Annotated in this window: 61 protein-coding genes, 17 tRNA genes, 1 riboswitch and 1 other annotated feature (1 of these 80 cut by a window edge); of the genes, 57 read left to right on the top strand and 21 right to left on the bottom strand. The window is 41.5% G+C overall.

Annotated features, from left to right (window positions below; translation table 11 throughout):
- Positions 1–10 precede the first annotated feature (10 nt).
- From NSQ64_RS15900 to NSQ64_RS15820, 17 genes are all read left to right on the top strand, one after another.
- A tRNA-Gly gene (locus NSQ64_RS15900) sits at positions 11–82 on the top strand.
- A 12-nt stretch (positions 83–94) separates the two neighbouring features.
- Positions 95–180: transfer RNA gene (locus NSQ64_RS15895), tRNA-Leu, on the top strand.
- 11 nt (positions 181–191) lie between these two features.
- Positions 192–268 (top strand) — tRNA-Arg (locus NSQ64_RS15890).
- 7 nt (positions 269–275) lie between these two features.
- Positions 276–352: transfer RNA gene (locus NSQ64_RS15885), tRNA-Pro, on the top strand.
- 8 nt (positions 353–360) lie between these two features.
- A tRNA-Ala gene (locus NSQ64_RS15880) sits at positions 361–433 on the top strand.
- 26 nt (positions 434–459) lie between these two features.
- Positions 460–533 (top strand) — tRNA-Met (locus NSQ64_RS15875).
- Positions 534–537: 4 nt separating this feature from the next.
- A tRNA-Ile gene (locus tag NSQ64_RS15870) sits at positions 538–614 on the top strand.
- A 7-nt stretch (positions 615–621) separates the two neighbouring features.
- Positions 622–714, top strand: a tRNA-Ser gene (locus NSQ64_RS15865).
- A 21-nt stretch (positions 715–735) separates the two neighbouring features.
- Positions 736–812: transfer RNA gene (locus NSQ64_RS15860), tRNA-Met, on the top strand.
- Between the two features lie 15 nt (positions 813–827).
- Positions 828–904, top strand: a tRNA-Asp gene (locus NSQ64_RS15855).
- Positions 905–921: 17 nt separating this feature from the next.
- A tRNA-Phe gene (locus NSQ64_RS15850) sits at positions 922–994 on the top strand.
- Between the two features lie 24 nt (positions 995–1018).
- Positions 1019–1094, top strand: a tRNA-His gene (locus tag NSQ64_RS15845).
- Positions 1095–1105: 11 nt separating this feature from the next.
- Positions 1106–1179: transfer RNA gene (locus tag NSQ64_RS15840), tRNA-Gly, on the top strand.
- Positions 1180–1195: 16 nt separating this feature from the next.
- Positions 1196–1272, top strand: a tRNA-Ile gene (locus NSQ64_RS15835).
- A 6-nt stretch (positions 1273–1278) separates the two neighbouring features.
- Positions 1279–1353 (top strand) — tRNA-Asn (locus NSQ64_RS15830).
- A gap of 3 nt (positions 1354–1356) precedes the next feature.
- Positions 1357–1447, top strand: a tRNA-Ser gene (locus NSQ64_RS15825).
- A gap of 7 nt (positions 1448–1454) precedes the next feature.
- A tRNA-Glu gene (locus NSQ64_RS15820) sits at positions 1455–1526 on the top strand.
- A 76-nt stretch (positions 1527–1602) separates the two neighbouring features.
- On the opposite strand, the gene NSQ64_RS15815 is transcribed toward NSQ64_RS15820, so the two are convergent.
- The 3 genes from NSQ64_RS15815 to NSQ64_RS15805 all read right to left on the bottom strand — a co-directional run bounded on the left by NSQ64_RS15815 (position 1603) and on the right by NSQ64_RS15805 (position 3958).
- Positions 1603–2079, bottom strand: a complete 477-nt coding sequence (locus NSQ64_RS15815; protein ID WP_160757426.1) for a TspO/MBR family protein — start codon at positions 2077–2079, stop codon at positions 1603–1605.
- 88 nt (positions 2080–2167) lie between these two features.
- Positions 2168–2902, bottom strand: a complete 735-nt coding sequence (locus NSQ64_RS15810) for a TraR/DksA C4-type zinc finger protein (protein ID WP_268381801.1) — start codon at positions 2900–2902, stop codon at positions 2168–2170.
- Between the two features lie 117 nt (positions 2903–3019).
- Positions 3020–3958 carry a 1,4-dihydroxy-2-naphthoate polyprenyltransferase gene (locus NSQ64_RS15805; RefSeq protein WP_017358382.1) on the bottom strand — a complete coding sequence of 313 codons (939 nt, stop codon included), beginning with the start codon at positions 3956–3958 and terminating at the stop codon, positions 3020–3022.
- 383 nt (positions 3959–4341) lie between these two features.
- Between NSQ64_RS15805 and NSQ64_RS15800 the strand changes: the two genes are divergently transcribed.
- The 6 genes from NSQ64_RS15800 (at position 4342) to menC (ending at position 11785) form a co-directional block, all read left to right on the top strand.
- Positions 4342–5760, top strand: a complete 1419-nt coding sequence (locus NSQ64_RS15800; RefSeq protein WP_017358381.1) for an isochorismate synthase — start codon at positions 4342–4344, stop codon at positions 5758–5760.
- Complete coding sequence (gene menD / locus NSQ64_RS15795; RefSeq protein WP_160757429.1) at positions 5753–7495, top strand: 2-succinyl-5-enolpyruvyl-6-hydroxy-3-cyclohexene-1-carboxylic-acid synthase; 1743 nt, start codon at positions 5753–5755, stop codon at positions 7493–7495. The genes NSQ64_RS15800 and menD overlap by 8 nt, the downstream gene beginning before the upstream one ends.
- On the top strand, positions 7480–8310 hold the full coding sequence (menH, locus tag NSQ64_RS15790; protein WP_024720423.1) for a 2-succinyl-6-hydroxy-2,4-cyclohexadiene-1-carboxylate synthase: 831 nt from the start codon (positions 7480–7482) through the stop codon (positions 8308–8310). The genes menD and menH overlap by 16 nt, the downstream gene beginning before the upstream one ends.
- A 14-nt stretch (positions 8311–8324) precedes the next feature.
- Positions 8325–9143, top strand: a complete 819-nt coding sequence (gene menB / locus NSQ64_RS15785) for a 1,4-dihydroxy-2-naphthoyl-CoA synthase (protein WP_039168312.1) — start codon at positions 8325–8327, stop codon at positions 9141–9143.
- Between the two features lie 70 nt (positions 9144–9213).
- Positions 9214–10674, top strand: a complete 1461-nt coding sequence (locus NSQ64_RS15780; protein ID WP_041506523.1) for an o-succinylbenzoate--CoA ligase — start codon at positions 9214–9216, stop codon at positions 10672–10674.
- Positions 10661–11785, top strand: a complete 1125-nt coding sequence (menC, locus tag NSQ64_RS15775) for an o-succinylbenzoate synthase (protein WP_008342917.1) — start codon at positions 10661–10663, stop codon at positions 11783–11785. Before NSQ64_RS15780 ends, menC begins: the two co-directional genes overlap by 14 nt.
- 105 nt (positions 11786–11890) lie before the next feature.
- On the opposite strand, the gene NSQ64_RS15770 is transcribed toward menC, so the two are convergent.
- The 4 genes from NSQ64_RS15770 to NSQ64_RS15755 form a co-directional block, all read right to left on the bottom strand.
- Positions 11891–12082, bottom strand: coding sequence for a hypothetical protein (locus NSQ64_RS15770; protein ID WP_024720421.1), 192 nt, complete (start codon positions 12080–12082; stop codon positions 11891–11893).
- Positions 12083–12107: 25 nt separating this feature from the next.
- On the bottom strand, positions 12108–12266 hold the full coding sequence (locus NSQ64_RS15765; protein ID WP_008360682.1) for a DUF1540 domain-containing protein: 159 nt from the start codon (positions 12264–12266) through the stop codon (positions 12108–12110).
- A 68-nt stretch (positions 12267–12334) separates the two neighbouring features.
- Positions 12335–13381 (bottom strand): cytochrome d ubiquinol oxidase subunit II, encoded by a 1047-nt coding sequence (locus NSQ64_RS15760; protein ID WP_169476099.1) that lies wholly within the window; start codon positions 13379–13381, stop codon positions 12335–12337.
- Between the two features lie 22 nt (positions 13382–13403).
- Positions 13404–14735, bottom strand: a complete 1332-nt coding sequence (locus NSQ64_RS15755; protein ID WP_017358375.1) for a cytochrome ubiquinol oxidase subunit I — start codon at positions 14733–14735, stop codon at positions 13404–13406.
- A 175-nt stretch (positions 14736–14910) separates the two neighbouring features.
- Between NSQ64_RS15755 and NSQ64_RS15750 the strand changes: the two genes are divergently transcribed.
- Positions 14911–15153: a type B 50S ribosomal protein L31 gene (locus NSQ64_RS15750; RefSeq protein ID WP_017358374.1), complete on the top strand. Its 243-nt coding sequence runs from the start codon at positions 14911–14913 to the stop codon at positions 15151–15153.
- 77 nt (positions 15154–15230) lie between these two features.
- Here NSQ64_RS15750 and NSQ64_RS15745 read toward each other — a convergent pair whose 3' ends face one another.
- Positions 15231–16223 (bottom strand): metal ABC transporter solute-binding protein, Zn/Mn family, encoded by a 993-nt coding sequence (locus NSQ64_RS15745; protein ID WP_024719324.1) that lies wholly within the window; start codon positions 16221–16223, stop codon positions 15231–15233.
- Between the two features lie 213 nt (positions 16224–16436).
- Between NSQ64_RS15745 and NSQ64_RS15740 the strand changes: the two genes are divergently transcribed.
- Positions 16437–17003 carry a beta-class carbonic anhydrase gene (locus NSQ64_RS15740; RefSeq protein ID WP_017358372.1) on the top strand — a complete coding sequence of 189 codons (567 nt, stop codon included), beginning with the start codon at positions 16437–16439 and terminating at the stop codon, positions 17001–17003.
- Position 17004: 1 nt separating this feature from the next.
- Here NSQ64_RS15740 and yidD read toward each other — a convergent pair whose 3' ends face one another.
- A complete protein-coding gene (gene yidD / locus NSQ64_RS15735; protein ID WP_008342933.1) occupies positions 17005–17229 on the bottom strand; it encodes a membrane protein insertion efficiency factor YidD in 225 nt (74 codons plus the stop codon).
- Positions 17230–17357: 128 nt separating this feature from the next.
- Between yidD and NSQ64_RS15730 the strand changes: the two genes are divergently transcribed.
- Both NSQ64_RS15730 and NSQ64_RS15725 read left to right on the top strand, forming a co-directional pair.
- A complete protein-coding gene (locus NSQ64_RS15730; protein WP_008342935.1) occupies positions 17358–17831 on the top strand; it encodes an S-ribosylhomocysteine lyase in 474 nt (157 codons plus the stop codon).
- Between the two features lie 123 nt (positions 17832–17954).
- Positions 17955–18392 (top strand): FixH family protein, encoded by a 438-nt coding sequence (locus tag NSQ64_RS15725; protein WP_008342936.1) that lies wholly within the window; start codon positions 17955–17957, stop codon positions 18390–18392.
- Positions 18393–18400: 8 nt separating this feature from the next.
- On the opposite strand, the gene ytzI is transcribed toward NSQ64_RS15725, so the two are convergent.
- The gene (gene ytzI, locus NSQ64_RS15720) at positions 18401–18547 is read right to left on the bottom strand and encodes a YtzI protein (protein ID WP_017358370.1); all 147 of its coding nucleotides are present in this window, start codon (positions 18545–18547) and stop codon (positions 18401–18403) included.
- Positions 18548–18678: 131 nt separating this feature from the next.
- On the opposite strand from ytzI, the gene NSQ64_RS15715 reads away from it, so the two are divergent.
- The 4 genes from NSQ64_RS15715 to NSQ64_RS15700 all read left to right on the top strand — a co-directional run bounded on the left by NSQ64_RS15715 (position 18679) and on the right by NSQ64_RS15700 (position 20346).
- On the top strand, positions 18679–19116 hold the full coding sequence (locus NSQ64_RS15715; RefSeq protein WP_007501934.1) for a Dps family protein: 438 nt from the start codon (positions 18679–18681) through the stop codon (positions 19114–19116).
- A gap of 124 nt (positions 19117–19240) precedes the next feature.
- Entirely contained in the window at positions 19241–19432 is a 192-nt protein-coding gene (locus NSQ64_RS15710) for a hypothetical protein (RefSeq protein ID WP_008342942.1), read from the top strand.
- 157 nt (positions 19433–19589) lie between these two features.
- The gene (locus NSQ64_RS15705; RefSeq protein WP_008342944.1) at positions 19590–19994 is read left to right on the top strand and encodes a phage holin family protein; all 405 of its coding nucleotides are present in this window, start codon (positions 19590–19592) and stop codon (positions 19992–19994) included.
- 43 nt (positions 19995–20037) lie between these two features.
- Positions 20038–20346, top strand: a complete 309-nt coding sequence (locus NSQ64_RS15700) for a hypothetical protein (protein WP_008342945.1) — start codon at positions 20038–20040, stop codon at positions 20344–20346.
- Between the two features lie 193 nt (positions 20347–20539).
- Here NSQ64_RS15700 and NSQ64_RS15695 read toward each other — a convergent pair whose 3' ends face one another.
- Both NSQ64_RS15695 and NSQ64_RS15690 read right to left on the bottom strand, forming a co-directional pair.
- On the bottom strand, positions 20540–21322 hold the full coding sequence (locus tag NSQ64_RS15695) for an AIM24 family protein (protein WP_039168326.1): 783 nt from the start codon (positions 21320–21322) through the stop codon (positions 20540–20542).
- A 22-nt stretch (positions 21323–21344) separates the two neighbouring features.
- Positions 21345–21998, bottom strand: a complete 654-nt coding sequence (locus NSQ64_RS15690) for a TerD family protein (protein WP_039168327.1) — start codon at positions 21996–21998, stop codon at positions 21345–21347.
- A 246-nt stretch (positions 21999–22244) separates the two neighbouring features.
- Between NSQ64_RS15690 and ytkD the strand changes: the two genes are divergently transcribed.
- Positions 22245–22721, top strand: coding sequence for an RNA deprotection pyrophosphohydrolase (ytkD, locus tag NSQ64_RS15685; RefSeq protein ID WP_041093357.1), 477 nt, complete (start codon positions 22245–22247; stop codon positions 22719–22721).
- A gap of 30 nt (positions 22722–22751) precedes the next feature.
- Here the strand turns inward: ytkD and NSQ64_RS15680 are convergent, their stop codons facing one another.
- The 3 genes from NSQ64_RS15680 to NSQ64_RS15670 are packed head-to-tail and all read right to left on the bottom strand — an operon-like array spanning position 22752 to position 25320.
- Positions 22752–23498, bottom strand: coding sequence for an ABC transporter permease (locus tag NSQ64_RS15680; protein WP_407708002.1), 747 nt, complete (start codon positions 23496–23498; stop codon positions 22752–22754).
- 34 nt (positions 23499–23532) lie between these two features.
- Positions 23533–24303: an ABC transporter ATP-binding protein gene (locus NSQ64_RS15675; RefSeq protein WP_017367905.1), complete on the bottom strand. Its 771-nt coding sequence runs from the start codon at positions 24301–24303 to the stop codon at positions 23533–23535.
- Positions 24304–24318: 15 nt separating this feature from the next.
- Positions 24319–25320 (bottom strand): ABC transporter substrate-binding protein, encoded by a 1002-nt coding sequence (locus NSQ64_RS15670; RefSeq protein ID WP_024719321.1) that lies wholly within the window; start codon positions 25318–25320, stop codon positions 24319–24321.
- Positions 25321–25493: 173 nt separating this feature from the next.
- Here NSQ64_RS15670 and NSQ64_RS15665 point away from each other — a divergent pair, with 173 nt between their 5' ends.
- Genes NSQ64_RS15665 through NSQ64_RS15640 form a run of 6 tightly spaced genes read left to right on the top strand, consistent with a single transcriptional unit; the run spans position 25494 to position 30630 of the window.
- The gene (locus NSQ64_RS15665; RefSeq protein ID WP_341017260.1) at positions 25494–26222 is read left to right on the top strand and encodes a carotenoid biosynthesis protein; all 729 of its coding nucleotides are present in this window, start codon (positions 25494–25496) and stop codon (positions 26220–26222) included.
- Positions 26191–26937: a lysophospholipid acyltransferase family protein gene (locus tag NSQ64_RS15660; RefSeq protein ID WP_341017258.1), complete on the top strand. Its 747-nt coding sequence runs from the start codon at positions 26191–26193 to the stop codon at positions 26935–26937. Before NSQ64_RS15665 ends, NSQ64_RS15660 begins: the two co-directional genes overlap by 32 nt.
- Positions 26922–28049, top strand: coding sequence for a glycosyltransferase (locus tag NSQ64_RS15655; RefSeq protein ID WP_341017256.1), 1128 nt, complete (start codon positions 26922–26924; stop codon positions 28047–28049). The genes NSQ64_RS15660 and NSQ64_RS15655 overlap by 16 nt, the downstream gene beginning before the upstream one ends.
- Positions 28046–29527 (top strand): phytoene desaturase family protein, encoded by a 1482-nt coding sequence (locus NSQ64_RS15650; RefSeq protein WP_182489240.1) that lies wholly within the window; start codon positions 28046–28048, stop codon positions 29525–29527. Before NSQ64_RS15655 ends, NSQ64_RS15650 begins: the two co-directional genes overlap by 4 nt.
- Positions 29528–29553: 26 nt before the next feature.
- A complete protein-coding gene (locus NSQ64_RS15645; RefSeq protein ID WP_017367901.1) occupies positions 29554–30348 on the top strand; it encodes an alpha/beta hydrolase family protein in 795 nt (264 codons plus the stop codon).
- A 39-nt stretch (positions 30349–30387) separates the two neighbouring features.
- The gene (locus tag NSQ64_RS15640) at positions 30388–30630 is read left to right on the top strand and encodes a DUF2584 domain-containing protein (RefSeq protein ID WP_003217584.1); all 243 of its coding nucleotides are present in this window, start codon (positions 30388–30390) and stop codon (positions 30628–30630) included.
- A 40-nt stretch (positions 30631–30670) separates the two neighbouring features.
- On the opposite strand, the gene pckA is transcribed toward NSQ64_RS15640, so the two are convergent.
- Positions 30671–32257 carry a phosphoenolpyruvate carboxykinase (ATP) gene (pckA, locus tag NSQ64_RS15635; protein WP_007501908.1) on the bottom strand — a complete coding sequence of 529 codons (1587 nt, stop codon included), beginning with the start codon at positions 32255–32257 and terminating at the stop codon, positions 30671–30673.
- 226 nt (positions 32258–32483) lie between these two features.
- Positions 32484–32618: riboswitch (SAM riboswitch) on the top strand.
- A 195-nt stretch (positions 32619–32813) separates the two neighbouring features.
- Here pckA and metK point away from each other — a divergent pair.
- Both metK and asnB read left to right on the top strand, forming a co-directional pair.
- On the top strand, positions 32814–34016 hold the full coding sequence (metK, locus tag NSQ64_RS15630; RefSeq protein ID WP_008342973.1) for a methionine adenosyltransferase: 1203 nt from the start codon (positions 32814–32816) through the stop codon (positions 34014–34016).
- Positions 34017–34164: 148 nt separating this feature from the next.
- Positions 34165–36063 carry an asparagine synthase (glutamine-hydrolyzing) gene (gene asnB, locus NSQ64_RS15625; protein WP_341017253.1) on the top strand — a complete coding sequence of 633 codons (1899 nt, stop codon included), beginning with the start codon at positions 34165–34167 and terminating at the stop codon, positions 36061–36063.
- A 141-nt stretch (positions 36064–36204) separates the two neighbouring features.
- On the opposite strand, the gene NSQ64_RS15620 is transcribed toward asnB, so the two are convergent.
- On the bottom strand, positions 36205–36720 hold the full coding sequence (locus tag NSQ64_RS15620; RefSeq protein WP_008342977.1) for a gamma carbonic anhydrase: 516 nt from the start codon (positions 36718–36720) through the stop codon (positions 36205–36207).
- 45 nt (positions 36721–36765) lie between these two features.
- On the opposite strand from NSQ64_RS15620, the gene NSQ64_RS15615 reads away from it, so the two are divergent.
- The 3 genes from NSQ64_RS15615 (at position 36766) to NSQ64_RS15605 (ending at position 39662) form a co-directional block, all read left to right on the top strand.
- Positions 36766–37545 carry an alpha/beta hydrolase gene (locus NSQ64_RS15615; RefSeq protein ID WP_019743683.1) on the top strand — a complete coding sequence of 260 codons (780 nt, stop codon included), beginning with the start codon at positions 36766–36768 and terminating at the stop codon, positions 37543–37545.
- 29 nt (positions 37546–37574) lie between these two features.
- A complete protein-coding gene (locus NSQ64_RS15610; protein ID WP_041507625.1) occupies positions 37575–38654 on the top strand; it encodes a tetraprenyl-beta-curcumene synthase family protein in 1080 nt (359 codons plus the stop codon).
- Between the two features lie 231 nt (positions 38655–38885).
- Positions 38886–39662 carry a sporulation protein gene (locus NSQ64_RS15605; protein ID WP_341017250.1) on the top strand — a complete coding sequence of 259 codons (777 nt, stop codon included), beginning with the start codon at positions 38886–38888 and terminating at the stop codon, positions 39660–39662.
- A gap of 19 nt (positions 39663–39681) precedes the next feature.
- On the opposite strand, the gene NSQ64_RS15600 is transcribed toward NSQ64_RS15605, so the two are convergent.
- Positions 39682–40260 carry a tRNA (mnm(5)s(2)U34)-methyltransferase gene (locus NSQ64_RS15600; RefSeq protein WP_017367896.1) on the bottom strand — a complete coding sequence of 193 codons (579 nt, stop codon included), beginning with the start codon at positions 40258–40260 and terminating at the stop codon, positions 39682–39684.
- Positions 40257–41222: a TIGR01212 family radical SAM protein gene (locus NSQ64_RS15595; RefSeq protein ID WP_008342987.1), complete on the bottom strand. Its 966-nt coding sequence runs from the start codon at positions 41220–41222 to the stop codon at positions 40257–40259. The genes NSQ64_RS15600 and NSQ64_RS15595 overlap by 4 nt, the downstream gene beginning before the upstream one ends.
- A gap of 152 nt (positions 41223–41374) precedes the next feature.
- On the opposite strand from NSQ64_RS15595, the gene NSQ64_RS15590 reads away from it, so the two are divergent.
- The 8 genes from NSQ64_RS15590 (at position 41375) to NSQ64_RS15555 (ending at position 46855) form a co-directional block, all read left to right on the top strand.
- Complete coding sequence (locus NSQ64_RS15590) at positions 41375–41650, top strand: YtzC family protein (RefSeq protein ID WP_017367895.1); 276 nt, start codon at positions 41375–41377, stop codon at positions 41648–41650.
- 137 nt (positions 41651–41787) lie between these two features.
- Positions 41788–42120 (top strand): hypothetical protein, encoded by a 333-nt coding sequence (locus tag NSQ64_RS15585; RefSeq protein ID WP_061419967.1) that lies wholly within the window; start codon positions 41788–41790, stop codon positions 42118–42120.
- A gap of 265 nt (positions 42121–42385) precedes the next feature.
- Entirely contained in the window at positions 42386–42565 is a 180-nt protein-coding gene (locus NSQ64_RS15580) for a hypothetical protein (protein WP_008342991.1), read from the top strand.
- Positions 42566–42582: 17 nt separating this feature from the next.
- Positions 42583–42975 carry a GntR family transcriptional regulator gene (locus tag NSQ64_RS15575; protein ID WP_024719312.1) on the top strand — a complete coding sequence of 131 codons (393 nt, stop codon included), beginning with the start codon at positions 42583–42585 and terminating at the stop codon, positions 42973–42975.
- The gene (locus NSQ64_RS15570; RefSeq protein ID WP_007501894.1) at positions 42968–43846 is read left to right on the top strand and encodes an ATP-binding cassette domain-containing protein; all 879 of its coding nucleotides are present in this window, start codon (positions 42968–42970) and stop codon (positions 43844–43846) included. Before NSQ64_RS15575 ends, NSQ64_RS15570 begins: the two co-directional genes overlap by 8 nt.
- Entirely contained in the window at positions 43840–44835 is a 996-nt protein-coding gene (locus NSQ64_RS15565; RefSeq protein ID WP_341017246.1) for an ABC-2 transporter permease, read from the top strand. Before NSQ64_RS15570 ends, NSQ64_RS15565 begins: the two co-directional genes overlap by 7 nt.
- A 21-nt stretch (positions 44836–44856) precedes the next feature.
- Positions 44857–45555, top strand: coding sequence for an ABC transporter ATP-binding protein (locus NSQ64_RS15560; RefSeq protein WP_341017244.1), 699 nt, complete (start codon positions 44857–44859; stop codon positions 45553–45555).
- Entirely contained in the window at positions 45545–46855 is a 1311-nt protein-coding gene (locus tag NSQ64_RS15555; RefSeq protein WP_113747076.1) for an ABC transporter permease, read from the top strand. The genes NSQ64_RS15560 and NSQ64_RS15555 overlap by 11 nt, the downstream gene beginning before the upstream one ends.
- A gap of 60 nt (positions 46856–46915) precedes the next feature.
- On the opposite strand, the gene NSQ64_RS15550 is transcribed toward NSQ64_RS15555, so the two are convergent.
- Complete coding sequence (locus tag NSQ64_RS15550) at positions 46916–47614, bottom strand: sunset domain-containing protein (RefSeq protein ID WP_341017242.1); 699 nt, start codon at positions 47612–47614, stop codon at positions 46916–46918.
- 84 nt (positions 47615–47698) lie between these two features.
- Complete coding sequence (locus NSQ64_RS15545) at positions 47699–48502, bottom strand: PAS domain-containing protein (RefSeq protein ID WP_007501884.1); 804 nt, start codon at positions 48500–48502, stop codon at positions 47699–47701.
- 425 nt (positions 48503–48927) lie between these two features.
- Here NSQ64_RS15545 and NSQ64_RS15540 point away from each other — a divergent pair, with 425 nt between their 5' ends.
- The 6 genes from NSQ64_RS15540 to NSQ64_RS15515 form a co-directional block, all read left to right on the top strand.
- Positions 48928–49257, top strand: coding sequence for a DUF4257 domain-containing protein (locus NSQ64_RS15540; protein ID WP_008343006.1), 330 nt, complete (start codon positions 48928–48930; stop codon positions 49255–49257).
- 102 nt (positions 49258–49359) lie between these two features.
- Positions 49360–49581: a binding site (T-box leader), on the top strand.
- Positions 49582–49678: 97 nt separating this feature from the next.
- The gene (leuS, locus tag NSQ64_RS15535) at positions 49679–52093 is read left to right on the top strand and encodes a leucine--tRNA ligase (RefSeq protein ID WP_017367888.1); all 2415 of its coding nucleotides are present in this window, start codon (positions 49679–49681) and stop codon (positions 52091–52093) included.
- A gap of 130 nt (positions 52094–52223) precedes the next feature.
- Positions 52224–53126 carry a dienelactone hydrolase family protein gene (locus tag NSQ64_RS15530; RefSeq protein ID WP_017367887.1) on the top strand — a complete coding sequence of 301 codons (903 nt, stop codon included), beginning with the start codon at positions 52224–52226 and terminating at the stop codon, positions 53124–53126.
- A gap of 52 nt (positions 53127–53178) precedes the next feature.
- Positions 53179–53931: an NAD-dependent epimerase/dehydratase family protein gene (locus NSQ64_RS15525; RefSeq protein ID WP_341017240.1), complete on the top strand. Its 753-nt coding sequence runs from the start codon at positions 53179–53181 to the stop codon at positions 53929–53931.
- 218 nt (positions 53932–54149) lie between these two features.
- Positions 54150–55010 carry a carbohydrate ABC transporter permease gene (locus NSQ64_RS15520; protein ID WP_098680761.1) on the top strand — a complete coding sequence of 287 codons (861 nt, stop codon included), beginning with the start codon at positions 54150–54152 and terminating at the stop codon, positions 55008–55010.
- Between the two features lie 25 nt (positions 55011–55035).
- A protein-coding gene (locus NSQ64_RS15515) for an extracellular solute-binding protein (protein WP_341017238.1) crosses the window boundary here: on the top strand, positions 55036–55427 show its start. It continues 1108 nt past the right edge of the window; only the first 392 of its 1500 coding nucleotides appear in the window; it begins with the start codon at positions 55036–55038; the stop codon falls past the right edge of the window.

Below are 55427 nucleotides of genomic sequence, written 5' to 3'. Positions count from 1 at the left end.
ATCCTGTAATGCGGAAGTAGTTCAGTGGTAGAACACCACCTTGCCAAGGTGGGGGTCGCGGGTTCGAATCCCGTCTTCCGCTTATACCATCCACGCCGGGGTGGTGGAATTGGCAGACACACAGGACTTAAAATCCTGCGGTAGGTGACTACCGTGCCGGTTCAAGTCCGGCCCTCGGCATTATAAAATAAGCGCCCGTAGCTCAATTGGATAGAGCGTTTGACTACGGATCAAAAGGTTAGGGGTTCGACTCCTCTCGGGCGCGCCATTAAGATCGGGAAGTAGCTCAGCTTGGTAGAGCACTTGGTTTGGGACCAAGGGGTCGCAGGTTCGAATCCTGTCTTCCCGACCATCTTTTATGGGGCCTTAGCTCAGCTGGGAGAGCGCCTGCCTTGCACGCAGGAGGTCAGCGGTTCGATCCCGCTAGGCTCCACTTTTTAAAAGATTATTTTATATCATGGCGGTGTAGCTCAGCTGGCTAGAGCGTACGGTTCATACCCGTGAGGTCGGGGGTTCGATCCCCTCCGCCGCTATAAAGGACCTTTAGCTCAGTTGGTTAGAGCAGACGGCTCATAACCGTCCGGTCGTAGGTTCGAGTCCTACAAGGTCCACCATCTATACGGAGGAATACCCAAGTCCGGCTGAAGGGATCGGTCTTGAAAACCGACAGGGGTGTCAAAGCCCGCGGGGGTTCGAATCCCTCTTCCTCCGCCATATTTTAAAAAATGATATCATCGCGGGGTGGAGCAGTTCGGTAGCTCGTCGGGCTCATAACCCGAAGGTCGCAGGTTCAAATCCTGCCCCCGCAACCAAATTTTTTCTCTATTGGTCCGGTAGTTCAGTTGGTTAGAATGCCTGCCTGTCACGCAGGAGGTCGCGGGTTCGAGTCCCGTCCGGACCGCCATTTTCAAATGAATACATGGCTCGGTAGCTCAGTTGGTAGAGCAACGGACTGAAAATCCGTGTGTCGGCGGTTCGATTCCGTCCCGAGCCACTTTTACAAATAAATATCAGTATGGCGGTTGTGGCGAAGTGGTTAACGCACCAGATTGTGGCTCTGGCACTCGTGGGTTCGATTCCCATCAATCGCCCCATACATATTTTTGCGGGTGTAGTTTAGTGGTAAAACCTCAGCCTTCCAAGCTGATGTCGTGGGTTCGATTCCCATCACCCGCTCCATTTGCATATCGTTCATGGGCCTGTAGCTCAGCTGGTTAGAGCGCACGCCTGATAAGCGTGAGGTCGGTGGTTCGAGTCCACTCAGGCCCACCATGACTTTCCGCAGTAGCTCAGTGGTAGAGCTATCGGCTGTTAACCGATCGGTCGTAGGTTCGAATCCTACCTGCGGAGCCAAATGGAGAAGTACTCAAGTGGCTGAAGAGGCGCCCCTGCTAAGGGTGTAGGTCGCGCAAGCGGCGCGAGGGTTCAAATCCCTCCTTCTCCGCCATTTTTCTGGCCCGTTGGTCAAGCGGTTAAGACACCGCCCTTTCACGGCGGTAACACGGGTTCGAATCCCGTACGGGTCATTTTTTAAAGAGGTCTAATAAAGACCTCTTTTTTATTTTCCGCAAAACGAAAGACCGCCATCATAGCGGTCTTTTCTTACATATTCATGGAATAGATCGTATAAGACAAGTATGTCGCAAAGAATCCCCATAAAACATAAGGAATCAATAAAATTGGGACAACATTGCTTAGTTTACGTGAGACGATGACAAGCGCGAGTGCTGTCAGTGCTACAAGCAGGCAGTCGATCGTAGCTGCAAATAAATCTTTTTGTGTAAATTGAAAAAAGCTAAAGGCTTGATTGAATACATAATTTAAAAGAAACAGAATCCAAAATGGTAATGTGATTTTTTGAAAACCGTACTTTGCATAAATGATGGCGGCAGATAACGAAATGAGGGCGAATAACACAGCCCAGACCGCACCGATGACACCACCACTAGGTGTCCATTCAGGTTTATTTAGTGTGTCATACCATTCTCTGTCGATAGGGAACAGGAACCCTGCAATAGAAAATAATGCGTATGTAATAAAGAAGACGATAACCGCCCAAATGATACTTTTTTTAGCCATCCAGAAATCTCCTCCCAATCAAATTCACTCTTCAACTTATTTCCCAATTATTACATGATATAAACATCAAGCCCCCAATATGTGGGGACTAATGATTTTTTTTAGTATAAGGTTCTTCTTCATACGGCTTCAAGTCACCAAACACTGTCATGACGCCTTCTTCATCTAATGCTTCTTCATAAGCTTCGTGTGCTTTATTTGGATAGACCTTGCTTGCTTTTCCTTCAATATCAGCAGCTGCAAACCCTTCATAGTCTTCCACATAATCTTCATCTTCTGATTGTGTATACACATCATCGTATGTCAATGGAGGAAATTCCATATCGGATGGGGTATCAGAGTTCCCATAGCGTTCTACGTCTTGGTAGGCATCTTCTCCGTCATATGCAGCACTTTCTTCATTTTCAAATTGCCCTGAGGGCGGACTTAATAAGTCCTCTTCAATGGGACGGTTTTGTGAAACGGTCTGTTCTTTTGAATGCTCTGTGCATGTGACGGCGGTGGGAAGGGCTTCTAAGCGTTCTTTAGGAATAGGGGCTTTACACACTTTACACAAACCATAAGAGCCGTCTGCCACTGCTTGGAGTGCTTCATTGATATCGGAAAGATGCTCATGTTCCAAACTGTTTAAGGCAATGTCTTTTCCGCGTTCGAATAGTTCTGTCCCTTGGTCGCCAGGGTGGTTATCATAGGCCGACAGTTCGCCCACTGAATCATAAGGAAATGATACTTTCTGTTCATCGTCATGGCTTTTGGCTTCAATTTCTTGTTTTTCATCGAGAAGTCGCTGCTTCAACTGATGTAATTCGTTTTTAGACAACAAAGCGATCACCCTTTCATATCAAACATATTGTTAGTATGAGCAAATTTTTATGTAAGACTTGTGCCAATTTGAAGCAATTCTTCAATAAAAAACGCCTGCGGCTGCAGGCGTTTCGTGTTATGCGAGATAATATTGTAAGATCAATGCGATCGTTAACAGGAAACCAAAAAACGTATTGGTTTGTGCTGTCGACTTCATGGCATTCATTAATTCAATGGGTTTTTCTTTTTGCTTAAATTCTTTAATGGCTGTATAAGCTTTTGGCACACTGAGTAAGACAAGAAGACTCCAAAGACCCACGATATCCATAAAGATATAAACAAAAATGAGTACATATGAGATCACAAACATGGAAAGTAGGATGTTGACTGCCGCTTTACGTCCAGCTAGGATAGCAAGTGTTTTTCGTCCATTCTCTTTATCACCGTCTAAATCACGGATATTGTTCGACAGTAAGATGGCACCAACTAAAATAGAGATAGGTAATGAAATGAGCACAGCTTTTGATGTCAATGTTCCTGTTTGGATATAGAAACTAATTAAAATGATGCCTAGTCCCATAAAAGCACCTGATACAAGTTCTCCAAATGGTGTATAAGCAATTGGTACAGGGCCACCGGTATAAAAATAGCCTGCTGCCATACAAATTAGTCCTATGAGTGCAATCCACCAGCTAGACATCATGCAAATATAGATCCCAAGTAATAAAGAAAGCGCGAATAAGGCATAAGCGAGGCCTAAAACTGTTTTTGGTTTTACACCGTTTCTCACGATCGCTCCGCCGATACCGACAGATTTCTCATTGTCCAATCCGCGAACATAATCAAAGTACTCATTAAACATGTTCGTTGCAATTTGGATAAACATCGATGCAAATAGCATAGCTAAAAATAGCCCAACATGTATTTGACCACTCGGAAGTGCTAGGACAGTTCCTAAAGTAACGGGAATAAATGCCGCTGTTAATGTATGCGGTCGTAGTAAATTCCACCAAATCCGCCAGTTCTTATCAGGCTTAATTGGTGAAAGCTGATCTGATATCGATTGATGCTGCATAAAATATACTCCTTTAAATAAAAAAATACGTACACGTCCAAATTCCAGTTTAGCAAAGTTCAAAAAGGTGTCAATATATTGATGCGATGAAACAAGAAAAAGATGTTTGCTAATCGTTCCCATCTAGAGAGAAAGCTTGATCTTCGAACAGGTCTTACCATTTTTTAAGGGATGTTCTCATTTCAATAAGCGGGAGCGAAAAAATCTTGAAAGCGTGATATAATAAGGATTCGAGGTTTTAAAAGCTGTTTTCTTTACTAAGTTCATCTGTTAAGGTTTATAATAGAAAAGCAGGTCATTCGACATACTCGAATGTTCATGTATTTTTTTACATGATGGTTTTATTTTTATATGTTATTTCATGGATTTTGGAGGAATGTATCATGGTGACAACAGTGCAAAGTACTTTCCGGCAGGAAGCGCTTGCGACATTAGAAGAAGCGAATAACGTCAACCATGCTGTTTTGATAAGCTACTCCAGAAGAGTTGACGATCTGGATCCTCTTGCCTTTTTCCAAAGCGGCGAAGCGGATTTTTTAGGCGAGCGGTTTTTTTGGTCTGATCCAGAAAGCCAAATGATATTTTCTGGACTTGGCAGAGCGGCCGTGATTAAATCATCAGAGCAAGGCAAAGAACGATTCAATATCGTCCATCAAGAATGGGAGCAGCTGAAACAGCATATGTTCCATTTTCATGATGAGAAGGAGTTAAAGCAAGCGGCAGTTGGTCCGCTTTTATTTGGAGGATTTTCATTTGATCCATATGAAGAGAAGGCGCGTCACTGGGAAGCATTTGGCGAGGCTCATTTTTTTGTGCCATCGATGATGCTGACTGTTTCAAAAGAAGGCACGTTTCTAACGATCAATGAATGGAACGAGGTGGACGGGAATGTTCATCAGCTCATTCAAGAGTTAGAACAGAAAGCTTCTAATTTTGATGCATTGCCTGTCAGAAATCATGGACAAGCTGAGCTTGTTCATATGGAAGAGTTAGATGTCCAGGAATGGATGAAAGCAATCCATGAAGCGACAGAACACATTCGTGTGAACGAATATGAAAAGGTTGTTTTAGCAAGAGAAGTCTTGCTTCACTATAAAAATCAAATAGAACTCGCTCCACTATTAGCAGAATTACTAAAACATCAAACAACGAGTTATGTATTTGCTATAGAGCAGGGAAGACAAGCATTTGTCGGGGCGACGCCTGAACGTTTAGTGAAAAAAAGCGGTGGTGAAGTGTTTTCATCGTGTTTGGCAGGTTCCATTGTACGTGGTCAAGATGAAGTAGAAGATCAGGCACTAGGTGAGGAACTGCTTCATGATGAGAAAAATTTGATTGAACATCAAATTGTCGTGAATATGATTGAGCAGGCATTTGAAGCAAACTGCCATCATGTGCATAAGCCAAATCAACCAAGTCTTTATAAAACGAAAAACATTCAGCATTTATTTACACCCATTGTGGGAGAAATTAAAAGCAGCTGTTCACTCTTTTCATTAATTGAACAGCTTCATCCAACACCAGCGCTTGGAGGATATCCTAAGGAAAAAGCGGTAGAGGTGATTCGTGAAATCGAACCGTTGAAACGCGGTTGGTATGCGGCGCCAGTGGGATGGATTGATTCTAAGGACAATGGAGAATTTGCTGTCGCCATTCGATCAGGTCTTATTGAGGAAGACCAAGTTCGTTTGTTTGCTGGATGTGGAATTGTAGAGGATTCCCTTGCAAAACAAGAGTATGAAGAAACGCAAGTGAAATTAAGACCAATGCTGTCTGCTCTTGGAGGTCGTCCTATTGAATAATCAAATCATGACAAGATATATTGGCAGATTAATGGATGAATTTGTGCAAAGTGGTGTGAAGGAGGCAGTTGTTTGTCCTGGCTCCCGTTCAACACCGCTTGCGATGCTCGCTCTTGCTCATCAAGAAATCAATGTCCATGTGTTAGTGGATGAACGGTCTGCTGCTTTTTATGCACTGGGTCTTGCGAAAGCGAGCCAAACACCAGTGCTACTCATTTGTACATCAGGTACGGCAGCAGCTAACTTTTACCCAGCTGTTGTCGAGGCACATTATTCTCGGGTACCATTGATTGTTTTAACTGCTGATCGGCCGCACGAATTGAGGGAGGTTGGGGCACCTCAAGCGATTGATCAGCAATTCTTATTCGGTAAGTTTGTTAAATGGTTCACAGACTTAGCCTTGCCAGAAGAAAGCCAAACGATGCTGCGGTATGTCCAAACTGCTGCTGCTAGGGCAAGTCATGTGTCAACGCAGGAGCCAAAGGGACCAGTTCAGGTGAATGTGCCGCTGAGAGAACCATTGCTACCTGACTTGTCTATTGATCCTTTTGATAGAGAAGAAGGAGTTGCGAACAAAGTTTTAGCAGCAGGTCAAGCTCGTCCGGATGATCGGGTTATGTCAGAATTAGTGTCTATCATGAACAAAGCGGCAAAAGGAATCATTGTTGCTGGTGAACTTCACTCGCCGGAAGAGCAGGCGTCAGTGTTACGTCTTGCAAAAGCTTTGCATCTGCCAATTTTAGCTGACCCGCTTTCTCTTTTGCGAAATGGACATGAAAGTGAAGAATACATCATAGATGCATACGATTCTTTGTTAAAAGATGAGGCATTGCAGCAGCATCTCTTGCCTGAAATGGTCATTCGTTTTGGACCGATGCCTGTGTCTAAGCCTTTATTTAAGTGGCTAGAAAAGCATGCGGAAGTGAAGCAGATTGTCGTCGATGCTGCGGGTGGTTATCGAGATCCTGGTTTAAGCGCATCATACATGATTGAAAGTCATGCAGCCTCTTTTGTAGAAGAAGTCTTGATGAGAGCGGAAAAGCGTCAGGATACATCTTATTTACGACGCTGGCAGAGTGTCAATTCTTCTTTTAGAATGCATGTAAATCAATACAATGATGAGGACCTGACATTTGAGGGAAATGTGTATCGTCAGCTGCAGCACCTTTTGCCAAAAGAGAGTGTGCTCTTTATCGGAAATAGTATGCCTATTCGAGATGTCGATACCTTTTTTGAAACGCAGTCAAAACCGTTTCGGATGATGGCGAATCGCGGAGCAAATGGCATTGATGGTGTTGTGTCCACAGCTCTTGGAACATATGCAGCCTTGAAACAACCCATCACTTTAGTCATCGGCGATTTATCTTTTTACCATGATATGAACGGTCTTCTTGCAGCTAAGCTAATGGACATTCCGCTCACGGTTGTGTTGTTAAACAATGATGGTGGAGGAATCTTTTCTTTCCTTCCGCAGGCATCCGATGAACCGTATTATGAAAAGCTCTTTGGTACGCCGACTGGGTTGAATTTTGAGTATGCATCAAAGCTATATGGGGGAACCTATTCGAAGCCGACAACGAAAGAAGAGTTAAAAGATGTGTACTTGGCGCATATCCAAGAACCAGGGCTTCATTTAATTGAAATTGAAACTGACCGGCATTCTCGCGTTGGCAAACATCGCCAAATGATGGACGAGATATTGAGGGAAGTGAAAAAAGAATGCCTTCACTCATAATACGAATGCACGATGGTGTGGCGTATGAGGTGATAGACCATAACCCATCTGCTGAAAATGCCACGTTATGTTTACATGGCTTTACAGGGAGTGCAGCTTCTTGGGCTTTTTTGAATACTTATACACAAAAACATACGAGATTGATTCAGGTCAGCTTGCTTGGACATGGCCGCACAGACTCACCAAAGAGTATAAGAAGATATGCAATGTCCCAGCAGCTGGCAGATCTTGCTGAGATTTTAGATCAATTAAAGCTTCACAAAGTGAACATTCTCGGATATTCTATGGGAGGGCGTATTGCTTTATCATTTGCCTCCCGTTATCCAGAACGTGTAAACAAACTGATTCTTGAGAGTACATCTCCAGGGCTGAACTCTTTTAAAGAGCGGATGGAGAGGCTGAATCATGATCATCAGCTAGCTCAAAAGATCAGACATGAAGGATTAGCGCAGTTTGTGGATTTTTGGGAGAACATTCCGCTGTTTGCTTCGCAGAAATCCTTGCCAGCGGACAGGCTAACGCAACTGAGAGAGGGAAGGCTAAAAGCCGATCCTAACGGGCTGGCTCGCAGCTTAGAAGGTATAGGAACCGGTTCACAGCCGTCTATGTGGCAAGCATTAAAGCAGATAAAACAGCCTGTTTTACTCATTTGCGGAACACTTGATAAAAAGTTTTGTCACATCGCCAAACGTATGCAGCAGGCGCTTGAATACAGTCAATTCACAGTAGCAGAGCATGCCGGGCATACAGTTCATGTGGAACAACCACATTTTTTTGGTAAAATAGTAAGTGAGTTTATTTTATCGCAAGATTAGAGGAGGAAATATTGATGGCTATTGAATGGCAAACTGAGCGTCAGTATGACGAAATTTTATATGAAACATATAATGGGATTGCAAAAATCACCATTAACCGTCCGCACGTACATAATGCCTTTACACCAAAGACCGTAAGTGAATTAATTGATGCATTCTCACGTGCTCGTGACAATTCAGAAGTTGGTGTCATTGTCCTTGCAGGTGCTGGAGGAAAAGCATTCTGTTCTGGTGGAGACCAAAAAGTACGCGGTCATGGCGGCTATGTAGGAGACGATCAAATTCCGCGTCTAAACGTACTAGACTTACAGCGTTTAATTCGTGTCATTCCAAAACCAGTTATTGCGATGGTTGCGGGCTATGCGATTGGCGGCGGACATGTGCTTCATGTCGTGTGTGACCTCACGATTGCAGCAGACAATGCGATTTTTGGACAAACAGGACCAAAAGTGGGCAGCTTTGATGCTGGTTATGGGTCTGGCTATCTTGCACGTATTGTGGGCCATAAGAAAGCAAGAGAGATCTGGTACTTATGTCGTCAATACAATGCACAAGAAGCGCTTGATATGGGACTTGTCAACACAGTTGTACCATTAGAGCAGCTGGAAGAAGAAACAGTGAAGTGGTGTGAGGACATGCTAGAAAAGAGCCCGACCGCTTTACGATTCTTGAAAGCTGCATTTAATGCTGACACAGATGGATTAGCTGGTATTCAGCAATTTGCAGGAGATGCGACCCTTCTTTATTACACAACAGATGAAGCAAAAGAAGGACGCGATTCCTTTAAGGAAAAACGGAAGCCAGACTTCGGTCAGTTCCCTCGTTTCCCTTGATTCAATGATATGGATGAAAACAGCTTAGTGCATCAGACTGAGCTGTTTTCTTTTATGAAAAGGAGGTGTCATGATGAAGCAACCCAATTGGCTGCTGCACCGTGCGTATTTAACGCCAGACCGGGTCGCACTCATTTATCAAGACAAAGAGTGGACATTTCGTGATTTAGCGAATGATGTAGACCAACTTGCGAATCGACTGACACGTGTCTCTTTTAAAAAAGGGGATACGGTTGCGATTTTAATGAACAACCATCCTCATATGGTCATGCTTGTTCACGCTTGTTTTTTATTAGGCTTCAAGATTGTGTTATTGAACAATAAGTTAACAAAAGCAGAGAGACGTTTTCAGTTGGAAGATGCGAAAGTCATGGCTTTATTAACAGAGCCTGCATATGCAAATGAGCATCATGGTGATTTACCTGTTTATACAATAGAGACTTTACCTGATGCAGATCATGATATGGAAAAGAAGGTCGTACATGATATTGATTTAAATGAGACGGCGACGATTATGTATACATCTGGAACGACAGGACGCCCTAAAGGGGTGGAGCAAACGTTTGGTAATCATTTTCATAGTGCTGTTTCCTCGGCATTGAATTTAGGAATCAGGGAGGACGACCGCTGGCTCATTGCCTTGCCTCTTTTTCATATAAGCGGTTTATCCGCTATATTTAAATCTGTCATATACGGTATGACTGTCGTGCTTCATCAAAAGTTTGATGTCGATGAAGTCAAGAATGCTATTGAACAGCATCGAGTGACGATGTTGTCAGTTGTTCAAACCATGCTGTCCCGTTTATTAAGTGGACTTGAAGAATGTCCGTCTTCTTTGCGCTGCCTGCTGTTAGGCGGAGGCCCTGCGCCTTATGCGATGCTTCAAGAGAGTAAGGAGAAAGGATTTCCTGTGTTTCAATCGTACGGTATGACGGAGACCTGCTCGCAAATTGTGACACTTGCGCCAGAATTTAGTGTGGAAAAGCTTGGATCAGCGGGAAAACCCCTTTTTGGGTGTGAATTAAAGATTCAAGATGAGGACCGTCCGTGTCGTCCTTTTGAGCATGGTGAAATCATGGTAAAAGGTGCAAATGTCATGAAAGGCTACCTTTATCGTCAAGAGGCAACAGCTGCTGCATTTGATCAGGGCTGGCTGAAAACGGGTGATATTGGCTATGTAGATGAGGACGGATTCTTATTTGTGCTTGATCGGCGGTCAGACTTAATTATTTCTGGCGGAGAAAATATTTATCCAGCAGAAATTGAAGCAGTTCTTTTAACACATCCAAATGTAAAGGAAGCCGGAGTGACGGGTATATATGATAAAAAATGGGGAGAGGTACCTGCTGCCTTCCTTGTGACAGATGAGCAGATTCCGGAGAATGAGCTCTATGCTTTGTGTCAGTCGCAATTAGCCAAGTATAAATGGCCCGCCGCTTTTCACTTTGTGGATGAGCTGCCAAGGAATGCGTCGAATAAATTGCAGAGGCACAGACTCAAATCAAAGGGGTTTTTAGATGATTCAAATTGAACGTGTGATCTTATATCATGTCACGATGAAACTCAAACAGCCATTTACAACAAGCCTTGGGACCATTTCAGAGCGTGAGTTTATTATTGTCGAGGTCAAAGATCAAACAGGATTAACTGGATGGGGAGAGGTATCTGCCTTCTCTTCTCCGTGGTATACAGAAGAAACCATCGAGACCTGCTATCACATGCTCAGGGCTTTCTTTATCCCGAACGTGCTGACCCGATCTTTTACACATCCTTCGGACATACCAGACAGCTTGTACCATTTTAAAGGCAATAGAATGGCCAAAGCGGGAATTGAGGCAGCTGTGTGGGATATTTATGCGAAGCGAGAAAATAAGTCCTTACGTGACGTCTTAGGCGGTACTAGAGATAGAATTCCATCTGGTGTCGTTGCGGGGTTAGGACCAATAGATGATATGATTCAGCAAATCGAGCAATTTGTTGATCAAGGCTATCAGCGTGTGAAAGTGAAAATTAAGCCGGGACAAGATATTGGACTTCTACAAAAGATAAGGGAGTCTTTCCCTCACCTTCCGTTAATGGCGGACGCAAACTCTGCTTATGAATTAAAAGATATTAGCAAACTGAAGCAGCTCGACGATATTCGTTTATTAATGATCGAACAGCCTTTAGCCGCAGATGACATTGTCGATCATCGGCATTTGCAAAAGCATTTAAAAACACCAATCTGTTTGGATGAAAGTATTTGTTCTTTAGATGATGCGAGAAAAGCTGTAGAACTTGGAAGCTGTCAGATTATTAATGTGAAGCCTTCACGAGTTGGAGGGCTGACTGAAGCACTTAAAATTCATGCGTTCTGCAAGGAGCAGCAGATTCCGTTATGGTGCGGTGGAATGATTGAAACAGGCATTTCTCGCGCGCAAAACGTGGCACTTGCATCACTTCCGCAATTTACGATTCCTGGGGATATTTCAGCATCGTCGAAATATTGGGAGCAGGATATCATTTTTCCTGAAATTAAAGTTGAAAATGGGTTTATTGAAGTACCGCGTTCTCCAGGTATGGGTGTAGAAGTTGATTATCAAGCGCTTCGTTCTTTCTCAGATAAAATTGATGTGTTTACAAAACATGATTTTGTGAAATGAAAACGAATGAATCGCCATTTGCACCATCAATAGAACCACTGTATAGTTGAGGAAAGTTTTTCCTTCCTGTCTGAACAAAAAGAAAGAGCGGTCATCCGCTCTTTCTTACTCTTCTACAAGCCCGCTGTCGTAAGCAAGCTGGCCAATATACTGATGCATGTCATTGGGCATGTCGGAAACATGTCCGTATTCATAATCCCAAAGATTTAAAAAGGAGTGAGCTGCTTGATAAAATGCAGCCTCGTCCGCGTCCTGAATTTCTTCAAGAAACGTTTGAGTAAGCCGATCGTTTTTCAAAGCGAAGCGCCTCCTTTAATGAGACTTAAAGGTCTTGAGGTTTAAACGTTTTACAGTCAGTTTCTTCACTTTTCTCTGCCGTATTTCCTGTATGGCTGACGACATAAATTGCATCTGCACCACAACGATTTCCAGCATTCCAGTAGGAACAGTTGTTTACTTCACAAAGGATTTTTTGACTCATACAGATGACCTCCTTTTGAGTATGTCTTTCATCTATAATGTAACCGAAGTAAGGGGCGTTCATTCATGTTAATCTTCCTGACGAATATAACGCTTATCTTTCATAAACAATTTCCAGAAGAAGTAGAACCCAGGGAATAGGATGATAAACCCTACAATATACGTAATAAATAATGCCCTAAATGTGACGGGATCTGTAAACCCAGACATGATGGTAATATCAGGATAGGCCATATAGGGCAAATGCGCATGTCCATACACATAGCTTGCTAAGAAATATTGAATTGTAATGGCGATAACCGCTAAACGTGGTCTCCCTTTCCGATGTTTAAAGCGGCTGTTTGGTAAAAATAGAGCCAAACCTGCAAGCAAAAACATGAGCAGAGAAACAAGCAGGATCGGGATGTTCTGCATCATTTTTGTGAACAGCCAATTGGCCTCACTTCTCAGTGTGAGCATGATAAAGAAAGCCATCATGAGAGAAAGCGGACCTGTAATCAGTGCTCCTCTTCTATAAATGTTATAAGCCTCATCTTCGTTTGCAACATTAGAAAAATCAGCTAAAAGCAAAGATGAGAGGAAAAGGGTACTGAAAATCGCAAAACCTACGAAAGAATAGACATTTGCGCTTGTAAAGACCAATCCTAAATCTAATGAGTAGACATTATTCTCCTGAAAGATGAATCCACCATGTGTAATGGGGAGAACCATGATGAGGATGGACGGAATAATAAAGCCGCTAATTCCTGAAATATATGTCACGGCTTTTCTATATTTTTTAGGCAGTGAATGAGAGAAGACGAGAAATCCGCTTCGCAGTGCCAGAAGCAACAAAATAATGCTGCCAGGTATTAATAGAACAGTGCCTAGCACAAATGTTGCACCTGGAAACAGGCTAAACAAGGCAACGACGATGGCCACAATGAAGACGTTTGTTACTTCCCAAGTTGGAGAAAGATACTTATTTGCGATATTTGCGGCCTTTGTCTGCTCTTTGTTCATGTAAATCATTGACCAAAATCCTGCACCGAAATCCATTGATGCCATCACTGCATAGATAAACACGAATCCCCATAAGATGGTGATTGCAATGAGTGCATCAGTTGTTACATCCATTTGCATCAAGATCGCTCCCTTTTTAAGATTCTGTTAACCGTAAGTCTTCTTCAATTGAATGTTTTCTAAAGTAGTACGTCAGTACAATCACAGTTGCGATGCCTAAAATGAGATAGACAATGGCAAAAAGGATGAAAAGTGTACCGATAGACCCTGATGATGTGACGACTTCAGAGGTTTTGAGCATTCGATAGATCACCCATGGCTGACGGCCTGTACAGGCAAAGATCCAGCCAAATTCAATCGCCAAAAGACTAAGAGGCCCGCCAAATAAATAAAGGACAAGCAGCCATTTTGGATAATGATCGCGTTTTAAAATTTTGCGGTAAAACAGTGCTAACACAGCAAAGAAAATGAGCAATGAGCCGATTATGACCATTCCGTTAAATAATGTGTGAATAAATAAAGGCGGCCACTCGTCCCTAGGAAAATCATTTAACCCTTTAACCACAGTATCAAAGCTATTTCCTGCAAGAAAACTAAGTGCCCAAGGGATTTCGATAGCTCCTTTGATTTCTTGCGTATTGGCATCAGTAAAACCGCCAATGGCTAGAGGCGCATGTGATTGCGTTTCAAATAATCCTTCAGCACCCGCTAATTTTTCAGGCTGATATTCATATAGAAGCTGAGCTGATTCGTGACCGTTTAAGGCTGTGAGAAAAGAGAAAAGTCCACCAACAATCAGTCCAAGAAAAAGGGCTTTTCGATGAAAGGTATAGAGCTTTTCGTTTTTTCTTGTTTTCAACATTTTAAATGCAGCGACAGAAGCAATGACAAAAGCGCCTGTTGTAAAAGCAGACAGTACTACGTGAGTAGCAGTTACAACAAAACTAGGATTGAAAAATGCCTTCCAAGGTTCGATATTCGTTATTTCTCCATTGACCATTTGAAAGCCAGCGGGTGTTCCTTCAAAAGCATGTACGTTTGTAATGAGAATCGCTGAAGCTGCTGCACCAATGACAACGAAAATAACGGTAATGATGCGCATGGCTGGTGATAAACGATCTGCTGCGTACACATAAATAGACATAAATAATGCTTCAATAAAGAAAGCATAAATTTCTATTTGAAATGGCAGTGACATGACTTTTCCGATGACCTCCATAAAACCAGGCCATAGAAGGGCAAGCTGCGTACCAGCAATGGTACCGGTTGGAATGGCAACCCCTAACAGAACAGCCTGCGCTTTTGTCCATCGTTTGGCCATGATGGCATAATGCGGGTCCTTCGTTTTTTGAAAGATGAGTTCAGCTAACAAAATCATTAGCGGGATGCCTACGCCAAGCGAGGCATAAATAATATGGAAGCCCATTGTTGTGCCGAACAGACTTCTAGCTAAAACGAGATCAGTCAATTTTTTCTCCGCCTTTCTTATCGCATCTCTTTTGATGGTGTTTATTATTCTCCACCATTTTTAGATTATTCTTCCTGACTAAGAAAGCTTGTTTTTTGACAAGTTGTAAAAGGGGGAGTAGAATATAACTATAAAACGTAATCATTACGTTTTAATGATGAAGGGAGTTTTGACATTGAAAAGAGATATTCATCCAACCTCACATGAAGTTGTATTTATGGACGTAAACAGCGGTTACCGCTTCTTAAGTAGATCAACAAAGACATCACATGAGACCGTAGAGTGGGAAGATGGGAAGACTTATCCTGTCATTAAAGTAGAGACAAGCTCTGATACGCATCCATTTTATACAGGACGCCAGAAATTCGGAGAAAAAGGCGGCAGAGCGGAGCAGTTTAAGAAAAAATATCAAATGTAAACAAAGAAACACACCTGATCATGGTGTGTTTTTTTGTGCAGTAAAAAACCCCGGCTGATCGCACGGGGTTCATGAATTCATTCAACATTTAAAGCTGTTTTTAATGTGTTTAAATTTTGTTTCATTAAGCTGACATAGCTTTCGCCATTTTTAGCATCATCTTCTGTAATGGATTCTAGATTTTTCAGTGTAAGGCTTTTTGCCCCAATTTCACTGCGAATCGTATCTGATACTTTACTGCTGACGTTATTTTCAAAAATGACATACTTGATGTGATGCTTTTCTGCCTGTTGTACGATATTTTCAAGCTGTTTTTGGGAAGGCTCTTCAGAAGCAGAGAGTCCTAGTACACTGATTTGCTCAATGCCATAGCGTTTTTCCCAGTAGCCGTATGCAGCGTGAGAAACAAGAATTTCTTTATGTTCTGCTTTAGATAACGTTGTTTTGAATTCCTGATCTAACGATTGTAATTCTTTTTTTAGTGATTCATAGTTTTTTGTGTATTCGTCTTTATGATCTGGATCTAGTGAAACGAGTGTGTCTTTAATGTTTTTTGCCATTTGCTGTGCATAAACAGGGTCTAGCCATGCATGGGGATCTTTATCTCCGTGGTCGTGTCCATCATGGTCATGATCTTCACCTTCATGATCGTGATCATGGTCCTCACCTTCTTCATGAGCATGTTCTTCTTGTGTTGATAATAGCTTGATGCCTTCGGCTGCTTTCACTGTTTTCACGCCTTGGTCTTTTAACGTAGAAGCCGTTTTATCAGCAAATGCTTCAGCACCTGTTCCGCTGTAAATAAAGGCATCTCCTTCAGCCATTTCAACCATCGTTTTTGAACTTGGTTCAAAGCTGTGTGCATCTGCATTGGCAGGGTACACACTTTGAGCGTTCACGTGAGAGCCGCCAATTTTTTCAGTGAAATCTTGAATAGGGAAGATCGTCGTGTAAATGGTTAATTTCCCATCTGCTTTTCCTTTTGAAGCATTTGTCCCCGCACTGCTTGAGCAAGCGGCAAGACCGACCGCTAATAAAGCAGCTGTTAAAATAAAAAAGATTTTTTTCATCTAAGAATGTCTCCTCTCAACCTATTAGATAGAAATGATTACGATTTAATGTCCTGAGTTATTGTATCGTAATAATTACGATTTGAAAAGAGGAAAATAAAAAATTTTCATCAGAAGATGTTTCCTCTAAAAAAATAGACGTCAAAACGTGACGAAATTTAAAACATTGTGCTATATTTATTTTTAAAAAAAGAAAAAGGAATGGACAAACTTATGAAACTTTTAGACGAAATCATCGAATATAACCAACAATTTATTGAAGAGAAGCGATATGAAGAGTTTACAACAACGAAGTTTCCACAGAAAAAAGCTGTCATTCTATCATGTATGGATACAAGACTTGTTGAACTGCTTCCACGCGCCATGAACATGAAAAATGGCGATATTAAAATTGTCAAAAGTGCTGGCGCTCTTGTTTCTCACCCATTTGGAAGTATTATGCGAAGCATTTTAGTGGCTGTTTATGAATTGAATGCTGACGAGGTGTACGTCATTGGGCATCACGATTGTGGTATGAGTAAAATAGACAGCGAAACACTCTTAAATAAAGCCATTGAGCGTGGTATTCCAGAAAAACGGATTGAAGTACTGGAATACTCAGGAATCGATTTTCAACAGTGGCTCAAAAGCTTTAGCTCAGTTGAAGAAAGTGTGAAAGACAGTGTATCTGTCGTTAAAAATCATCCGCTTCTTCCATCTGATGTGCCTGTACATGGTCTTGTCATTGATCCTGGAACAGGTAAGCTTGACTTAGTTGTCAATGGTTATGAAGAAAAGTAAGTTATTTTTCCTTTTTAGGCGGGACCGGATCCATGCCTCCAGGATGCAGCGGGTGACATTTTAAAATTCGTTTAATCGTGAGCCAGCCGCCTTTTAAAGCGCCATGCGTTTTGATCGCCTCTAGCCCGTAGTTTGAGCAAGTGGGGTAAAACCTGCAGCTCGGTGGTGTTAGAGGGGAAATGCATTTTTGATAAAAGCGAATGATGCCGATAAAAATTTGTTTCATAGAGGTTCCTCCTTGTCTGTCTTTTCACAGTATAAGAAAAAAGGACAAGGAAGGGAAGTTTTATAAACTAAACTGGTCGGAACAATATGTTATAATATAGGAAATTGCAATTATAGGAGTGGTGATTAATGCCTTCAGTCGAAAGCTTTGAACTTGACCATAATGCTGTAAAAGCACCTTACGTTCGTCATTGCGGCGTTCATAAAGTGGGATCAGATGGGGAAGTGAACAAATTTGATATCCGTTTTTGTCAGCCAAACAAGCAGGCAATGAAACCTGATACGATTCATACATTAGAGCATTTACTTGCGTTTAATATTAGAACACACTCAGAGAAATACGATCATTTTGATATCATTGATATTTCTCCAATGGGCTGCCAGACTGGCTACTATTTAGTTGTCAGCGGTGCACCGACACCAAGAGAGATCGTTGAACTGCTTGATGCAACATTCAAAGATGCAGTGGAAGTAACAGAAATTCCTGCTGCAAATGAAGAGCAGTGCGGTCAAGCGAAGCTTCATGATCTTGAAGGAGCAAAACGTTTAATGCGTTTCTGGCTGTCTCAGGATCAAGAAGAGCTATTAAAAGTATTTGGATAATCAGTAAGATGATGAACCGGACATATTGAATGTCCGGTTTTTTATATGAAATGAAACGAGAGCTGTTAAAATAGGAGATATTTGTTAAAATGGACATGTCAGTAAAAAAAGGGGGATACACGAATGCGGAAAATGGTAGGAATCATTTTGATGCTCGCATTACTTAGTGCATGTGGAAACTCGGCTGCGAGCAATGACAAGGGAGAAGTGCCTGAGCTATTAGAAGTCAAACTAACAGGGCCGGAGCAAGTGGAGAAAAATGAAAACGTTATCGTAAAAGCAGCTGTCACATATGGTGATACGCCTGTTGATGATGCAGATGATGTTGAATTTGAAGTGTGGAAAGATGGCGACAAGGATAACAGCAAGATGATTCAGCCAAAGAAAAAGGAGAAAGGTGTATATGAATTGCATACAGCTTTCAAACAAGATGGCCTTTATATCATACAAGTCCATGTGACAGCTAAACAGCAGCATAATATGCCGAAGACAAACATCCATGTAGGTGATGTGAAAAAAGAGAGTTCATCTACTGAAGAAGAAGATACCTCACATCATTGAAAGCGGTTTTATTTTGGGTTAGGACGTTGGTTTGGTTCAGCATCCTGTGGTGAATCGACTTTATGCTTGTAATCATAAGCCTTTGATGTCGTCCACAGTGATAAAAAGACAACGATTGAGATAATGATAAAGCTGATAATCCCAAGTAACAGCATCTAACTCCCTCCTTATTTCCATATTAACATATATTTCATGCGGTCAAAATAGAAGAAAATGATGGCAGGTTTCAGTATAATAAAAAAAGGGTAATCCCATACTAAACGCAACTACATAAGGAGGAATCAACATGTCTGAAAAATTATTAAACGTCGTCAATAAACAAGTAGCAGATTGGACTGTGCTTTACGTAAAATTACATAACTATCACTGGTATGTAAAGGGAAAAGATTTCTTTACACTCCATGAAAAATTCGAAGAATTATATACAGAAACAGCCACTTATATCGATGATTTGGCTGAGCGTATGCTCGCATTAAATGGACAACCTGTTGCGACAATGAAAGAGTGCTTAGAAATTTCTAGCATTCAAGAAGCGGAAGGCAATGAATCAGCCGAGCAAATGGTGAAAAATCTGTATGATGATTTCTCTAATATTGCAGAAGAACTTAAGCGAGGCATGGAGCTGGCTGCAGAAGTTGGCGATGAAACAACAGGTGATATGCTGCTTGCGATTCATCAATCCATTGAAAAACACAACTGGATGCTAAAAGCATACTTAGGATAAGCGAATGTGAAAGGAATGTCGATCATCAAACAGATCGGCATTCTTTTTTTGTGGATTTGTGACAGACAGCCCATTGAATTGATGGGGCTTTCAGCCGAAGAGAAAAGGGAAGGGAGGGGAGAAGATGTCCTCAATTGCAGGAATGATGAGCCAGCAAGTGGCGAGTATTCAAAAAACACTTAATATCAGTTTATTGAATTCACAGCTTGCCACGAACACAGCCCAAGCCATGGTGATGCTCGATCAAGTGCAGCAGCAGCCTCAAGCTGTTCAGCCCAAAGATTCAGATGCTACGTTTATTGATGTCAGAGTTTAACCAAGAAAGCCGCCGTCACAGGCGGCTCTTTTTATGCGCTTCACGAATTTTTTGAACAGCTAACCATGCCTTTATTTTTTGTCGTCCAAGCTATTCATCAAATGCGGCATATACTATTGAGGTAAGAAGTTCCACTATGAAAGGATGTTGATGCCAAGTGAGCAAGGATTTAGGCATCTTTTCGTTGTTTACAGTCAGTTTGTCGGCAATGGGCTTTCTGTTTGGTGGAGCAGGATATTTACTCATGATATTAGTGACACTCATGGCTATAGAATTAATTTGTTCAAGCCTAAGAGAATCTGTGACTGGACAACTTACGATGAAGCGTTTTTTGACCAGGCTTGTTCGAAAGGTTGTGACGATCTCTTTAATATCCATGGCACATTTCTTCGATGTCATGCTGAAGACTGGGGGGACAATTAAGGATTTAGCGCTCATCTTTTATATTATTTATGAATCGTACCAGATTGTCTCAACAGCCAGAGCTCTCGGAATTCCCATTCCACAGTTGTTTATTGATGTGTTAGACATGATTAAAAATAAATTGCGTAAAAAGCCGTAATTTCTTCATATCTGGTCATACTAAAGGAAAAAGGATGAATCAGATGGCGAGACACACATACTATGTATCCGTTCAAGACGGATCAATCTCACAGCACAGAGACGCGGCTGCTTGGCAATTTCAGATAGAAGCAGATGATGACCAAATCTTGCAGTTAAGAGAGTATTTTGATGAACAGTATATGACAGATTGGAAAGGTTTCTTTCGGGCGCATGTTCCATTTCTTGAATATCATTATGATAGTCCAAACGACGAAATGGATAGGAAAAGAAAAGAAATTTACTCGATGATTCATGATCTCGGTAACGAAGAGACAAAGAACTTTATTGAGACCAATGGACTGATGAATTGAAAAAGCATGTAGACAAACCCTCGAATTCTTTGTCAGGTGCTCATGAATGTCAACTTCTCTCCGCGCCAGTACTCGTTTTTCCTAGACTGCAAAGGTTTTCTATCACGCTGAAAAGAAGACAAAAGGCTAAAAGAAAGTTCATTTTAGCCTTTTGTCAACGATCTGAAAGTATGTAGAGACATTCTACATGCTTTTATTTTCGAGGCTGTAAGATACCGCCGATTAGATCACTGATTCCGCCTCTATTTTCCTGCTGTGAGTTGGTGATTTCGTGTGAGGTACTCTGACTCTGGGGTTTGTACCGGTTATCATCTATCCCGATCCGCATTCCAGATGTTCGTTCAGATGGCTGGATAATCACAATTTGGTCCTGTTCATGAAATTCAAACAAGTAGGATTCGCCTGATGTTTGTCCAATGAACGTTTTCCAGTTCACATCTAATTTGACTTTCGGTGCTTTGCCCGTCCAAGCGACAATGGCGTCAGGATCTACACGGCAAGGTGCTTTTAAAATCAGCGGGTTTCCATTTGTTTTGATGGCAACCTGCGCCCCGTGACCTTGATACGAGAGCTTTGAAGTAAATAGCCCTTTCTGTGATATAATCCCAACGCCTACTGGTGTCACGCCATAGTGACATTCTTCAGTAAAGGCAAGTAAATCTTCACTTTCCACGCTAACATGTTGCCAAGGACCGTTCGGCTCAAGATTGATGACGGTCACATGCTCGCTAGAATCAGCCAAGTAGCAAGTGCCTTGTCCACTCACTTCCATCATCTCAAGGTTTTCACCTGTTAATTTTCTGCTAATATGATTAAATACTTGGCTGACCATATTTCCTTTATTCGTCCCAAGTAATCGTTTACGGTATTGAAATGTGCCTTGATCGGCAATCATCGCGCCTTTTTTGGCAAAAAAGATCCCGTTGCCTTCTGCTTGTAAGGTCAGTTCTTCGATCGTGTTGAAATGAAATCCCATTTGTGCCAGCTCCTTTCCTTTGTCAAGATGTGAATCCGTAGATGCGGCATAGGTCGTTTAAATCAAGGGTCGTACCTTGTCCGGTTGCGGTGATTTTCCATTCGTTCTCAACTCTCGTTAGTTCAGCACAAATGATGGATGTACAAAATGAATAATCCTCTGTTAACTGAAAGGTACAAATCTCCTGTTGTGTGATTTGATCTGAAAGGCGCAAGTAGGCATTGGTCACCTGTCCAAAATGATGTGCCCGCTCGTGTGCATCATGTATCGTGGCTGTTACGACGATTTTCTGAATATCGGGTGAGACTCTGCTCAGTTGCATAATGATGATCTCATTGTCCCGATGGCCTCCGCCGACCTGATGATCACCTAGATGGCGAACAGCTCCATCTAAGCTTTGCTGCTGATGATAATAGATCAGGTGTTTTGGAGACAGAAGCTTGTCCTCTTCATTTAAGAGAAACACTTGCGTATCTAAATCAATTGGCTGACCAGATAAGTCCCAGCCAAGTCCGATATGAATTTGATCTACATTTGGATTGTCTTTTGTTAAATCTAACTTTTGTCCTTTCATGAGGTGTTTCTTCACTGCCTCAAGAGAAGCGTCTTCTTTCTCATGTTGCCTCATTGGCCATGCTTTGTTGTTTTCTTGTTTTGATCCATTTGTGATGCTCATGCTGGTTTCCTCCTCGTCTGTGTAGGACAAACACTTATTGATTTACGTCGTCATGGGCAAAAGGTTTCATGATTAAAATGGGATGAGGATGGAGATGATAAAAAGGTTTTAGCAAGAATACTTATTTTACATACAGACGAGATAGAAGTACTCGTTTGTTTCACTTTTCATAAAAATTCTTCAGAGAAATGTGATCTGTGGTATGATGTTTTACAAGAAGCAAGGACAGGATATGAGGGATTTCACATGCATGTATTTAAAGACTATTATCATAATACGGTCAAGCTCTCTTTTGAAGAGCAGCCTTTTTCAAGTCATCCTAAGCATGTTTGGGCTATTTGCCGCTATCAAGGAAAATGGCTACTTACAGAACATGAGGATCGAGGCTACGAGTTTCCAGGAGGGAAAGTAGAGCCAAATGAAGAAGCAGATCAAGCCGCTATACGAGAGATTCACGAAGAGACGGGTGCTGTTGTTCGTGAATTAACGTATATTGGTCAATATCAGGTGCTTGGCAGAGAGAAAGTCATTGTCAAAAATATTTATTTCGCCGATATTGAAAGGCTCGTCAAGCAGGACACGTATTTTGAAACGAAAGGACCCGTTCTTTTCGCAGACTTACCAAGATCCATCGCAAAAAATAAAAATTTCAGTTTTATTATGAAAGATGATGTCTTAAGGAAAAGTATGGCTTATTTAGAAAAGAACGGTTTGATTCGTTAAAAAAAGCGTAGGGAAATGACCCTGCGCTTTTTATTTTTGCAGAAAACGGCGTTCCAGCCATTCAACAAGCTGATACATGATGGTGGCGAAGACGGCGATAATGAAAAGACTTAAGAACACGAGTGTAAAGTTGAAGACTTGAAAGCCATAGATGATCATATAGCCGAGTCCTTTTGAGGAAACAAGGAATTCTCCCACAATGACCCCAACCCAAGAAAGACCAACATTGACCTTAATGGCAGAGATCATCGTTGGAATACTTGCTGGTAAAATGACCTCACGGAAGACCGTTCTTTTTTTCGCGCCAAAGGTTTTCATGACTTTTAAATAATTCTCATCGACTTCTTGAAAGGCTGTATAAATGACGATGGTGGTAATGATCACACTGATAATGGCACCCATCGCGACAATGCTGATCATGCCTGGTCCAAGGGCAACAATTAAAATGGGGGCGAGAGCGACTTTCGGCATCGCATTTAAAATAACCAAATAAGGATCAAGTACATTTGCAAGACGGGTGGACCACCATAAGGCGGCGGCTAATAAAATGCCGCAAAAAGTACCAAGTAGAAAGCCGAGCACTGTTTCAAATAGCGTAATGCTCATATGATTAATTAATGAACCATCTGATAATTTTTGTACAAACAATTGGCAGACGGCAGATGGTGAACTGAAAATGAGCGGGTCAATCAGTCTGAAATGGCTCGCAAGCTCCCAAAGTGAAAAGAAACTGGCGAAAATGATCAACTGGTAGACTTGTGTCATGCGTTTTTCCATTCGAACTTTTTTTCGATAGGCTTCATGTAAAAGATCACTGTGTTTCAACTGTCTTCAGCTCCTTCCAAATCGTTTGAAAGAGCTCTTGGAAACTTGCTGTCTGTCTCGCTTCAAAAGGAGAGAGTGCCCTCAGATCATCGGGGACGGTAAACATTCGCTGGATAGAGCCGGGATGCTTTGAGAATAAGAAAATGCGATCACTCATCGCAATGGCTTCGCCGATGTCATGCGTGACAAGAACAGCCGTTTTTTGGTAGTTTTTTAATGTGTGAAAGACGAGGTCTTCTAATGTCAGTTTCGTCTGGTAATCTAGTGCTGAAAATGGCTCATCTAGCAGAAGCAGGCCGGGATCAACTGCAAGCGTTCGGGCGAGAGCCGCACGCTGCCTCATCCCGCCTGACAGCTCTTTCGGGTATTTTTCTTCGACATCATTGAGTCCAAGCTTTGGCAGTAAGCTAAGGGCAGCTGAGGTGGCTTCATGTGAATCTTGTTTTGCAATTTTTAACCCGAGAATGACATTTTCCTTGATCGTTTTCCATGGGAACAAATAATCTTGCTGGAGCATATAACCGATTTGATGCTCCTGTTGATTCGGTTCTTTTCCTTCGATTAAAATTCGACCTTCAGAGGGTGGCGTAATGCCTGCGATGATGGAAAGCAAGGTTGTTTTCCCGCAGCCGCTAGGACCAATAAATGAGATGAATTCACCTTGAGTGATCTCCATATTGATGTGCTGTATGGCCGTTGTTTTTTCTTTTAAAGAGAAGTACGTGTGGGTCACATGGTCAATTTGAAGGAAAGACATGTGCTACCTCCTGTTCTATTTGTGATCTGTGACCTTCTTGGCAATGGATGAATCGACAAGTTGTTTGTACGGGATAAATTCCGGCAGTTCACCACTTGCCTTCATGATTTCCTGTAATTTGTTCCATTCCTCTTCATTTAGAAGGGGATCTGTTGCATAGGAGTTCTGCTGTTTGTAGCGTTTGATAGCTGTTGATAAGACATCAAGGTCTGTATCAGGAAATTGAGATTGGATTGTCTTGGCAATCTCCTCTGGGCTCTTTGCTTTGACCCATTTTTGCGCTTTGTAAATGGCACGAGTAAAGGCTTCAGCTGTCTCTTTGTTTTCTTCTAAGTAACTCTTCTTTGCCATAAAGGTGGTATAAGGCACCTTGCCGGAAGCCTCACCAAAGGAGGCGGTAATGTACCCTTTGCCTTCTTTTTCAATTAAGGAAGCTGTCGGTTCGAATAACTGCACAAAATCGCCAGTTCCAGAGGAAAAAGCACCTGAAATGTTGGCAAAATCAATATTTTGAATCATGCGAAGATCTTGTTTCAAATCAATGCCTTCTTTTTTCAGGACATATTCACCGACCATTTGCGGCATGCCGCCTTTCCGTTGTCCGAGAAAGTCTTTTCCTTTCAATTGATCCCAAGAAAATTGATTGATTTTTTCCCTTGAAACAAGAAATGTACCGTCTGTTTGTGTCAGCTGTGCAAAGTTCATGACAGAGTCTTTCGTGTCTTGTGCTTCCACATAAATAGAAGATTCAGATCCGGTCAGAGCGATATCAGCGCCGCCGGATAAGAGAGCTGTCATTGTTTTATCGCCGCCCCAAGTGGTTTTTAATTCAACCTCTAAGCCTTCATCTTTGAAAAATCCTTCGGATAGGGCGACATAAAGCGGTGCATAAAAGACCGAATGGGTCACCTCGGCTACTTGTACGGTCTGCTCTTGGTCTTTTTTACAGGCGACAAATGGAATAAAGAGCAGGACAACGAATATGAATGCCAGTCTGACTTTAATGGAACGATTCAAGAGTAATTCGCCTCCTTTGTTCTAGATCACTAATTAAAGTATGTCAAAAGGGATTTTTGGTGAGTGCCTAGATGAAATAAGAAGCGCATTGTTTATTTATAGAACGTGTCTTTTTTTCTATACTAGAAGCATGAATGCTTTCTTGAATTTGGCAGAAATAAAGGAGCGGTTTCGTGTATAGATTGAGTTGGGTATTTGTTGGTTGGTATGTAGTAGGTCTTATTTTAATGGTCTTTTTTGAAGTGCCGGCATGGCTTCAGTTTGCGAATGGTATCTTTCTTGTGCTTTACGCCTGCTGCGTCATTGAGATTGGCCGAAATATTTACGGGGCATGGAGCTTTGTAATCGTAAGAGCAGCCATTGTGGGTGTGTTGACGTTTACAGTTGAATGGGTGGGGATCACAACTGATTTTCCATTTGGGGCCTATGATTATTATCCGACGCTTGGATTTCTTGTGGCTGGAGTGCCTTTGACGATCGCTTTTGCATGGGTTGGGGTGTTTTTAAATAGTCTTTTTTTATCAAGACAACAATCGAAGTGGAAACGAGCCGTCGAAACGGGTATATGGATTGTACTGCTTGATCTCATATTAGATCCGGTAGCGGCTGAACGAAAGTTTTGGGTGTGGTATGACGGCGGAGGTTTCTTTGGTATCCCTTTTGAGAATTTTGTCAGCTGGGGTATCATTGGAGCAGGACTTTCATTTCTGTTCCCGCTCGTATCAATTGATCAGCAGGCATTGCGCTGGAATGGGCGTATTTATCAGGCCATGATGTTCTTCTTTGGTCTTTTAGCATTAAAGGGCGGGCTGGATGTCATTTTTTATTTAGCACTGATCATTGTCATCTTGTGTGAAGGAAGGGTTCGATTTGAAAGAAAGCGACAAAAACCGATCGTTTAGACGACTCTTTTATTTTTATCTTGAACGATATTTACTGAACAAACATTTTCGCTGTGTCATGATGAAAGGTACGGTTGACCCAAAGGAGAAGCATCCTGTTCTTTATCTTGCTAATCACAGTTCATGGTGGGATGGACTGATCATTTTTCTTTTAATAGAACAAATGTCTGAGCTGGATCATGCCATGATGATGGAAGAGAAGCAGTTGAAGCAATATGCTTTTTTTCAAAAACTTGGTGCATTTCCAGTTCATAAAGAGAAGCTGAAAAGTGTCAAGCAGGCATTAATGACCGCAAAGGAGAAGATGGAGGCTGGCGGGGCTGTGTGGCTCTTCCCGCAGGGGAAAATTATGCACCAAGACATAAGGCCGCTTGAACTGGAAGGCGGAGCTTCTTTTTTAGTCAGGCAATTTGAGCAGGTCGTCATCAAACCTGTGACGCTGCATTATACATTTAATCAATTTCAAAAACCGACGGTATCGGTTGAATTTGGAGAAGATGTCCTAGTAGCTGGCCGATCACTTCGGAGTAAGGAAGTAACAAGTTTACTCGGAGACCTGCTTGAAACACAGTTAAACGCACATCAAGCACAGGTTATTGCTGATCCAGATTTTTCAACAAACGAACAATTTAGGCAGGTGACAAGTACAAGCCGGTCAACTAGTGATGCGTTTGATTCCTTTAAAAAGTGGGTGAAAACATGGCGGTCTTCTTAATTGTCATCAGTGTTTTGCTGCTCTGCCAATTGATGTTTACGATTTGGAATATGAAGCAATTTCCTGTACTCAAGCCAGCATCTCTTTCACCTGATGAACCCATTTCATTATCGATCCTCATTCCAGCGAGAAATGAAGAAAAACGGCTGGAAGCCTGCCTTCAGTCGATTGTTGATCAGCGTCTCCATCCGAAAGAGTTGATCGTGCTGGATGATCACTCGACAGATCAGACGAGAATGATTGCAGAGGGCTTCGCAGAGACATATCCATGGATTCGCGTTCAGTCAGGTCAAGTATTGAAGCGCGGCTGGCTTGGAAAATCATATGCTTGTTCCCAGCTTGCTGAGGCAGCATCTTCTGATTGGCTGTTATTTTTAGATGCAGATGTCCGCTTAAAACAAGGAGCTATTGAAGCGGTGTACAAGCAGTTATGCATACAAAAAACGGGCATGCTTTCAGGTTTCCCAGAGCAAAAAACGGGAACGCCTTTTGAGCATCTTGTCGTTCCTATGATGATGTTTACGATTGGCTGTCATCTGCCAGTGAAGTGGGTCAGAACATCTCAACATCCTGCTTTTGCCGCAGCACATGGCGGCTTTATTGCCATTGAAAAGAACTGTTATCACGAAATAGGTGGTCATGAAGCGATCAAGGATTGTCTTGTGGATGATATGGCTTTGGCTAAACGAGTGAAAGCGAAGGGCTTTCCGTTCACACTGGCAAGTATTCATTCTTTTGTCTACATGAGAATGTATGAGAGTGGACAGGAAGTATGGGAAGGATATCGGAAAAATTTGTTCCCGGGAGTGAATCGAAACATTGCTTTGTTAAGCAGTGTCTTTTGTTTATACTCCGTCCTTTATGTAGTTCCTGTTATTTGCTTTATGATCGCACTGATTCATTTTGATGTGGTCAATATCTGTTTAGCCCTTCTTTGCTACGGGCTGGGTGTATCCATTAAAGCGGTCATTGATATCGAAAATGGAAGAACGTCTACGATGGCCTTTTTATTGCCTGTCAGTATCATGAGCCTGATTGCCATTGGTTTTGCTTCTATGAAAATTGGGCTGAAAAAAGAAGGCTATGAATGGAAAGGAAGAAGGTACGAATGAAAAAAGTGATCATTATTGGCGGCGGACTTGGCGGGTTATCGGCTGCGATTCGCTTACAGTCACGCGGTTTCCAGGTCACCATTTTAGAAAAAGAAGCTTCTTTAGGCGGGAAATTACAACGCCATCAAGCGTCTGGCTACTCTTTTGATTTAGGACCGAGTACCATTACAATGAAGGCGTATTTTGAGGAAGTATTTACCTCCTGTCATAGACGAATGGAGGATTATGTGACGTTTTATCCGATTTTCCCCCTTACTAAAAATGTTTTTTCAGATGGACATACGGTCGAGTTTACGCCAGATATTGAGCAAATGGAATCACAAATTGCAGTTTTTAGTCCAGAGGATGCACAGCAATACCGGGCATTTTTACAGGAATCGAAGAAGCTTTTTCAAATGGCAGAGGATCAGTTTTTAAATCGTTTATTATTGACCTGGAAGGATAAAGCGGATGTCAAGCTAATGAAAGCCCTTCTTGCTGTCAAACCTTTTACATCTGTTCAGCGCTTGCTGCGTCAATATTTTCGTCATCCTCATACATTGGCGATGTTTGGCCGGTATGCGACTTACATTGGCTCTTCTCCATACGAGGCACCTGCTATTTTTAATATGATGGCTTATTTAGAAGGAGAAAAAGGCATTTATGGTATCAAGGGCGGTACATATCGTTTAGTTGAGGCATTTGAGACACTGGCAAAGGAATTGGGTGTCCAAATTCATCTCAATGAACCAGTCAAAAAGATTCATGTAAAGAATAAGCGAATCCAAGGAGTTGAAACAGATCAGCAGTTATATGAGGCAGATCAAGTCATTGCGGGGGCAGATGCACTGACTGTTTATCGCCAATTAATTGATGAAGAAGACCGCCCGAGCTTTGGAAATCAAAAACTGGCAAACATTGAGCCATCGTTATCAGGTTTTGTTCTTTTGTTGGGCGTCCCTAAAGTCTATGAACAACTGTCTCATCACAACGTGTTTTTTCCAGAGAATTATGAACAAGAATTCAAGGATATTTTTCAGAAAAAACAGCTTCCTCATGATCCGACGCTTTACATCTGTTATTCAGGTCATTCAGAGCCAGCTTTAAGCGGAGGGCCAGGAAGAAGTAACTTGTTTGTATTGGCCAATGCGCCATATGTGACAAAAGAGCAAAATTGGGACATGCTAAAGGAGACATATGGCCAGCATATGAAAACAAAACTAAAGGAAAAGGGTCTCTTTGATCTTGACCAGCTTGTAGAATTTGAAGCGGTACAAACCCCGCTTGATTTACAGCAAAAAACGGGAGCGTATCATGGGGCCATTTATGGCATGTCGTCAAACTCGTTCAAGCAGGCATTTTTTCGCATCAATAATCAATCAAAGGATATTGAAGGACTTTGGTTTGTTGGCGGCACAAGTCATCCAGGCGGCGGCACTCCGATGGTGACAAAATCAGGACAGCTCGTCGCAGAGGCCATTATCAAGCATTTGACGTAACACCGAATGAAAAGGAGAGAATTCAAGTGATTGTGGAAAAGAGAAGGTTCCCGTCGCCACATCCGCATATTCACTTATATACAGTGACATATGAGGCCGATGGACTTCGGATGAAGGGGCTGCTCGCTGAACCGGCCGGAGAAGGTCTCTATGACGGTTTTTTATATTTACGGGGCGGCATTAAAAATGTGGGAATGGTTAGACCTGGCCGAATTGTGCAATTTGCTGCGCAAGGGTTTGTCGTCTTTGCGCCCTTTTATCGTGGGAATCAAGGAGGCGAAGGGAACGAGGATTTTGCCGGAGAAGACCGGAAAGATGCATTTGCTGCATTTCAGCTGTTGAAACATCATCAAAAGGTGAAGCAGGAGCGCATTCATATCTTTGGTTTTTCCCGCGGCGGAATTATGGGCATATGGACCGCTGTTGAAATGAAACATGAGGCCGCTTCCTTTGTGACATGGGGAGGCGTAAGTGATATGAAGCTCACCTATGAAGAACGTGTGGATATGAGAAGAATGATGAAGCGTGTGATAGGAGGTCCTCCGCATAAGGTACCAGAAGCATATGAGGCTAGAACGCCTTTGAATCATGTGCACCAAATTGAAGCACCTGTCCTAATCATTCATGGGGAGCTGGATGAGAATGTATCCATTGAGCATGCGTATTTATTAGAAGATGCCCTGCGTCAGCATGGCAAGTCTGTGGAAACATGGTATTTTCACGGATATCATCATTATTTCCCGCCACAGCATAACCGGGAGATTGTCAGACGGTTGACGACATGGATGCACAGCCGAAAAGGCGGAAATGTGGTAAAATAAACGGTAGAAAGAAATATAGAAAGTAGGGGGATTTTCATTATGGGAATGCCTGTTGAATTTAATACAATGATTGTCACAAAAGGAAAAGAGACAAGAATTGAAGAAAATGTGTTTGAGCTCATGAAGGAAGGGTACCGCATTTATCCATTAAATATTCCGCTTGAGGTGCGTAAAACGAAAGACGGAGAAAAAACAGGGACAGCACATGTTGAAAAGCTGGAGCTCACAGACAATGTCACGAAGGTGACGTACCGTCTTGTGTCATTACATTCAACGAACTAAAAAAGCTGAGGGATTCATTCCCTCAGCTTTTTCCTTTTGATTAGACGAGTGGTCCGCCTTTTGCTTCAATATCACTTGCTGCATGGCTGAATTTTTTGAAGTTCTTTTTAAATTCATTTGCAAGGAAGTTTGCTTTTTCTTTGTAAGCCTCTTGATCGTCCCATGTTTTAGCAGGCTGAAGCACTTCATCTGGCACTCCTGGAATATGAAGCGGGATGTGTAATCCGAAGATGTCGTCAGTGATCATTTCAGCGTTGTCAAGATCTCCTTCGATCGCTGCCTGCACCATTGCTCTTGTATGAGCAAGATTCATTCGTTTGCCCGTACCGTAGCCGCCGCCAGTCCAGCCTGTATTCACAAGGAATACTTTTGCGCCGTGCTCATCAATTTTTTTACCAAGCATTTCAGCATAGACATGAGCAGGAAGTGGCAAGAATGGTGAACCAAAGCAAGTAGAGAACGTTGTTTCTGGTGACGTCACGCCACGCTCAGTTCCCGCTAATTTACTTGTGTAACCGCTCAAGAAGTGGTACATCGCCTGTTCTTTCGTTAAACGGCTGATTGGAGGTAAAACACCGAATGCATCAGCTGTTAAAAAGACGATAGCAGATGGGTGACCTGCAATACTTGGTTTCACGATGTTATCAATCATTTCGATTGGGTAAGCCGCACGTGTATTTTCAGTAAAGAATGTGTCATCATAATCTGCTTCACGTGTTTCTTCATCAAGTACTACATTTTCAAGCACTGATCCGAAGCTAATGGCTTTGTAAATTTGTGGTTCTTTTTCTTCACTTAAGTTCACACATTTTGCATAGCATCCGCCTTCAATATTGAAGACACCTGTGTTAGACCAGCCATGCTCATCGTCTCCAATCAGCTTGCGGCTGGCACTTGCAGAAAGCGTCGTTTTTCCAGTACCTGAAAGGCCGAAAAATAAAGCAACATCGCCTTCTTGACCGACGTTAGCAGAGCAGTGCATTGATAAAATATCTTGTTCAGGAAGCAGGTAGTTCATAACAGAGAAAATGGATTTTTTCATCTCTCCTGCATATTCTGTTCCACCGATCAGAATCGTCCGTTTTTCAAAAGAAACGATAATAAACGTTTCAGAGTTTGTGCCATCTGTTTCAGGATCTGCTTTAAAGTGAGGTGCAGATAAGATGGTGAAAGGTTTTTCGTTTGATGATGGTGTTGATCCATCAGGTCTGATGAATAGCTGCTTTGCAAAGAGATTGTGCCAAGCGAATTCATTTACAACTGTAATTGGCATACGGTATTTTTCGTCAGCACCGGCAAAACCATCAAAGACAAATAGTTCATCACGTTCTTTTAAGTATGACACAACCTTTGTATATAAACGATCAAATGCCTCTTTCGAGATCGGTTGATTCACTTGACCCCAATCAATTTTATGTTCAGAGTTTTCTTCTTTTACGATGAATTTATCTTTAGGCGAACGTCCAGTGTAGGCACCCGTTGTGGCGCGCACAGCACCAGTTGAAGTTAAAACGCCTTCATTACGTGCCAAAATCTTTTCAACAAGTTTCGGAACAGATAAATTTTGGTGCGTATTTTCTAATGAGAGCAATGACTGCAAATCTTCTTTTAAATCCACTGAGTTCATAAAAAAACCCTTCCTTTACCGTTGAATTTGTTTGTTTTGATTAGTATAACACATTGATAATAATAGTCTATACTATTTAAACATTTTTGTGTGTGTTTTTTCATTTCTGCTATGAAAATATGCTTTTTGGTGATGCTAATGATGAGGTGAAAAAAAGGGGAGATAATTCCTATGAACCATTGACATGACGCAAGGGTTTAAGATAAGATATCTTATTGAACGGATACTCTTATCCCGAGTTGGTGGAGGGACAGGCCCGATGAAGCCCAGCAACCGGTTTCTTATGAAAAAGGCATGAACATGCTGAGAAACCAAGGTGCTAACCTGATGCAAGGTACAAGAACACCTTGAGCGATAAGAGTGAAAGGCATGCGATCTCAGACCCTTTCCTCGCAATGAAGGAAATGGTTTTTTTATTTTTGGGATATCATATGAACAAATTGCCAATAACATCTCTAATATAAACATGTTGAAATATAAGAGGGAACGAGTTCCGTATCATATTGGAGGCCTCATCTTGGGATGATGTGGTCTTGTACAGGAGGAAATAGCCATTATGAGTCAAAATCGTCGTTTATTTACTTCAGAATCAGTGACCGAAGGACATCCAGATAAAATCTGTGATCAAATTTCAGACAGCATTTTGGATGAAATTTTAAAGAAAGATCCAAATGCACGTGTTGCCTGTGAAACTTCTGTAACAACCGGTCTCGTATTAGTAAGCGGTGAGATTACAACGTCTACTTATGTCGACATTCCAAAGACGGTGCGTGACACGATTAAGGAAATTGGCTACACACGTGCGAAATATGGTTTTGATGCGGAAACATGTGCGGTTCTTACATCAATTGATGAACAGTCTGCTGATATTGCGCAAGGTGTAGACAAAGCGCTTGAAGCACGTGAAGGAACAATGACTGAAGAAGAAATTGATGCGATCGGTGCAGGTGACCAAGGTCTGATGTTTGGTTTTGCAAACAACGAAACTGAAGAGCTTATGCCACTGCCGATTTCTCTTGCACATAAATTATCTCGCCGTTTAACAGAAGTACGCAAGAATGAAACACTTGCATACCTTCGTCCAGACGGAAAAACTCAAGTAACAGTTGAATATGATGAACAAAACAAACCAGTTCGTATTGATACGGTGGTTATTTCTACACAGCATGCACCAGAAGTGACGCTTGAACAAATTCAAAGCGACTTAAAAGAGCATGTCATCCGCCCTGTCGTTCCAAGTGAACTGATCGATGAAGAAACAAAATACTTCATCAACCCAACAGGCCGCTTTGTTATCGGTGGACCTCAAGGGGATGCTGGTTTAACTGGACGTAAAATCATTGTTGATACTTATGGTGGGTATGCTCGTCACGGTGGTGGTGCTTTCTCTGGTAAGGATGCAACGAAGGTTGACCGTTCGGCAGCATATGCGGCTCGCTATGTAGCGAAAAACATCGTAGCAGCTGGTCTTGCAGATTCATGTGAAGTGCAGCTTGCTTATGCAATTGGTGTTGCACAGCCTGTCTCTATTTCAATTGATACATTTGGAACAGGAAAAGCCTCTGAAGAGAAATTAATTGAAGTGGTACGTGCAAACTTTGATCTTCGTCCAGCCGGCATTATTAAAATGCTTGACTTACGTCGTCCGATCTATAAACAAACCGCTGCATACGGACACTTTGGCCGTCATGACTTGGATCTTCCATGGGAAAAAACGGATAAAGCCGACACGCTTCGCAAGGAAGCATTAGGAGAATAACAACATACAAAACCGCTTATTTTAAGCGGTTTTCCTTTTGATTAAAAAAAATTCTACAAAAAGCGTAAAAATGTGAAACAAAATTGGGCAAAATACTGTCTAATTATAGGTCTACTTTTAAGAAATAACATAACGTGGAGGCAATAATATGTGTGGGTTTGTTGGTGTATTTAATCACCGTCCATTGTCCGAAACTACTGAGCAGGAAGAGTTAATTAAGCAAATGAATCGTCTCATCGTTCATCGAGGTCCGGATGATGAGGGGTACTTTCATGATGAGCATGTAGGATTTGGATTTAGACGTTTAAGTATTATAGATGTTGAACACGGAAAGCAGCCGCTTTCTTATGAAGATGAAAAATATTGGATTATTTTCAACGGAGAAATTTATAACTATGTGGAGCTGAAAGAAGAGCTTGTGAAAAAAGGCTATACGTTCAGCACAGATTCTGATACGGAAGTCCTTCTTGCCACATATCGCCACTATAAAGAAGAAGCGGCATCGAAGCTTCGGGGCATGTTTGCTTTTTTAATTTGGGATAAAGAAGCGCAGTTATTATATGGCGCAAGAGATCCTTTCGGCATTAAACCGCTCTATTTTACACAAATGGATGACCAAGTGTACTTTGCTTCTGAACGCAAAAGCTTAATGGCTGTGAATGAGAACATTTTATTTGATGAGACTGCTTTGCAGCAGTACATGTCTTTTCAGTTCGTTCCTGAGCCAAATACACTTGATCAAAAAGTGCACAAAGTTGAGCCAGGTCATCAGTTTACACTGCGTCCAGGCCAAGACATTGCATTTAAGACTTACTGGAAAGTTCAATTCAAACCTGAACAAACACAAGAGCAGAAATTAGTAGAAGAAGTACGTGATGCTATCTATGATTCTGTAAAAGTCCACATGAGAAGTGATGTGCCTGTTGGTTCATTCCTATCAGGCGGGATCGATTCTTCTTTCATCGTGTCGGTCGCAAAGGAATTTCACCCTGAACTGAAGACATTCTCTGTTGGTTTCCAGCAGGATGGATTCAGTGAGGTAGATGTAGCAAAAGAAACAGCTGATAAGCTGGGATTGCAAAACTTTAGTGCTGTGATTTCTCCTGAGGAATATATGAATGAGCTTCCAAAGATCGTCTGGCATTTAGATGATCCTTTGGCTGATCCAGCGGCGATTCCATTGTATTTCGTGGCAAAAGAAGCGAAAAAACAAGTCACAGTTGTTCTTTCAGGTGAGGGAGCAGACGAGCTGTTCGGTGGATATAATATTTACCGTGAGCCGCTGTCTCTAAAGCCTTTTGAATCTGTACCATCCATGCTGAAAAAGCTTCTTCTTCGTCTGGCTCGTTTAATGCCAGAAGGAATGAAAGGGAAAAGCTTTATCGTTCGCGGCTGTACGCCATTAGAGGAACGTTATATCGGCAATGCGAAAATCTTTGAAGAGCCAGTGAAGAAAAACCTCTTAAAGCAGTATGATCCGAACATCACGTATCGTGACGTGACGAAAACATACTTCGAAGAAAGTGCAAGCTACAGTGATATTAACAAAATGCAATATGTTGATATCCATACGTGGATGCGCGGGGATATCCTGCTGAAAGCAGATAAGATGACAATGGCGAATTCTCTTGAGCTTCGTGTTCCATTCCTTGATAAGGTCGTATTTGAAGCAGCTTCTAAAATTCCAGAAGAGTTGAAAACGAAAGACGGTACAACGAAATATTTATTGCGTAAAGCAGCAGAAGGCATTGTACCGGACCATGTGTTAAACCGTAAAAAACTAGGTTTCCCTGTGCCAATTCGTCATTGGCTGAAAAATGAGATGAACGCTTGGGCGAAAGATATCATTAAAAACAGTCAGACAGATGAATACATTAACAAGGCATATGTTCTTGATTTATTAAATGATCATTGTGCTGGAAAAGCAGATCATAGCCGTAAGATTTGGACTGTCCTGATCTTTATGATCTGGCATAGCATCTATGTAGAGCGCAGCATTGATCCAGAGCAGTTGAATCACCAGCCAAAAGAAGTTATTTTTAGCTAATGAAAAAGGTTTTCAGCTTTGTGCTGAAAACCTTTTTTGTCATGATAGAAAGTGGGGGAAAAGGGTAAAATAACAAGCGGTACACAGTTATTGCTTAATATCCTGAAAAAAACATGATAAAGTGAAGATACATGTATGATGTTAACGCGATAAAAGGGAACGATAGTATTGTCCTTTTTCTACATATTCTCTGCGGATACGATCCATGTCTTGGATATCTTCATCTGTTAACTGGCGAACGACTTTGGCTGGACGGCCAAAAGCGAGTGAACCTTTTGGGATGACTTTTCCTTGCGGGACAAGGCTACCTGCACCAATAAAGGCTCCTTCGCCAATTTCCGCACCATCGAGAATGATGGATCCCATGCCAATGAGGGCATTTTTTCGAATGATAGAGCTATGTAATGTGACTTGGTGTCCAATGGTAGCACCATCTTCAATAAGAAGTGTTTTTCCAGGACTTTGATGCAGACAGGATAAGTCTTGAATGTTGACGTTTTTTCCAATTCTCACAGGAGCTACATCGCCTCTAATGACCGTTTGGAACCAAACGCTTGAATATTCTCCAATTGTGACATCACCTGTAATGGTGGCGTTTTCTGCAACAAAGACCGATTCATGAATCTCAGGTGTAAACTGATGATATGGATAAATCACTTTTTCGACTTCCTTTCTTAATACAACATTTGTGAGGTGTTTACTTTGTGGACTTGGCATGCTGAAAGACCAGTTGGTACAATTGTCATTGTACATGGTGCTAGTGAATATCATGGCCGATATAAATGGCTGATCGAAATGTGGCGAAATGCAGGCTATCACGTCGTCATGGGTGACCTGCCTGGGCAAGGGACATCGACACGTGCGAGAGGCCACATTCGTTCTTTTCAAGAATACATTGATACAGTGGATGAATGGATTGAACATGCGAAGTCGTTCAGACTTCCGACATTTTTACTTGGACATAGTATGGGGGGACTGATTTCGATTGAATGGTTCAAGCAGTATACCCATACGAAGATTGATGGCCTTATTTTATCATCACCTTGTTTAGGTCTGCAATTTAAACCGAAGAAGCTGATGGATTTTGCGTCAAAAGGGCTAAATGTGCTGGCGCCGTCTTTTAAAGTCGAATCTGGGCTGTCGATCGAACTTGCTACACGGAATCAAGATGTGATAGAGGCAGATTCCAATGATTCGCTTTATGTGACGAAGGTGTCGGTTCGCTGGTATCGAGAACTGGTGAAAAATATCGATGCGGCGATGCAGCCTACGAATGTTTTTCGGTCGATTCCACTCCTGCTCATGCAGGCAGGCGATGACAAGATTGTAGATAAAACAAGAGTGATGAAATGGTTCAATGGCATTGAATCAACCAATAAATCATACCGTGAATGGGAAGGGCTTTATCATGAAATTTTTAATGAGCCCGAGCGAGAAGATGTGTTTAAGGCGGCAAGAGCCTTTACTGATCAATATATTTGATTGTGAGCTTAAGTTGGGGGTGGATTGATTTGTCAGTACCAGAACGTCCTTTTGCACTGATGACGAAGGTGTATAAAGATATTTTTCCGCTAGTTCATCAGGAGCTAAAAAAGTGGCGGGCGCATGCAGAAATGATTGAAAATGAAGAACTGAGAACGCAGGCACTAGCGAGCATATCCAGTAAAACCTTCCACTGTGAAGGCGGGGGAATTTTATCTCTTCTTGCAGGTGAAGCGAAGGAAACGTGTATTGAATTCATTGTGGCGTACCAAACGATTAGCGATTACTTAGATAATTTGTGTGACCGCAGTACATCACTTGATCCAAAGGATTTTCATATGCTGCATCAGGCAATGAGAGATGCACTCGATATTCATGCGGAGCTTAAGCCGTATTATCAATTCCGTGATGATCAAGAGGATCATGGGTACCTGCATGCGCTAGTCAGGACGTGCCAAGATGTGCTGTCACGTCTAGCGCATTATCCGATCATTCAGCCCTATTTACATACGCTGTGTGATTATTATAGTGATTTACAAGTACATAAGCATGTGGTTCCTCATGAGCGTGAACCTCGATTAGAGTCATGGTTCCGCCAGTATGAAAAGGATTTACCGAAGATGGAGTGGTATGAGTTTTCCGCATGTGCAGGATCAACGCTGGGTATTTTCTGTCTTGTGGCTTATGCACTGCAGCCTGATTTTACAGAGAAGCAGGCGAAGCAAATTTACGAAAGCTATTTCCCTTATATTCAAGGTCTGCACATCTTACTGGACTATTTAATCGACCAAGAAGAGGACAGGCTGGAAGGCGATTTGAATTTTTGCTCGTACTACAACTCTCATCATGAGATGATGGATAGACTACAGCATTTTATTGAAAAAGCGGATGAACAGCTGAAAGGCATTCCACACGAGAATTTTCACAAACTAATCAATAGAGGGTTACTTGCGGTCTATTTGTCTGATGAAAAAGTGACAGCCCAAAAAGAGATGAACAAGCTGGCAAAGCGGTTGATCAAATCAAGCGGGAAAACATCGTTCTTTTTCTATATCAATGGCAGAGCCTATCGAACCTATCAGAAAATGCCTTGGAAGAAATCTTCATAAAGGATAAAGTAAGCTCATCAGCTTGTAGAAAATGTTTTTCTACAAGCTTTTTTGTTTTGAACTGTTTCGTTTTGGGCCATGTACAGTTCTTTTATGATTACAATCCTCTTATTTGCTGCCGATATTATTCTTAGTGTACGAAAAGTAGGAGAAAAGTATGAATCAAGCGAATCGTATCTCCTTCTTATGGCGTATATTTGTTGGGAATTTTAAAAAAGGGGAAGGTCGAATATGTCATTTTTTAAAAAGTTTGCAGCAAGTGTAGGAATCGGTGCAGCAAAAGTGGATACAATTTTGGAGAAAGATGCGTATGAACCGGGAGAAGAAGTAAAGGGAACAGTCCATGTGAAGGGCGGAAAAGTGCCTCAAGATATTCGCTATATTGATTTAAAGTTGAAAACATGGTACACCATTGTAAAAGATGATGAAGAGCAACGAAAACACACAACCATCTATTCTGTCCGAGTGACTGAATCATTCACGATTCAGCCTGCGGAAGCTCAGCAGTTTACATTCTCGTTTCACCTTCCTCTTGATACTCCAATGACTGTAGGTAAAGTAGAGGTGGCTGTTGTGACAGACCTTGATATTCAAGGTGGTATTGATAAATTTGATCATGACCGCATTTTTGTAAACGCGCACCCGTGGGTGAATCGTGTGCTTGAAGCTGTTGGAAACTTAGGCTTTCACCTTCATGAAGCAGACTGCGAAGAAGCACCTTATTTCAGGCGCCGCCTTCCCTTTGTTCAAGAGTTTGAGTTCATACCGACTTCCGATTATTATCGTCAAATGCTTGATGAGTTAGAGGTGATTTTCTTCATTGATGAAGAGGGGCTAGATCTCATTTTTGAAGTTGACCGCAGAGCAAGAGGGCTGCGTGGCTGGCTGGAAGAAATGTATAATGACGGAGAACAGCTTGTACGTGTCCGCTTTACTCGATCAGAGCTTGCAGATGCAGAAGAGCTGGAAGTAGTGCTTGAAGAAATCATTGACCAATACGCTTATTAAATAATAAAACTCAAATCCATTAAGAGGATTTGAGTTTTTTTTCGATGGCTACCACAAAGGGCGGATCGTTTTGAATATTCATGTATTGATAAGATATTACCTGTACTTCTTCGTGATGGAGTGTTTTGCAATAATCAAGAAGGATGTCCTTCTCTTTTTTTCCTTCGGGATGACCGTGGTAAATCACAAGAACGATCAGACCTCCAGGCTTAAGCCAATCCATGAGCTGTTTGATCGCTTCAATGGTCGTATGTGCCTGAGTCGTGACGGTTTTATCGCCTCCTGGTAAATATCCAAGATTGAACACTGCACCAGATATGTGGCCATAAGCATCCGCTGGCAGATGTTCAGCAAGTTGTTCATGTCCGTCATGGATCAGGTGAACGTTTGGATAGTGCTCACCAAGTCTTTTGCTTGTTTGCTCAATGGCTTCCTTCTGTACATCGAATGCGAAAACTTGTCCATCTCTCCCGACAAGGTCAGCTAAATAGCGTGTATCATGGCCATTCCCCATCGTTGCATCAATGACAATATCGCCTTTTTGACAAGCACGTTCTAACAGTTCTTTACTAAAAGGGAGCATCCGTTTTAAAATCATTTTGCCGCTTCTTCCAATCTGACGAAGCGTTTGCCCTGGTAACTGTTACGTCTTTCAAGCTCAGCATTAATGGCATTGAGCACTTCCCATTTATTCACACTCCACATTGGACCTACCATTAATTCAATGGGACCATCGCCTGTAATACGATGAATAATCATTTCTGGGGGCAGGATCTCCAGCTGATCACAGACAAGCTGGACATATTCCTCTTGGCTGAGAAACTCTAGTTTGCCTTTCTCATATTGCTTTACCATCGGTGTTCCTTTTAAGAGGTGAAGTAGATGAATTTTAATTCCTTGCACATCTAAATCAGCGACAGCTTTTGCTGTTTCCATCATCATATCTCGGTTTTCAAGAGGAAGACCGTTGATGATATGTGAACAGACTCGAATGCCATGTTTTCGCAGTTTTTCTACACCTTTTACGTAGCATTCATAATCATGGGCACGGTTGATGAGCATCGCTGTCCGCTCATGCACAGTTTGTAGACCAAGTTCAACCCATAAATACGTCCGTTCGTTTAACTCAGCTAAATATTCCACCACGTCATCTGGCAGGCAATCAGGTCTTGTGGCAATCGATAAACCAACCACTCCATCCAGATTCATGACGGTTTCGTATTTTTCTTTTAAAACAGGAAGCGGCGCATGTGTGTTTGTGTAAGCTTGGAAATACGCCATGTATTTTCCATCTTTCCATTTTGTATGCATCCGGTCCTTGATTTCATTAAATTGAGTGATGAGATCATCCGCCCGGTTCCCTGCAAAATCACCAGATCCTGCTGCGCTGCAAAATGTGCAGCCTCCATGTGCGACAGTACCATCACGGTTTGGACAATCAAAGCCGCCGTCTAATGCGACTTTAAATACTTTATGACCAAAGTGCTCACGCAAATGATAATTCCATGTGTGATAACGTTTTTCGCTGTTTGAATATAAAAAAGGGTTATGCTGATCCAAGTCAGTAACCTCCTTGCATAATAATAGGCATCCTTAAAGTTTAACAAAAATCACGAAAGAGGACAATTGAATCTGTCCAACATTTTCTTTAGTGAAAAAGCTTTACGTGGGCAAAATAGGCGAGAGCAATGATGAAATGGAGGGATGGCTAGATGGCAACTAGAAAATCAATCGATGAATTTGTCCAAAAAAGCACTGAGACTCTTGAGTTTGCAAGCGAACAGTTTGATTTGAGCTCTCGCCAAGAACATTATAACGTAGAAGAATTTTCAAAAGCGCAGCTCATGCTTGAGGATGCGGTGAATGAATTAGAAAAGTTAAAAGATGTCGCCAATGATCAGCAAAGAGAACGTTTAGACAGAACGCGTGTACAAATTCAAAGTCTGCAAAACCAAATGATTTTAGGTATTTCATACGAGAACGAATGATGAACAGATCCTTCTTTTAAGGGTCTGTTTTTATTTTTTGGCTGTTTTCGCAAAGTTGTTTTTGGATAAATAGGTTTTTATTCTGTTAAAGTATGTTATATATAGAAATTGCAAATATCTTCAAGGGGGTAGAAGAAATGTTGGAGACTCTTCCTGATTGGTTTTGGGCATTATATTACTTGTTTTTCTTAGCAACATTAGGAACCGCAATATTCAGTGTTGTGAAAAATAAACATAGGGGATTGTCCATTCTAACCATTGTATTTACTGTTACAATTCCGATTATTAGCCTGATAAATAGCATTGGTAGAGTAGAAGGAATGAATGAATTTGAACACTTATTTAGTCAATTGCGACAGGGTGCAGTTTGGTCTATCTTTACAGTTATAGGCTATATATTTTTATTAGTATGGTGGGTGCTAATCCTGTTCAAAAGCAAGTCCAAAAACAAAGTAATAGTATCTAATTAAAACATTGTAGAGACCTCAATATTCGGGGTCTTTTATTATGCACTTTTTCAGGCGATTATGAAAGTTATTAACGTGTTGAACACCCTAAACCAGAAGCAAACCTGGCTTCCGAAAGCTTTTAAGTAGCTTCGTCATTTTATCTGGTTCGTCTGCCTATTTTTTTCTAGAGTCTCTTGACTTTTCAATTAAGTGTCTATATTGTATTGAGTGTACTACATCAACTAATACACTACAGACACTTAAACGTGAAGAAAGGTGTTTAACCATGAAAAAAGAAAAAAAACCAATCAATTTAAAGTGGATGGTGCTGGCTGTTGCGTTAGCATGTACATTTTTTTTCGTTCTCGTTTTCATTGGTTTTGAAGTTCAAAAAGATTTTATTCCAAATTCGGTCCCTTTAATGCAAGGACATGATCAAGCGATAGGACTGCAAAAGCATGAATGAGAAAAGAGGGAGCCATCATGATTCAAATAGATCCAAGAAGCGCTGCACCAATATATGAACAAATCATTGAGCAGTTAAAAATTTTGTGCTTAAAAGGCGTGATGAAACCAGGTGACAAACTGCCCTCTGTGAGAGAGCTTGCCACCATTATTATTGCGAATCCAAACACCGTCAGCAAAGCGTATAAAGAGCTTGAACGGGAAGGAATTATTGAAACATTAAGAGGCCGTGGAACGTATGTGACAGAAGGTGCACAGTTAAAGCTGAATGAAGGGAAGGTGTTAGAGATGAAGGAGCAATTAAGGCAACTCATTATTGAAGCTCATTATGCCGGTATTGATATTCATCAACTCAAAGAGTGGCTGGAGGAGATCAGCTCAAGTCTAAAAGGAGGAAAACAAGTTGATTGAGGTCAGAAATGTATCAAAGAAATTAAATGGACGCGAAGTACTCAGCAACGTTTCCTTCAAGATAGGCGAAGGAGAGATCTTTGGTCTGCTTGGCCGGAATGGCTCTGGTAAAACAACACTTCTTCGCTTGATTCAGCAAATCCTTCTTCCAGATGAAGGAGAGATTTATTTTAAAGATGTACTCGTAAAAGACCACCCGTTAGTGAAGCAAAATATTGTGTATATGCCAGTCGTAAATCCCTACTTTGACCGGTACAATTATGGACAGCTTGTGAAGCTGTTAAAACAACTGTATCCAAAGTTTGACGTGACATATGCCAATGAGCTTGTGAACCGGTATGAAATTCCGGAAAAAGTGAAATACCGTGAATTGTCGACAGGTTTAAAGAAGCAGCTGTCCCTCATTTTAAGTTTTGCCATCAAACCAGCAGTCATTTTGTTAGATGAGCCGACAGACGGGATTGATGCAGTCACAAGAAATGACGTTCTTCAGCTGATGATTGACGAGGTGGCAGAACGACAAACAACGATTTTAATTACATCTCACCGTTTAGAGGATATTGAGCGTATGTGTAACCGAATCGGGTTTTTGGAAGGAAATCAGCTCACAAGTGTTATGGATTTAGATGAATTAAAGAATGACTACGTTAAAATCCAGATGGCATTTGAAGAGGATATGAACTTAAGTATTAGAAAAAAAGGCGTTGCCATTTTAGATCAAGCGGGTGTGTTCTATACAGCACTTGTACTCAAAACAGATGAAGAAGCAAAAGAGTATTTGAAATCGCTTGAACCAAAAGTGTGGCATGAACTGCCTGTAAATTTAGAAGAAGTATTCATTGCGAAGTTTGGAGGGAAACGCAGATGGTAAAGCGGCAATTGTTATATAAGGAATGGAAGCAGTCTGAGCTGACATTCATTTTAGTGATGCTTGTTGCGATCTTTGCGACGCCATTATCCTTTTTAATGGAATACTCATCCTTTCAAACTTGTTTAAACGATCCGACTTGTACACCGCTCGATAATTACTTTTATTATGATTTCGGTTCTGATATTTTTATCATCCTTTCATGGACGATGAGTTTAATTTTTGCAATTACCCAGTTGGGTTTTGAAAGAAATAAAGGGCAAATTGATTTTACTTTATCTTTGCCGTTTAGCAGAACGACCATTTATCACACAAAGTTTTTCCTAGGTGCCGGAATTATCACGCTCGTTCATGTATTGTCATATGTCTTTACTTATATACTCATTTTATGCATTCAACCACAAGAGACGATTGCGTTTAACAGTAGTTATTTGATTGCACTTGTGTCCACCTTAATGTTTTATAGTTTGTGTCTTGCAGCAGGTGCTTTAACAGGAAGCGCAATTAGTCAAGCCATTGTTACATTCAGTACATCAATTTTACCTTATTTATTAATTTGGCTTCCGATGTTTCATTTAGACTATTTACTAAAAACGGATAGAAGTTGGGTTGATGTCAGTTATGACTACTTTATTATGCCCATTGCTCCAATTACTTATATAACAGACCGTTTTCAATTTCGAAATTTAGTTGAAAATCCAATTTGGTTTACAGGTGTAGAATTTATCGTGCCCATTGTGATGCTAATCGTATTTTATCTCATTGGTTTATTCAGTTTTATTAAACATCCAGTTGAACGAAATGGACGATTCTTTGTTTACCCCAAAATGGATAGGCCCATTCAGATATTGGTCATTGCCTTCGGTGTTCTAGGATTTGGCTGGGTTGGATTTTCTTCAGACAACTCCATTTTTGGTTATATTGCTGGCATGTGCATCGGTGGAGCTGTAGGCGCACTGACGAGTTATTTCTTAATCTATCGAAAAAGATAAACAGAGAGCAGGGGAGTAGAGATGATTCAAATTCAATCGTTAGATCATGTGTTTAAAATTGGGAAAAAGGGCAGGGAGAACGAGATTCCTGTGCTCAAAGACATTGACTTGTCTATTAAAAGAGGCGAAATTGCATGTATCGTCGGACGAAGCGGTTCGGGGAAATCAACTTTACTGAATTTAATATCGGGGTATATTACGCCAACAAGCGGACAAATTATCGTTGATGGCACCAATGTGACCGGCTTTAATGAGAAAGAATGGGCAGACTTTCGGTTAGATCATTTTGGCTTTATCTTTCAAAGCTTTCAATTGATCGGGAGTTTAACAACATATGAGAACGTTGAACTTCCGCTCACTTTAAAAGGTGTGAAGCCGTCTGAGCGAAAAGTGAAAGTAAAGGAAATGCTGAAACGAGTTGGTCTTGAACATCACACAGGACATTATCCTAATGAACTATCAGGTGGACAGCAGCAGCGTGTGAGTATTGCAAGAGCCTTGATCCTTAATCCGTCTATTATTTTAGCAGATGAACCAACAGGCAGTCTGGATTCAGAAACTGAAGGCGAAATTCTAGCCTTTATCCAGCAGCTCAATCGTGAAAAAGGAATTACATTTGTCATCATTACACATGACGATGAAGTCGCTTCAATCGCAGACACAACGTTCCAGCTTCATGATGGTGTATTAAAGAAAGGGGATCAGTCCATTGAAATTTAGAGATCAGGTCAAATTCATCAGAAGAAATATGAAGAAAAATAGATTGCGTGTGTTTATGACCATACTTGCAACGACAATGGCATGCTCTTTCTTAATCGTTCTAGCGTCAGTTGGTTTTGGTCTGCAAAAATCGGCTCAAGATGAAATCATGAAACAACAAATTATCACAGAAATTAAAGTGTTAGGCAAAGAAAAAGGTGACGTCAAGGTTGACGATTTAAAGAAATATGATCATGCGAAATCTGTCGTTGCAAGAACGTCAATCATTCCATCGGTTCACGTCGAGCTCGATAATCGCTCAAGTGATACGCAGGCTGTACTGACAGATATGAAAGAAGAAAAAGAGGCAGGCCTTGAACTAGACCGTGGAAAAGTCCCAACATCGGCGAATGAAATTGTAGTTGGGTATCAAATGGCAGAACAACTTTGGACGGAAAAAGAACGAAAAGACTATGAAAAAGAAATGAATCAGACATCAAATGGTGAAGATACACCGGAAGAGCCAAAAGGCTATACGAAGGAAATTTTAAACAAAGTCATTCAAATCAAGGTGCCGAAACTGAATGAAGAAAATGAAGTGGTGAAAGAAAAGACGTTCGATTTCCGTGTCGTCGGTGTATTGAAGAAACCGAATTTGGAGTGGCAGCAGGATCATAAAATTCTTATTCCGAATGCTTATGAAAAAGAATTTAGTCAAGTGCTCGATCTGTCTCCTGATGCAGGAAATGTCGAAAAAATGACGTCTGTCTATGCTGATAAGTTCGACAATGTCGGTGCGCTCACAGATAAGCTGACAGATGACGGCTATCAAGTCATCTCTGTGACGAATCAGCTTGAAGGAATGGATATGTTCTTTACAGTCTTTAAAATTGGACTCATCTTTGTTGGATGTATTGCGGTCATTATTTCGGCGATCGGCATTTTCAATACGATGACAATGGCCGTAACAGAGCGGACACAAGAGATTGGGATCATGAAAGCCATCGGTGCGAATCCTTCCATTATTAAGCGAATGTTCCTCATGGAAAGTGCTTATATTGGGGTGATTGGATCGATCATCGGGATTATCATCTCGTACATCGTTAGTTTTGCAGTGAATTTAATCATTCCAGCAATTTTGTCTTCCATGTCTGAAGGGGGATCAAGTGATCAATTCTCGATCACCTTCTCCTATATTCCGCTAAGCCTTGTGGTCACAGCAACAGTGATTAGTGCAGGAGTCGCCATTATTTCTGGACTCAATCCAGCACGTAAGGCGACAAAAACGAATGTATTAACAGCATTAAGAAGAGAAATTTAAAGAAGAACCTCCTGTACCTATATTGGGCTGACAGGAGGTTTTTTTATCGTCAAAAGATGTCTATTGCTTTGGTGCCCGGTACCCTGCACGCTCAGCTTCTTCTACGGAGCAGAACATTTTGGTCACGTTTTTTGTCCGTGAGTAGTATCTGCTGCTCGGTGTGTGATATATGCCGTTGACACTTCCTTTAATATTACAGGCGGCAGATTCTTTTTTTGTTTCTTTTTGTGACTCATGACCGCCAGTATTCGACCCATCATCTTTAGGAGCAGATCGCTGGGCCGATGACGTGGTGTCTTTGTTTACTTTCTGGTGTTCTTTTTTGAGTGTTTCGTTTGTAGAGGTGAGCTTGTCTATTTTCTCTTCAAGCTCATGGATGGTTTTTTCTTGCTGTTTGACTGTCTTCTTTTCGGAGGTGATGGTTTCTAATTTCTTGGATAGCTTTTCTTTTTCTTTGGTCACGTCTTCTAAAGAGGCCGTCAGCGTTTCTTTGTCTTCCTTTAGACGAGAAATGTCAGATGCTAATTGTTTTTGCACTTTCAGCAGCTGTTCAGAAGATGGATCTGCTTGTGCTTTCGGAGCACCTGTGCCGGCAAACGGTAATGACATAATAGAAAAAACAAGACCAATGGTCAAAAAAGGATAGAAGAGTTTTTTTGAAAAGATTTGTTGATTTTGGTGTTTAAGTAATAAATAATTGACGGCATATCCTATGGCGAAACAAATACATAAAAGACCTATGATGAGTAACATCATCATCTGGCAGCCCCCCTATATCGCTATTTATACCTATCATACCTCATTTTTCCATTTTGGGGAGCGGTTCAATTAAAAAAACCCTGTTTAAACAGGGTTTTCAGCTAATGGCAATCCTTTGATTGCTTCTTTTACCGTTAAATAAGTGATCGTATTCTGGAAGTCTGTATCTAAGTCTTTCATTTTCATCGCAAGCTGTGGTTTGATCCCAGTGATGATGAGTTCAGTTCCAGTTAAGTTCAGCAGGTGATGCAGTTTGAAAATTCGCGCTGCAACGGAATCATCGACATCAATTAAACCAGAAAGATCGACAATTAAATAATCATCCTTTGAATCTTCTAATATACAAGTTAACTTCGCGACGATAGCATCAAAGCGTTCTTCTGATAATTTTCCGATGAGTGGAAGAGCGGAAACACCATTTTTGATTGGGACAATTGGCGTCGACAGAGAGGTGACTTCCTGTAAGGAATCTTCTAGGAGTTGTTCATATTCTTTCTGCTTTGTAATGTCCTTTTGAAAGCCAATAAAAAATGTTTTGTCATCTTGTTCAATGTATAGAGGGTCTATATTGAGTTCATTCCAAAAAAAAGTACCGTCTTTTTTATAATTTTTGAGCTGTGTGGTAATAGGTGTTTTGTTTTGAATTCCGTGACGTATTAAGGCAAGTTGCTCTTGATTTGTGTCTTTTCCTTGGAGGAATCGACAATTACGTCCAAGAATCTCATCTGGTTTATATCCAGTCATTTGTGTAAAGCCATGATTCACATAAACGATAGGGTTATCCTCTAAAGAAGGGTCTGTAATGACAACACCAATCCGCGCATGATCCAGCGCTTTTTTTATGAGTTCAAGCTGTTTTTGCAAGCCGAAGATGTTCGAGCTGACCATATTACCCTCCTTTGCTGCTGCTATCAGACATTTAAGATGGTTTTTTTAAAACCAAATGAATTCTTTTTAAACGTAACATAACATATGTTCTGTTTCAATGATTGCAATCGCTTTGTTAAATTTGTCATCATAGTTTGTCCTCCATTAGAATAGAGTAAGTAAGGAGACTTTTCATTAGAAAAAGAAGGGATCATTTGAGGATAATTCATAAAATGACAAAAATAGTTAATATGGATTAGGTGAAAATGATTCCAATGCATCAAGATTGTTTTTGGGTCATTCACATATAATGGAAGAAACAAGCTTTTTTTCTTCGTTAGAGAGAATAGACCTTTTACATGGATTATGACGGAACAGCAGAATGGCATTACAGGGGGCTGGACAGCCTGAAGTCGCTTTACTATTCTAAGGGCTTTAGGAAGGTGATGAAAATGCTGCAACAAGTCATTATTGCTTGCGCCATTGGAGGGGTCATGGGCATTCTCGGTCACGTAAAGAAAAAAGGCAGGCTAGAGAAGCCCAGAATGACAAAGAAGTTTATTTATCTAGGGTTTATTGAAGATTGGCTCGTTGGGATGATTGCTGCTACACTGCTTGTCTTATCCTCAAATCCCGAATCTAGTCTGCACTTGATCATCTTATCCATTATTTCAGGTTACGGAGGAGAAGCAGTTCTGCGAAGCTTCGATTTTGTGAGAGAAGAACGTTCACAGGATGCAGGCTCCAACCGTCATAACCGATCTCCACACGAATAATATCCTCACTTTACCCTAGTCTAGGGTACATTCCCATTGTATACAAACCTGCTTGCACTTATGATCATAATTCTATAAAATACTACTTAGATGACGGTTACGATAAGAACAGTGAAGAGGAGTAGTAGGAAAGCAGTATTTGTCTTTAGAGAATTGACGGCTGGTGAAAGTCAATCAAATCTGCTTCTGAACTCGCCTCAGAGTTGCAGTTGCGTTAAAGCTTCTGTCGCATGTCTGCGTTAAAGATATTAAGTGAGCGTATGAACAGTTCATGACGCTAACAAGGGTGGTACCGCGGGAACCAAAAAATCTCTCGTCCCTTTCCAGGGATGAGGGTTTTTTGTTGATTTTAGAAAAATCTGAATTCTTGCAGTGGTCATCTGAGCAGATAAAGCCGTACATATTAAAGGAGGTTTTCACATTGAGTTTTCAGCATCGGGAAATTGAAAAAAAGTGGCAGGATTATTGGCTGACACATAAAACATTCGCCACATCTGACTCGGAAGATAAGCCAAAGTTTTATGCGCTAGATATGTTTCCTTATCCATCAGGAGCAGGGCTTCATGTAGGGCATCCTGAAGGATACACAGCAACGGATATTTTATCACGTATGAAACGTATGCAGGGTTACGATGTTCTTCATCCAATGGGATGGGACGCATTTGGTCTTCCAGCGGAACAATATGCGCTGGATACAGGAAATGATCCAGCTGCATTTACAGAAGAGAACATTAATAATTTCCGCCGCCAAATTCAATCATTGGGCTTCTCGTATGATTGGGATCGAGAAATTAACACGACAGATCCGAATTATTATAAATGGACCCAGTGGATTTTCTTGAAATTGTACGAAAAAGGATTGGCGTATATTGATGAAGTACCTGTAAACTGGTGCCCAGCACTCGGTACAGTCCTTGCAAATGAAGAAGTCATTGATGGGAAAAGTGAGCGCGGAGGGCATCCTGTTGAAAGACGTCCAATGAAGCAATGGATGCTAAAAATTACAGCATATGCGGACAGGCTGTTAGAAGATTTAGAAGACATTGATTGGCCTGAAAGCATCAAAGACATGCAGCGCAACTGGATTGGACGTTCTGAAGGTGCACATGTTCACTTCGAAGTAGAAGGACATGACGAACAGTTTACGGTGTTTACAACACGTCCTGATACACTATTTGGTGCAACATATGCCGTTCTTGCACCAGAGCATGCACTAGTTGAAAAAATTACAACAGCTGCTCAAAAAGAAGCAGTTGAAGCATATATCAAAGAAATTCAGTCTAAGAGTGACTTAGAGCGAACAGATCTTGCTAAAACGAAAACGGGCATTTTCACAGGTGCTTATGCCATCAATCCATTGAATGGGGAAAAGATGCCGATCTGGATTGCAGATTATGTGTTAGCCACATATGGCACTGGAGCGATCATGGCAGTTCCTGCTCATGATGAACGTGATTATGAATTCGCCAAAACATTCGATCTTCCAATCAAAGAGGTTGTCGAAGGTGGAGACATTGACAAAGAAGCCTACACAGGTGATGGAAAGCACATCAACTCTGATTTCTTAAACGGCTTAGGGAAAGAAGAAGCAATTGAAAAAGCGATTGCATGGCTGGAAGAACATCAAAAAGGTGAAAAGAAAGTCACTTATCGTTTAAGAGACTGGCTGTTCAGCCGTCAGCGTTACTGGGGAGAGCCAATTCCAATTATTCATTGGGAGGACGGAACATCTTCAGCTGTTTCAGAGGAAGAGCTTCCACTGATTTTGCCTAAGACGACTGAGATTAAGCCAAGCGGAACAGGTGAATCACCTTTAGCGAATATTAAAGATTGGGTAGAGGTCGTCGATCCAGTGACAGGTAAAAAAGGACGCCGTGAAACCAATACGATGCCACAATGGGCAGGTAGCTGCTGGTACTTCTTACGTTATATTGATCCACATAACACAGAAGAACTTGCATCTCCTGAAAAGCTAAAGAAATGGCTTCCGGTTGATGTGTATATTGGTGGAGCAGAACATGCTGTGCTTCATCTGCTATATGCACGATTCTGGCATAAATTCTTGTATGATATTGGTGTTGTTCCAACAAAAGAACCGTTCATGAAATTGTTCAACCAAGGAATGATTCTTGGTGAAAATAATGAAAAAATGAGTAAATCAAAAGGGAATGTTGTCAACCCAGATGATATCGTAGAATCTCATGGTGCAGATACATTAAGACTGTATGAAATGTTCATGGGACCTTTAGATGCATCGATTGCTTGGTCTGAAACAGGTCTTGATGGTGCTCGTCGTTTCCTAGATCGTGTATGGCGTCTGTTTACAAATGAAGATGGCTCCATCAGTGATAAAGTGACAGAGCAATCTGGCGGCGCATTAGAGCGCAGCTACCATGAAACCGTCATGAAGGTAACGGATCATTATGAAGGCTTACGTTTCAATACTGGGATTTCACAATTAATGGTGTTCATCAACGATGCATACAAGGCTGACACACTGCCGAAAGAATATGCAGAAGGATTTGTGAAACTTCTTTCTCCGATTGCACCGCATGTAGCGGAAGAGCTTTGGAATAAACTTGGTCATGAAGGGTCTATTTCTTATGAAGCATGGCCGCAATATGATGAGTCAAAACTTGTCGATGATGAAGTGGAAATTGTCGTACAGTTAAATGGAAAAGTGAAAGCAAAATTAACGGTTCCTGCTGATGCAACAAAAGAGCAGCTAGAAGAGCTTGCGAAAAATGATGCACGGATCAAAGAACAGCTTGAAGGGAAAACAATCCGTAAAGTGATTGCGGTTCCTGGAAAACTTGTCAATATTGTCGCGAACTAATGAACGCACCCATCGGTATCAGCCGATGGGTGTTGTTTATTTCCCGGGACATAATTTTGTCGAAAACAAGGTAATTCCTCCATCAATCTCGTATTTAACAAGTTGATCAAGAAAATGAGGAGTGACGTCAATGGAAAAGGAAAGCAAACGTGAACAACTGCTCAGTTTATTAGGGGAAATGCCGGAGCGCCATCGTGTGGAGGCATATACGTTAAAGATTGAGGAACGTGAATCGTATTTAGTAGAAACACTCATTCTCTCTATTCATGGGGTGGAGGAAGTTCCGGCTTATTTTGTGAAGCCGAAAGATACAGTGAAAAAAAGGCCTGTTGTCTTGTTTCAGCATTCTCATGGTGGGAATTATGTGGATGGGAAAGAAGAGTTATTGAAGGGGGCTCATTATTTGCAAGCGCCTTCATACGCGAAAGAATTCACTTCAAAAGGCTATAGTGTGTTGGCGATTGATCACGCGGGATTTGGTGAAAGAAGGGGAAGAACAGAAAGTGAAATTTTCAAAGAAATGCTGTTAACAGGAAAAGTGATGTGGGGCATGATGCTGTATGAGAGCATGTGTGCAATTGATTATTTGCTGTCCCGCTCTGATGTGCTTCCAGAGCGTTTAGCTGTTTTTGGGATGTCAATGGGCGGCCTTCTTTCATGGTGGACGGCAGCACTTGATGAGAGGGTCAGTGTGTGTGTGGATCTTTGCGCACAGGTTGATCATCACACATTGATTGAAACAAATCATTTAGATAGACACGGTTTTTACTATTATGTACCGAGCTTAGCTAAGCACTTTACAGCAGCTGACATCCAAGAAATGATTTTCCCAAGACCGCATTTAAGCTTAGTTGGAAAGCATGATCAGCTTACACCTGCTGAAGGTGTTGGACGAATTCAACAGACATTAAGTCAAGCCTATCAAGCTGCTTCCTTAAAGGAACGTTATCAGCTTGTAGGTTTACATGCAGGTCATTTTGAAACGGCTGCTATGCGCCACGAGGCTACACGTTTTTTGAAAAAGTGGCTGTAATCAATAGACGGCATGGACATACTACTCCGATAGAAGATGAAGGAGGAAACAGATGAAAAAAATCACCATGATTGGCGGATGTGGTGTCATCGGACGTTTATTAACTAAAGAGCTCTCTTCGGAGTATGACCTGACCATCATTGATCAAACAAGATGTGTAGAAGAAGTCATTTTTGCAAATGCGGCAATTGAAGAGGAGTTGTTTCAAGCCATTCCAAGAGATACAGATGTGATCATTCATCTTTTAAACATAGACATGACGCATGATGTGATGAATGAAAAGGAGTTTGCAAAAATGAATGAGGTGTTTTGGATAAGCACGTATAATATGTTTCGTTCAGCGGCCAGGTTAAGCATTCCAAAAGTCATTTTTGCAAGCAGTAACCATGTGACAGATCGCTATGAAAAAGATGGTCACTCCTTACTAGGGCGAGAAATTACGACTGATGATGTACCAGCAACGAAAAATGTGTATGGCATTTTAAAATTTGCTTCCGAACAGCTTGGGCGTTTGTTTCACAATCAAACAGGTATGTCTGTCATCAATTTGAGAATTGGAACCGTCGTGACAGATGAGATGGAAGGATTGCACACCAAAAAAAGAACGAAACGAACGCTTCTTTCACATGAAGACCTTTTCGGCATGATCAAGGCTGCCATCGAAACGGACGTTCCATTCGGGACTTATTATGCTGTATCAGAAAACGAAGGAAAACCTTGGTCTACTGAGAAAACGAAGCAGGAGTTAGGCTACAGGCCAGATGTCAATACGGCAGAAATTCTGAAAGAAAACGATCAGGCATAGGGCATAATCATGACATTAGCTCATGATCTTTTTCTTTTCATTGATGAGGCTAAAAGCACGAATGGCATGATCATCTCTGTGGTCTGTCATGATGATTATAGACGCTTTCTTCCCCCGTTTGTTACATTTTAATCACGATATCGTCAAAGGCTGCAGCTTATGTTCAGACGAAATGATAACGCTTACAAAGAAAGGGCGTGATGAACATAGATCGTTCTATTAAAGGCCGATTGTTCAATGTATTTAATTACTCTTTTCTACTCATGTTCGCATTAATATGTGTGCTCCCGTTCATCCATGTCATTGCCGCCTCTTTTGCGACAGTAGAAGAGGTCATCTCAAAGAAGTTTATTTTGTTTCCAACGACGTTTTCTCTAGAGGCCTATCGCTATATCTTTTCTACAGATATTGTGTATCGCAGCCTGATTGTATCCATTCTTGTGACACTCGTTGGAACAGCGGTCAGCATGTTTTTATCCTCACTCATGGCGTATGGGCTGTCTCGTCAGGAGCTAAAGGGCCGAAGAACTCTCATGTTTCTCGTTGTCTTCACGATGCTGTTTAGCGGAGGGATGATTCCGACGTTTATCGTCGTGAAAACACTTGGGCTGCTTGATACTTACTGGTCACTCATTCTGCCAGTGGCCATCAATGCATTCAATTTGATCATTTTGAAAAACTTCTTTCAAAACATACCAGCAAGCCTTGAAGAATCAGCGAAGATGGACGGCTGTAACGATTTAGGGATCTTCTTTAAAATCGTGCTGCCACTTTCTTTGCCAGCTATTGCGACGATTTCACTTTTTTATGCCGTGACGTATTGGAATACGTACATGACAGCCATTTTATATTTAAACGATTCGGTGAAATGGCCAATTCAGGTCCTGTTAAGACAAATCGTCATTGTATCAAGCGGTATGCAGGGAGATATGTCAGATATGGGCTCATCAACACCGCCGCCAGACCAAACCATTAAAATGGCGGTCATCGTCGTGGCGACCATTCCCGTTCTGCTTGTCTATCCATTTATTCAAAAGCATTTCAACAAAGGGGCATTACTAGGTTCTGTAAAGGGTTAAAAAGATGGAATAACGGAGGGATCTTATGGGGAGAAAGAAATTATGGCTGATTGCCTTTGTTTTGTTATTTGCCGCAAGCGGTATTCTGTCAGCTTGTTCAAGTAAAGGGGCAAGCTCATCAGATGAAAAGGTTGATTTAGACAAAAAGGTGAAGCTGACATGGATGGCGATTTTGTATCATCAGCAGCCGCCGAAAGATTCAGTGTTAGAAGAGATTGAGAAGCTCACAAATACAGAGCTTGATATTACGTGGGTGCCTGATGCGGTGAAAGAAGACCGTTTAAATTCAGCACTTGCCGCAGGGAACCTCCCGCAAATTGTGACGATTCAAGACATTAAGAATTCATCTGCTATCAATGCGTTCAGATCAGGCATGTTCTGGGAAATCGGTCCATACTTAAAGGATTATCCAAATTT

It is taken from the genome of Bacillus sp. FSL W8-0183 (assembly GCF_038006825.1).
Classification (GTDB): Bacteria; Bacillota; Bacilli; order Bacillales; family Bacillaceae; genus Bacillus; species Bacillus altitudinis.
Note: the sequence above shows the minus strand (reverse complement) of the source record. Positions and strands in the feature narration are given on the sequence as shown.

Coding starts and splice junctions, on each gene's coding strand:
- NSQ64_RS15815 (WP_160757426.1), bottom strand. CDS start 2,079: ATGGCTAAAAAAAGTATCATTTGGGCGGTTATCGTCTTCTTTATTACA.
- NSQ64_RS15805 (WP_017358382.1), bottom strand. CDS start 3,958: ATGCAGCATCAATCGATATCAGATCAGCTTTCACCAATTAAGCCTGAT.
- NSQ64_RS15800 (WP_017358381.1), top strand. CDS start 4,342: ATGGTGACAACAGTGCAAAGTACTTTCCGGCAGGAAGCGCTTGCGACA.
- menH (WP_024720423.1), top strand. CDS start 7,480: ATGCCTTCACTCATAATACGAATGCACGATGGTGTGGCGTATGAGGTG.
- menB (WP_039168312.1), top strand. CDS start 8,325: ATGGCTATTGAATGGCAAACTGAGCGTCAGTATGACGAAATTTTATAT.
- NSQ64_RS15780 (WP_041506523.1), top strand. CDS start 9,214: ATGATGAAGCAACCCAATTGGCTGCTGCACCGTGCGTATTTAACGCCA.
- menC (WP_008342917.1), top strand. CDS start 10,661: ATGATTCAAATTGAACGTGTGATCTTATATCATGTCACGATGAAACTC.
- NSQ64_RS15765 (WP_008360682.1), bottom strand. CDS start 12,266: ATGAGTCAAAAAATCCTTTGTGAAGTAAACAACTGTTCCTACTGGAAT.
- NSQ64_RS15760 (WP_169476099.1), bottom strand. CDS start 13,381: ATGGATGTAACAACTGATGCACTCATTGCAATCACCATCTTATGGGGA.
- NSQ64_RS15745 (WP_024719324.1), bottom strand. CDS start 16,223: ATGAAAAAAATCTTTTTTATTTTAACAGCTGCTTTATTAGCGGTCGGT.
- NSQ64_RS15740 (WP_017358372.1), top strand. CDS start 16,437: ATGAAACTTTTAGACGAAATCATCGAATATAACCAACAATTTATTGAA.
- yidD (WP_008342933.1), bottom strand. CDS start 17,229: ATGAAACAAATTTTTATCGGCATCATTCGCTTTTATCAAAAATGCATT.
- NSQ64_RS15730 (WP_008342935.1), top strand. CDS start 17,358: ATGCCTTCAGTCGAAAGCTTTGAACTTGACCATAATGCTGTAAAAGCA.
- NSQ64_RS15725 (WP_008342936.1), top strand. CDS start 17,955: ATGCGGAAAATGGTAGGAATCATTTTGATGCTCGCATTACTTAGTGCA.
- ytzI (WP_017358370.1), bottom strand. CDS start 18,547: ATGCTGTTACTTGGGATTATCAGCTTTATCATTATCTCAATCGTTGTC.
- NSQ64_RS15715 (WP_007501934.1), top strand. CDS start 18,679: ATGTCTGAAAAATTATTAAACGTCGTCAATAAACAAGTAGCAGATTGG.
- NSQ64_RS15710 (WP_008342942.1), top strand. CDS start 19,241: ATGTCCTCAATTGCAGGAATGATGAGCCAGCAAGTGGCGAGTATTCAA.
- NSQ64_RS15700 (WP_008342945.1), top strand. CDS start 20,038: ATGGCGAGACACACATACTATGTATCCGTTCAAGACGGATCAATCTCA.
- NSQ64_RS15695 (WP_039168326.1), bottom strand. CDS start 21,322: ATGGGATTTCATTTCAACACGATCGAAGAACTGACCTTACAAGCAGAA.
- NSQ64_RS15690 (WP_039168327.1), bottom strand. CDS start 21,998: ATGAGCATCACAAATGGATCAAAACAAGAAAACAACAAAGCATGGCCA.
- ytkD (WP_041093357.1), top strand. CDS start 22,245: ATGCATGTATTTAAAGACTATTATCATAATACGGTCAAGCTCTCTTTT.
- NSQ64_RS15680 (WP_407708002.1), bottom strand. CDS start 23,498: ATGGAAAAACGCATGACACAAGTCTACCAGTTGATCATTTTCGCCAGT.
- NSQ64_RS15675 (WP_017367905.1), bottom strand. CDS start 24,303: ATGTCTTTCCTTCAAATTGACCATGTGACCCACACGTACTTCTCTTTA.
- NSQ64_RS15655 (WP_341017256.1), top strand. CDS start 26,922: ATGGCGGTCTTCTTAATTGTCATCAGTGTTTTGCTGCTCTGCCAATTG.
- NSQ64_RS15650 (WP_182489240.1), top strand. CDS start 28,046: ATGAAAAAAGTGATCATTATTGGCGGCGGACTTGGCGGGTTATCGGCT.
- NSQ64_RS15640 (WP_003217584.1), top strand. CDS start 30,388: ATGGGAATGCCTGTTGAATTTAATACAATGATTGTCACAAAAGGAAAA.
- pckA (WP_007501908.1), bottom strand. CDS start 32,257: ATGAACTCAGTGGATTTAAAAGAAGATTTGCAGTCATTGCTCTCATTA.
- metK (WP_008342973.1), top strand. CDS start 32,814: ATGAGTCAAAATCGTCGTTTATTTACTTCAGAATCAGTGACCGAAGGA.
- asnB (WP_341017253.1), top strand. CDS start 34,165: ATGTGTGGGTTTGTTGGTGTATTTAATCACCGTCCATTGTCCGAAACT.
- NSQ64_RS15605 (WP_341017250.1), top strand. CDS start 38,886: ATGTCATTTTTTAAAAAGTTTGCAGCAAGTGTAGGAATCGGTGCAGCA.
- NSQ64_RS15600 (WP_017367896.1), bottom strand. CDS start 40,260: ATGATTTTAAAACGGATGCTCCCTTTTAGTAAAGAACTGTTAGAACGT.
- NSQ64_RS15590 (WP_017367895.1), top strand. CDS start 41,375: ATGGCAACTAGAAAATCAATCGATGAATTTGTCCAAAAAAGCACTGAG.
- NSQ64_RS15585 (WP_061419967.1), top strand. CDS start 41,788: ATGTTGGAGACTCTTCCTGATTGGTTTTGGGCATTATATTACTTGTTT.
- NSQ64_RS15580 (WP_008342991.1), top strand. CDS start 42,386: ATGAAAAAAGAAAAAAAACCAATCAATTTAAAGTGGATGGTGCTGGCT.
- NSQ64_RS15575 (WP_024719312.1), top strand. CDS start 42,583: ATGATTCAAATAGATCCAAGAAGCGCTGCACCAATATATGAACAAATC.
- NSQ64_RS15565 (WP_341017246.1), top strand. CDS start 43,840: ATGGTAAAGCGGCAATTGTTATATAAGGAATGGAAGCAGTCTGAGCTG.
- NSQ64_RS15560 (WP_341017244.1), top strand. CDS start 44,857: ATGATTCAAATTCAATCGTTAGATCATGTGTTTAAAATTGGGAAAAAG.
- NSQ64_RS15550 (WP_341017242.1), bottom strand. CDS start 47,614: ATGATGATGTTACTCATCATAGGTCTTTTATGTATTTGTTTCGCCATA.
- NSQ64_RS15545 (WP_007501884.1), bottom strand. CDS start 48,502: ATGGTCAGCTCGAACATCTTCGGCTTGCAAAAACAGCTTGAACTCATA.
- NSQ64_RS15540 (WP_008343006.1), top strand. CDS start 48,928: ATGAAAATGCTGCAACAAGTCATTATTGCTTGCGCCATTGGAGGGGTC.
- NSQ64_RS15530 (WP_017367887.1), top strand. CDS start 52,224: ATGGAAAAGGAAAGCAAACGTGAACAACTGCTCAGTTTATTAGGGGAA.
- NSQ64_RS15525 (WP_341017240.1), top strand. CDS start 53,179: ATGAAAAAAATCACCATGATTGGCGGATGTGGTGTCATCGGACGTTTA.